This is a genomic window from Streptomyces sp. NPDC058674 (assembly GCF_042716505.1).
Lineage (GTDB): Bacteria > Actinomycetota > Actinomycetes > Streptomycetales > Streptomycetaceae > Streptomyces.
In genome coordinates, this window is record NZ_JBHXSC010000044.1 from 1 (window position 1) to 56,479 (window position 56,479).

At 73.1% G+C, this 56,479-nt stretch carries 51 protein-coding genes, 1 pseudogene and 1 riboswitch (1 of these 53 cut by a window edge); of the genes and pseudogenes, 18 read left to right on the forward strand and 34 right to left on the reverse strand.

The window, feature by feature from the left end; translation table 11 throughout:
• Window positions 1-309 precede the first annotated feature (309 nt).
• From ACFWU6_RS21975 to rsmH, 16 genes are all read right to left on the reverse strand, one after another.
• Window positions 310-1,506, reverse strand: a complete 1,197-nt coding sequence (locus ACFWU6_RS21975) for a DivIVA domain-containing protein (RefSeq protein WP_383982581.1) — start codon at window positions 1,504-1,506, stop codon at window positions 310-312.
• Window positions 1,507-1,588: 82 nt separating this feature from the next.
• Entirely contained in the window at window positions 1,589-1,885 is a 297-nt protein-coding gene (locus tag ACFWU6_RS21980) for a YggT family protein (protein WP_030155988.1), read from the reverse strand.
• A gap of 60 nt (window positions 1,886-1,945) precedes the next feature.
• Complete coding sequence (locus ACFWU6_RS21985) at window positions 1,946-2,563, reverse strand: cell division protein SepF (RefSeq protein ID WP_150520004.1); 618 nt, start codon at window positions 2,561-2,563, stop codon at window positions 1,946-1,948.
• 148 nt (window positions 2,564-2,711) lie between these two features.
• Window positions 2,712-3,431 (reverse strand): YggS family pyridoxal phosphate-dependent enzyme, encoded by a 720-nt coding sequence (locus tag ACFWU6_RS21990; protein WP_383811821.1) that lies wholly within the window; start codon window positions 3,429-3,431, stop codon window positions 2,712-2,714.
• Window positions 3,432-4,166 carry a peptidoglycan editing factor PgeF gene (pgeF, locus tag ACFWU6_RS21995; RefSeq protein WP_383811819.1) on the reverse strand — a complete coding sequence of 245 codons (735 nt, stop codon included), beginning with the start codon at window positions 4,164-4,166 and terminating at the stop codon, window positions 3,432-3,434. It lies immediately after the preceding gene.
• Window positions 4,163-5,356, reverse strand: a complete 1,194-nt coding sequence (gene ftsZ / locus ACFWU6_RS22000; protein WP_383982585.1) for a cell division protein FtsZ — start codon at window positions 5,354-5,356, stop codon at window positions 4,163-4,165. The genes pgeF and ftsZ overlap by 4 nt, the downstream gene beginning before the upstream one ends.
• A 280-nt stretch (window positions 5,357-5,636) precedes the next feature.
• On the reverse strand, window positions 5,637-6,482 hold the full coding sequence (locus ACFWU6_RS22005) for a cell division protein FtsQ/DivIB (RefSeq protein ID WP_383982588.1): 846 nt from the start codon (window positions 6,480-6,482) through the stop codon (window positions 5,637-5,639).
• 32 nt (window positions 6,483-6,514) lie between these two features.
• Window positions 6,515-7,609: an undecaprenyldiphospho-muramoylpentapeptide beta-N-acetylglucosaminyltransferase gene (murG, locus tag ACFWU6_RS22010; protein ID WP_383811810.1), complete on the reverse strand. Its 1,095-nt coding sequence runs from the start codon at window positions 7,607-7,609 to the stop codon at window positions 6,515-6,517.
• A 6-nt stretch (window positions 7,610-7,615) separates the two neighbouring features.
• A complete protein-coding gene (gene ftsW, locus ACFWU6_RS22015; RefSeq protein ID WP_383811807.1) occupies window positions 7,616-8,977 on the reverse strand; it encodes a putative lipid II flippase FtsW in 1,362 nt (453 codons plus the stop codon).
• A 70-nt stretch (window positions 8,978-9,047) separates the two neighbouring features.
• Window positions 9,048-10,475 carry a UDP-N-acetylmuramoyl-L-alanine--D-glutamate ligase gene (gene murD / locus ACFWU6_RS22020; protein WP_383811805.1) on the reverse strand — a complete coding sequence of 476 codons (1,428 nt, stop codon included), beginning with the start codon at window positions 10,473-10,475 and terminating at the stop codon, window positions 9,048-9,050.
• Window positions 10,457-11,527 carry a phospho-N-acetylmuramoyl-pentapeptide-transferase gene (gene mraY / locus ACFWU6_RS22025; protein ID WP_383811802.1) on the reverse strand — a complete coding sequence of 357 codons (1,071 nt, stop codon included), beginning with the start codon at window positions 11,525-11,527 and terminating at the stop codon, window positions 10,457-10,459. The genes murD and mraY overlap by 19 nt, the downstream gene beginning before the upstream one ends.
• Complete coding sequence (gene murF, locus ACFWU6_RS22030) at window positions 11,524-12,948, reverse strand: UDP-N-acetylmuramoyl-tripeptide--D-alanyl-D-alanine ligase (RefSeq protein WP_383982591.1); 1,425 nt, start codon at window positions 12,946-12,948, stop codon at window positions 11,524-11,526. The genes mraY and murF overlap by 4 nt, the downstream gene beginning before the upstream one ends.
• Entirely contained in the window at window positions 12,945-14,654 is a 1,710-nt protein-coding gene (locus ACFWU6_RS22035; protein ID WP_383982594.1) for a UDP-N-acetylmuramoyl-L-alanyl-D-glutamate--2,6-diaminopimelate ligase, read from the reverse strand. The genes murF and ACFWU6_RS22035 overlap by 4 nt, the downstream gene beginning before the upstream one ends.
• A 45-nt stretch (window positions 14,655-14,699) precedes the next feature.
• Window positions 14,700-16,712 (reverse strand): peptidoglycan D,D-transpeptidase FtsI family protein, encoded by a 2,013-nt coding sequence (locus tag ACFWU6_RS22040; RefSeq protein ID WP_383982596.1) that lies wholly within the window; start codon window positions 16,710-16,712, stop codon window positions 14,700-14,702.
• 96 nt (window positions 16,713-16,808) lie between these two features.
• A complete protein-coding gene (locus tag ACFWU6_RS22045) occupies window positions 16,809-17,486 on the reverse strand; it encodes a septum formation initiator (RefSeq protein WP_383982598.1) in 678 nt (225 codons plus the stop codon).
• Entirely contained in the window at window positions 17,483-18,442 is a 960-nt protein-coding gene (gene rsmH / locus ACFWU6_RS22050; RefSeq protein WP_383982601.1) for a 16S rRNA (cytosine(1402)-N(4))-methyltransferase RsmH, read from the reverse strand. The genes ACFWU6_RS22045 and rsmH overlap by 4 nt, the downstream gene beginning before the upstream one ends.
• Before the next feature lie 411 nt (window positions 18,443-18,853).
• Between rsmH and ACFWU6_RS22055 the strand changes: the two genes are divergently transcribed.
• From ACFWU6_RS22055 to ACFWU6_RS22070, 4 genes are all read left to right on the forward strand, one after another.
• Window positions 18,854-19,405 (forward strand): beta-class carbonic anhydrase, encoded by a 552-nt coding sequence (locus ACFWU6_RS22055; protein ID WP_383982604.1) that lies wholly within the window; start codon window positions 18,854-18,856, stop codon window positions 19,403-19,405.
• Between the two features lie 137 nt (window positions 19,406-19,542).
• Window positions 19,543-20,553, forward strand: a complete 1,011-nt coding sequence (locus ACFWU6_RS22060) for an AAA family ATPase (RefSeq protein ID WP_383807585.1) — start codon at window positions 19,543-19,545, stop codon at window positions 20,551-20,553.
• Window positions 20,553-21,938 (forward strand): DUF58 domain-containing protein, encoded by a 1,386-nt coding sequence (locus ACFWU6_RS22065; RefSeq protein ID WP_383807582.1) that lies wholly within the window; start codon window positions 20,553-20,555, stop codon window positions 21,936-21,938. The genes ACFWU6_RS22060 and ACFWU6_RS22065 overlap by 1 nt, the downstream gene beginning before the upstream one ends.
• Window positions 21,935-24,361 carry a transglutaminaseTgpA domain-containing protein gene (locus ACFWU6_RS22070; RefSeq protein WP_383982607.1) on the forward strand — a complete coding sequence of 809 codons (2,427 nt, stop codon included), beginning with the start codon at window positions 21,935-21,937 and terminating at the stop codon, window positions 24,359-24,361. Before ACFWU6_RS22065 ends, ACFWU6_RS22070 begins: the two co-directional genes overlap by 4 nt.
• Window positions 24,362-24,802: 441 nt before the next feature.
• Here the strand turns inward: ACFWU6_RS22070 and ACFWU6_RS22075 are convergent, their stop codons facing one another.
• The 3 genes and pseudogenes from ACFWU6_RS22075 to ACFWU6_RS22085 all read right to left on the reverse strand — a co-directional run.
• Complete coding sequence (locus tag ACFWU6_RS22075) at window positions 24,803-25,450, reverse strand: TetR/AcrR family transcriptional regulator (protein ID WP_383807576.1); 648 nt, start codon at window positions 25,448-25,450, stop codon at window positions 24,803-24,805.
• 44 nt (window positions 25,451-25,494) lie between these two features.
• Entirely contained in the window at window positions 25,495-27,582 is a 2,088-nt protein-coding gene (locus ACFWU6_RS22080) for a YhgE/Pip family protein (protein WP_383982610.1), read from the reverse strand.
• A gap of 463 nt (window positions 27,583-28,045) precedes the next feature.
• Window positions 28,046-28,732, reverse strand: a pseudogene (locus tag ACFWU6_RS22085) (ATP-binding cassette domain-containing protein); the annotation flags it as partial.
• A 172-nt stretch (window positions 28,733-28,904) separates the two neighbouring features.
• Here ACFWU6_RS22085 and ACFWU6_RS22090 point away from each other — a divergent pair.
• The 5 genes from ACFWU6_RS22090 to ACFWU6_RS22110 all read left to right on the forward strand — a co-directional run bounded on the left by ACFWU6_RS22090 (window position 28,905) and on the right by ACFWU6_RS22110 (window position 33,099).
• Window positions 28,905-29,387, forward strand: a complete 483-nt coding sequence (locus tag ACFWU6_RS22090) for an SAV_6107 family HEPN domain-containing protein (protein ID WP_383982613.1) — start codon at window positions 28,905-28,907, stop codon at window positions 29,385-29,387.
• A 74-nt stretch (window positions 29,388-29,461) separates the two neighbouring features.
• On the forward strand, window positions 29,462-30,220 hold the full coding sequence (locus tag ACFWU6_RS22095) for a methyltransferase domain-containing protein (RefSeq protein ID WP_383807565.1): 759 nt from the start codon (window positions 29,462-29,464) through the stop codon (window positions 30,218-30,220).
• 293 nt (window positions 30,221-30,513) lie between these two features.
• The gene (locus ACFWU6_RS22100) at window positions 30,514-30,915 is read left to right on the forward strand and encodes a DUF3040 domain-containing protein (protein ID WP_383807562.1); all 402 of its coding nucleotides are present in this window, start codon (window positions 30,514-30,516) and stop codon (window positions 30,913-30,915) included.
• A 110-nt stretch (window positions 30,916-31,025) separates the two neighbouring features.
• Window positions 31,026-31,652, forward strand: a complete 627-nt coding sequence (locus ACFWU6_RS22105; RefSeq protein ID WP_383807559.1) for a DUF4126 family protein — start codon at window positions 31,026-31,028, stop codon at window positions 31,650-31,652.
• 31 nt (window positions 31,653-31,683) lie between these two features.
• Window positions 31,684-33,099: a phytoene desaturase family protein gene (locus ACFWU6_RS22110; protein ID WP_383982616.1), complete on the forward strand. Its 1,416-nt coding sequence runs from the start codon at window positions 31,684-31,686 to the stop codon at window positions 33,097-33,099.
• A 37-nt stretch (window positions 33,100-33,136) separates the two neighbouring features.
• Here the strand turns inward: ACFWU6_RS22110 and ACFWU6_RS22115 are convergent, their stop codons facing one another.
• The 5 genes from ACFWU6_RS22115 to ACFWU6_RS22135 all read right to left on the reverse strand — a co-directional run bounded on the left by ACFWU6_RS22115 (window position 33,137) and on the right by ACFWU6_RS22135 (window position 37,603).
• A complete protein-coding gene (locus ACFWU6_RS22115; protein ID WP_383982619.1) occupies window positions 33,137-34,027 on the reverse strand; it encodes a hypothetical protein in 891 nt (296 codons plus the stop codon).
• Window positions 34,028-34,076: 49 nt separating this feature from the next.
• Window positions 34,077-34,991, reverse strand: coding sequence for a methylenetetrahydrofolate reductase [NAD(P)H] (gene metF / locus ACFWU6_RS22120; RefSeq protein ID WP_383807551.1), 915 nt, complete (start codon window positions 34,989-34,991; stop codon window positions 34,077-34,079).
• Between the two features lie 79 nt (window positions 34,992-35,070).
• Window positions 35,071-35,706, reverse strand: coding sequence for a thiamine phosphate synthase (thiE, locus tag ACFWU6_RS22125; protein ID WP_383982622.1), 636 nt, complete (start codon window positions 35,704-35,706; stop codon window positions 35,071-35,073).
• Window positions 35,707-35,784: 78 nt separating this feature from the next.
• The gene (locus tag ACFWU6_RS22130) at window positions 35,785-36,150 is read right to left on the reverse strand and encodes an Rv2175c family DNA-binding protein (RefSeq protein ID WP_383807545.1); all 366 of its coding nucleotides are present in this window, start codon (window positions 36,148-36,150) and stop codon (window positions 35,785-35,787) included.
• Between the two features lie 232 nt (window positions 36,151-36,382).
• The gene (locus ACFWU6_RS22135) at window positions 36,383-37,603 is read right to left on the reverse strand and encodes an NAD(P)/FAD-dependent oxidoreductase (RefSeq protein WP_383982624.1); all 1,221 of its coding nucleotides are present in this window, start codon (window positions 37,601-37,603) and stop codon (window positions 36,383-36,385) included.
• Between the two features lie 81 nt (window positions 37,604-37,684).
• Window positions 37,685-37,797, forward strand: a riboswitch (TPP riboswitch).
• On the opposite strand from ACFWU6_RS22135, the gene thiO reads away from it, so the two are divergent.
• The 5 genes from thiO (at window position 37,795) to ACFWU6_RS22160 (ending at window position 43,011) form a co-directional block, all read left to right on the forward strand.
• Window positions 37,795-38,973: a glycine oxidase ThiO gene (gene thiO, locus ACFWU6_RS22140; protein ID WP_383982627.1), complete on the forward strand. Its 1,179-nt coding sequence runs from the start codon at window positions 37,795-37,797 to the stop codon at window positions 38,971-38,973. Its footprint overlaps the riboswitch before it by 3 nt.
• Window positions 38,970-39,170, forward strand: coding sequence for a sulfur carrier protein ThiS (gene thiS / locus ACFWU6_RS22145; RefSeq protein ID WP_383807537.1), 201 nt, complete (start codon window positions 38,970-38,972; stop codon window positions 39,168-39,170). The genes thiO and thiS overlap by 4 nt, the downstream gene beginning before the upstream one ends.
• Window positions 39,171-39,175: 5 nt before the next feature.
• Window positions 39,176-39,973 (forward strand): thiazole synthase, encoded by a 798-nt coding sequence (locus tag ACFWU6_RS22150; RefSeq protein ID WP_383807534.1) that lies wholly within the window; start codon window positions 39,176-39,178, stop codon window positions 39,971-39,973.
• A 212-nt stretch (window positions 39,974-40,185) separates the two neighbouring features.
• Window positions 40,186-42,108 carry a Stk1 family PASTA domain-containing Ser/Thr kinase gene (gene pknB / locus ACFWU6_RS22155; protein ID WP_383807532.1) on the forward strand — a complete coding sequence of 641 codons (1,923 nt, stop codon included), beginning with the start codon at window positions 40,186-40,188 and terminating at the stop codon, window positions 42,106-42,108.
• 6 nt (window positions 42,109-42,114) lie between these two features.
• The gene (locus ACFWU6_RS22160) at window positions 42,115-43,011 is read left to right on the forward strand and encodes a deoxyribonuclease IV (RefSeq protein WP_383807529.1); all 897 of its coding nucleotides are present in this window, start codon (window positions 42,115-42,117) and stop codon (window positions 43,009-43,011) included.
• A 77-nt stretch (window positions 43,012-43,088) separates the two neighbouring features.
• Here ACFWU6_RS22160 and ACFWU6_RS22165 read toward each other — a convergent pair whose 3' ends face one another.
• Complete coding sequence (locus ACFWU6_RS22165) at window positions 43,089-43,721, reverse strand: sulfite oxidase-like oxidoreductase (RefSeq protein ID WP_383982630.1); 633 nt, start codon at window positions 43,719-43,721, stop codon at window positions 43,089-43,091.
• Window positions 43,722-43,894: 173 nt separating this feature from the next.
• On the opposite strand from ACFWU6_RS22165, the gene bfr reads away from it, so the two are divergent.
• Window positions 43,895-44,371 (forward strand): bacterioferritin, encoded by a 477-nt coding sequence (gene bfr / locus ACFWU6_RS22170; protein ID WP_030707395.1) that lies wholly within the window; start codon window positions 43,895-43,897, stop codon window positions 44,369-44,371.
• Between the two features lie 49 nt (window positions 44,372-44,420).
• Here bfr and ACFWU6_RS22175 read toward each other — a convergent pair whose 3' ends face one another.
• Together ACFWU6_RS22175 and ACFWU6_RS22180 are read right to left on the reverse strand one after the other, a co-directional pair.
• Window positions 44,421-44,678 carry a bacterioferritin-associated ferredoxin gene (locus ACFWU6_RS22175; RefSeq protein ID WP_383807523.1) on the reverse strand — a complete coding sequence of 86 codons (258 nt, stop codon included), beginning with the start codon at window positions 44,676-44,678 and terminating at the stop codon, window positions 44,421-44,423.
• A gap of 169 nt (window positions 44,679-44,847) precedes the next feature.
• Window positions 44,848-46,203 carry a class II 3-deoxy-7-phosphoheptulonate synthase gene (locus ACFWU6_RS22180; protein WP_383807520.1) on the reverse strand — a complete coding sequence of 452 codons (1,356 nt, stop codon included), beginning with the start codon at window positions 46,201-46,203 and terminating at the stop codon, window positions 44,848-44,850.
• A 300-nt stretch (window positions 46,204-46,503) separates the two neighbouring features.
• Between ACFWU6_RS22180 and ACFWU6_RS22185 the strand changes: the two genes are divergently transcribed.
• Entirely contained in the window at window positions 46,504-48,378 is a 1,875-nt protein-coding gene (locus ACFWU6_RS22185) for an anthranilate synthase family protein (RefSeq protein ID WP_383982650.1), read from the forward strand.
• A 162-nt stretch (window positions 48,379-48,540) separates the two neighbouring features.
• Here the strand turns inward: ACFWU6_RS22185 and ACFWU6_RS22190 are convergent, their stop codons facing one another.
• The 4 genes from ACFWU6_RS22190 to ACFWU6_RS22205 all read right to left on the reverse strand — a co-directional run bounded on the left by ACFWU6_RS22190 (window position 48,541) and on the right by ACFWU6_RS22205 (window position 52,449).
• The gene (locus tag ACFWU6_RS22190) at window positions 48,541-49,569 is read right to left on the reverse strand and encodes a 6-phosphofructokinase (protein ID WP_383807598.1); all 1,029 of its coding nucleotides are present in this window, start codon (window positions 49,567-49,569) and stop codon (window positions 48,541-48,543) included.
• Window positions 49,570-49,747: 178 nt separating this feature from the next.
• Window positions 49,748-50,446, reverse strand: coding sequence for a response regulator (locus ACFWU6_RS22195; protein ID WP_383807517.1), 699 nt, complete (start codon window positions 50,444-50,446; stop codon window positions 49,748-49,750).
• Window positions 50,443-51,657 carry a MacS family sensor histidine kinase gene (macS, locus tag ACFWU6_RS22200; RefSeq protein ID WP_383982633.1) on the reverse strand — a complete coding sequence of 405 codons (1,215 nt, stop codon included), beginning with the start codon at window positions 51,655-51,657 and terminating at the stop codon, window positions 50,443-50,445. The genes ACFWU6_RS22195 and macS overlap by 4 nt, the downstream gene beginning before the upstream one ends.
• A gap of 33 nt (window positions 51,658-51,690) precedes the next feature.
• Window positions 51,691-52,449, reverse strand: a complete 759-nt coding sequence (locus ACFWU6_RS22205; RefSeq protein ID WP_383807595.1) for a lysophospholipid acyltransferase family protein — start codon at window positions 52,447-52,449, stop codon at window positions 51,691-51,693.
• 169 nt (window positions 52,450-52,618) lie between these two features.
• On the opposite strand from ACFWU6_RS22205, the gene ACFWU6_RS22210 reads away from it, so the two are divergent.
• Window positions 52,619-53,398 carry an alpha/beta hydrolase gene (locus ACFWU6_RS22210; RefSeq protein WP_383807511.1) on the forward strand — a complete coding sequence of 260 codons (780 nt, stop codon included), beginning with the start codon at window positions 52,619-52,621 and terminating at the stop codon, window positions 53,396-53,398.
• Entirely contained in the window at window positions 53,391-54,050 is a 660-nt protein-coding gene (locus ACFWU6_RS22215; protein WP_383807508.1) for a hypothetical protein, read from the forward strand. Before ACFWU6_RS22210 ends, ACFWU6_RS22215 begins: the two co-directional genes overlap by 8 nt.
• A 185-nt stretch (window positions 54,051-54,235) precedes the next feature.
• On the opposite strand, the gene ACFWU6_RS22220 is transcribed toward ACFWU6_RS22215, so the two are convergent.
• The 3 genes from ACFWU6_RS22220 to ACFWU6_RS22230 form a co-directional block, all read right to left on the reverse strand.
• A complete protein-coding gene (locus ACFWU6_RS22220) occupies window positions 54,236-54,994 on the reverse strand; it encodes an endonuclease/exonuclease/phosphatase family protein (protein ID WP_383982636.1) in 759 nt (252 codons plus the stop codon).
• Between the two features lie 71 nt (window positions 54,995-55,065).
• A complete protein-coding gene (locus ACFWU6_RS22225; protein ID WP_383807503.1) occupies window positions 55,066-56,007 on the reverse strand; it encodes an ROK family glucokinase in 942 nt (313 codons plus the stop codon).
• Between the two features lie 61 nt (window positions 56,008-56,068).
• Window positions 56,069-56,479, reverse strand: partial view of a DUF5304 domain-containing protein gene (locus tag ACFWU6_RS22230; RefSeq protein WP_383807500.1) — the 3' portion only. 45 nt of this gene lie beyond the right edge of the window; only the last 411 of its 456 coding nucleotides appear in the window; its start codon lies off the right edge, out of view; it ends in the stop codon at window positions 56,069-56,071.

Consider the following 56,479-nt stretch of genomic DNA (forward strand, 5'->3'; position numbering starts at 1 on the left):
GGCCCCCCCCCCCCGGGGGGGGGGGGGGGCCGCTCGCGTTCCCCCGGTTTCCCCTGCCACCCGCCCCAGCCGCTGCGTACCGAGCCGCACCACTTCCAGCCCCGCCGGCGTGTGAGGCGCGGGGTCTGGGGCGGAGCCCCCAGGGCGGAGCCCCCAGGGCGGTGACCCGCACCCACCCGACGACCACGGCCCCCACACCGGCAGCGCCAGCGGCAGCGCACCGGCACATGCGAAACGGGCCGGGCCCGGTGCCCCCGAAGGGGAACCGGGCCCGGCCCGTGAAGCGACTGCCGACAGGCGGCGCGGCGCCTAGTTGTCGTCCTCGTCGATCAGGAAGCCCCGCATCGGCGACGGCGCCTGCATCGGCTGCGGAGCAGCCGGCCGGACCGGAGCCATCGGCTGGGTCATCGCCGGGGACATCTGCTGCTGGTTGCCACCGTAGGACGGGGCACCCATCGGGGAGGGACCGCCCATGGGGGACGGACCGCCCATCGACGGGCCTCCCATGGAGTGGCCCATCGCACCGGCCGGGGCCATCGACGGCGACGGCGGCAGCGACGGAGCGCCCGGGTTGCGCGGAGGGGCGAGGGAGTCGTCGGCCTGGGTCTCCAGCTGGCGCAGCTGCGACTCCAGGTAGGACTTCAGCCGCGTACGGTACTCGCGTTCGAAGCCCCGCAGGTCCTCGACCTTGCGCTCCAGCGTGGCGCGGGCGGACTCGAGGGAGCCCATCGCGACGCGGTGCTTCTCCTGCGCGTCCCGCTCCAGGGCGTCGGCCTTGGCACGGGCGTCCCGCTCCAAGCCCTCGGCGCGCGAACGGGCTTCGCCGACGATCTTGTTGGCCTCGGAACGGGCCTCCGCGATCGCCTGGTCCGCCGTCTGCTGCGCCAGCGACAGGACACGGGCAGCGCTGTCGCCGCCGGGGTTCTGCTGCGGGGGCTGCTGCTGGTGCATCTGCTGCCCCATGGGCTGCATCTGCTGCCCCATGGGCTGCATCTGCTGGCCCATCGGCTGCATCTGCTGCCCCATGGGCTGGCCGAGCGGGTTCTGGCCGCCCATCGACTGCTGCTGCTGCATCTGCTGCTGGCCCATGCCCTGCGGGCCGCCCATGGGGTGCTGCTGCATGGGGCCGCCCATCGGGCCCGGACCCTGCGGTCCGTTTCCGCCGGGGCCGGCCGGGAGCTGCGGCTGTCCGCCCTGCAGCTGCGGCGGGCCCATCTGCTGCTGCTGCTGCTGCGGCGGGCCGGATATGGCAGCGGGCACGGGGGCGCCGGGGCCTCGCTGGTCCTGGGGTTCGGGCTTGCGCATCCCTTGCTGCTGCTGGTTCTGCGCGGCGGCACGCGTGGCGGCGGCCAGCTTGGCGCGCAGGTCCTCGTTCTCGCGCAGCAGGCGCGTCAGCTCGGACTCGACCTCGTCGAGGAAGGCATCGACCTCGTCCTCGTCATAGCCTTCTCGGAGGCGGACGGTCGTGAACTGCTTGTTCCGCACGTCCTCGGGGGTCAGCGGCATGTCTTCTTCACCTCTACGTAGTCGTCGGCAGTCGGCAAGACCGTATCGGGACTGTCCCCGCGCCTGCGGGGGAGCACATCGTTCACACGCTTCTCGCAGCGGTGCTCACGAAACTGATGAGGATGTAAACGATGATCATCAGAACGAAGAAGGACAGGTCGAGTGCCACGCCCCCGAGACGCAACGGCGGGATGAAACGCCGAAGAAGCTTGAGCGGTGGATCGGTGACAGTGTAGGTGGCCTCCAAAACGACCACCATCGCCTTGCCGGGTGTCCATGAACGTGCGAACTGGAACACGTAGTCCATGACCAGTCGGAAGATCAGCACGATGAGGAAGCACATCAGCGCGATGTAGACGACCTGTAGTGCGACACCCATCCCGCGCTTCCCTCTCCCCTGCTCCCGCTCTGTTCCCGGTCCCGTATCTGACGGATCGGTCTAGCTTTGGTTGAAGAACCCGCCCTCCGCGATGCGGGCCTTGTCCTCCGCCGTGACATCGACGTTAGCAGGCGACAGCAGGAACACCTTCTGTGTCACGCGTTCAATGCTGCCGTGCAGGCCGAAGACGAGACCGGCGGCGAAGTCCACGAGACGCTTCGCGTCCGTGTCGTCCATCTCCGTGAGATTCATGATCACCGGAGTGCCCTCACGGAAGTGTTCCCCGATGGTACGGGCCTCGTTGTAGGTCCGGGGGTGCAGCGTCGTGATGCGGTACGGCTCCCGCTCGGAGACGACCTTGGGCATGATCACGGGGGCGTTCTTCTCCAGGTTCGATCGGTCAGGTGTGATGGATGCCACGGGGGCGATTCGCGCAGGACGTCCGTTTTCCACCGGAATTGGGATGGGCTCCCGCTGCGCCGGGGGCTGTACGACTCGTACTGGTTCGTCCGTTACGGGCGGTTGGTGAACCGGCTGCTGTCGGCGGTCCCGGTCTCGGGCTCGCTCCGGTTCCGGCTCGGGCTCGAACTCGTCGTCGGGGTCGTACCCCGGGTTGTCGTACCGGTCGTCCTCCACGAGGCCGAGGTAGACCGCCATCTTGCGCATCGCGCCGGCCATTCTCTGAGTCCTCCGCTCTGTGGTGGATCGCCCTGTCGCAGGTGCCGCCGTGTCACGAATGTCACCAACTGCCCGCGATCCACGTGGTCTGCCCGCCATCAGCGGGAATGACCATATTTTCTGCTGTGGTCCGACTTTCTTCGCGACGTTACCCGAGCCGGGGTCTCGCGCCGAGTACCGCAGTGCCGACGCGTACATGTGTCGCACCGGCCGCCACGGCCTGTTCCAGGTCTGCGCTCATCCCGGCCGAGACCATCGTGGCAGTCGGATGGTCGGCGCGCAGCCGGGATGACAATTCCACCAGCCGCTCGAAGGCCGCCTGTTCGCGTCCCGCGTAAGGACCGGTCAGCGGGGCGACGGTCATCAGTCCGTCGATCCGCAGTCCGGGCGAGCGGGCGACGAGGTCCGCCAACTCCGGGAGCTGCTCGGGCGCCGCGCCGCCGCGCGCCCCCCGCCCGCCCGACTCGGCGTCGAGGGCGATCTGCACGAGGCAGCCGAGTTCCCGTCCGGTGTTCGAGGCCGCCGCCGAGAGCGCGGTCACGAGCTTCGGCCGGTCGACCGACTGCACCAGATGCGCGTATCCCGCCACGGAACGGACTTTGTTGGTCTGCAACTGGCCGACGAAGTGCCAGCTGAGCGGCAGGTCCGCACAGGCCGCCGCCTTGGGGGCGGCGTCCTGGTCGCGATTCTCCGCCACGTGACGGACCCCGAGGTCCGCCAGCAGTCGTACGTCGCTCGCGGGGTACGTCTTGGTGACCACGATCAGGGTCACCTCCCCCCGCTCGCGCCCCGCCGCGGCACAGGCGGATCCGATGCGATCCTCCACCCGCGCCAGGCTCTCGGCGAGTTCCGACTTACGGTCCGTCATTTATCGATCCAACCAGACATATCCGGCAAGCCGCCCGGTCACCCGGTCGCGGCGGTACGAGAAGTGGTCCCGTGACTCCAGTGTGCAGACCGGGGATCGGCCGCTCTGCACCACCCCCGCCCCCGCGAGCTGGGCGTGCACTCCGGCGACCACGTCGACGGCCGGCGTCCCCCAGCTCGTCTCGGCCCGGGCGGCCGGCACCGCTTCGGCGACCGCGTCCCGCATCGCGGCGGGGACCTCGTAGCAGCGCCCGCAGACGGCGGGCCCGGTACGGGCGGTGATCCGGCCCGGGTCGGCCCCGAGGGAGACCATCGCCTCGACCGCGGCGGGCACCACCCCGGCGACCAGGCCGGGCCGCCCCGCATGGGCGGCGCCCACGACCCCGGCGACGGGGTCGGCCAGCAGGACCGGCGTGCAGTCGGCGGTGAGCACGGCGAGGGCCAGTCCCCGACGGGCGGTCACCACCGCGTCCACGGGCGGGACCTCGGCTCCGGCCCCCCAGGGTCCGTCGACCACCGCCACGTCCCGGCCGTGGACCTGGTTCATCCAGACCACCCGGTCCGGCTCCAGCCCCAGGGACCGGGCCGCCAGGGCCCGGTTCGCGAGAACGGCGGCCGGGTCGTCTCCGACCGCGCCGCCGAGGTTGAGCTCTTCGTACGGAACGGCGCTCACTCCGCCCCACCTGTCGGTGAAGGCGAAGTGGGCGCCGCCCACGTGGTGCTGCTCGGGTGTCACTTCAAGAAGTCCGGGACATCCAGTTCCTCGGCCGGGCTGTCCTGGTACGGCCGGGCCGTGGGGACCTGCGGCGGCGCGGAGACCTGGGCCTCGGCCGGGGCCGGGGGCTCCTCGCGCGGGGTGACCGAGCCGAGTCCGCCGAAGGCCGGACGCACCGGCTCGGGCGCGCGGACCGGCGCGGGGGCCGGCTCCTCGCGCTTCGCGGACGCGGCGCCGATGACGTTGTCCCGGCGGGCCGGGGGCTGTCCGCCGTCGAAGCCGGCCGCGATCACGGTGACCCGCACCTCGTCGCCGAGCGCGTCGTCGATGACGGCTCCGAAGATGATGTTCGCCTCGGGGTGCGCGGCCTCGCTCACCAGCTGCGCGGCCTCGTTGATCTCGAAGAGACCGAGGTCCGAGCCGCCGGAGATGGAGAGCAGGACGCCCCGGGCGCCGTCGATGGACGCCTCCAGCAGCGGCGAGGAGATCGCCATCTCGGCGGCGGCCACCGCGCGGTCGTCGCCGCGGGCCGAGCCGATGCCCATCAGGGCCGAGCCCGCCTCGGACATCACGGACTTGACGTCCGCGAAGTCGAGGTTGATCAGACCCGGGGTGGTGATGAGGTCGGTGATGCCCTGGACGCCCGAGAGCAGGACCTGGTCGGCCGACTTGAAGGCGTCGAGCACGCTGACCTGGCGGTCCGAGATGGACAGCAGGCGGTCGTTGGGGATGACGATGAGGGTGTCGACCTCTTCGCGGAGCTCGGCGATGCCGTCCTCCGCCTGGTTCGCGCGTCGCCGGCCCTCGAAGGTGAACGGCCGGGTGACCACACCGATCGTCAGGGCGCCCAGCGAGCGGGCGATGTTGGCGACGACGGGTGCGCCGCCGGTGCCGGTGCCGCCGCCCTCACCGGCGGTGACGAAGACCATGTCGGCCCCCTTGAGGACCTCCTCGATCTCCTCGCGGTGGTCCTCTGCCGCCTTGCGACCGACGGCCGGATTGGCGCCGGCGCCGAGGCCCCGGGTGAGTTCACGGCCGACGTCGAGCTTGACGTCGGCGTCGCTCATCAACAGCGCCTGGGCGTCCGTGTTGATCGCGATGAACTCGACGCCCTTGAGACCGACCTCGATCATTCGGTTGATGGCATTGACACCACCGCCGCCGACACCGATGACCTTGATGACTGCGAGGTAGTTCTGCGGTGCTGCCACGTCGAAGGCCTCTCGCCTCGAGTTACGTGTCGCCGCCTCGCGGGCCTGCGTTGCGACGACTGATGCCGAAATTGGGACGGTCCGTACCGCGCCGACCCGAACCCTCAACCTGAAGTTTAGGGTGAGGGGTGTGTCTGTTCCCTGGACTCTTCCGAACAGGACACTAAGTCGACAAGTAGCGCGTGTTCAACGAACACGCCGAACCTCCCGTTTTTCTTTTCACCCTATGTGATCACCCGTATCGCTGGCCAACCAGGGTGCGCCGCTGTTCGACCCGACGTCAACTCCCGGACACCGCAGGGGCGGTGGGGACGCTCACGTCGAAGTGATCGGCCTTGGGCGCCGCTTTCAGCAAAGCGGTCAGCGCACGCCCCTTCGCGTCACTCTGCTCGCCGCTCCCCCAGGTCACGGTCCGCCCGCGGGACAGCTCCAGCACGACCGAATCGTAGGAACCCACCTTGACCTGCAAGGTCTCCTTGGAGACCGGCCCCGGCAGCGCTCCGGCGACGAGTACGGCCTCGTGCAGCAGCCGTTCCTCGTCGAACCGGCGTGCGCTCGGGGAGCCTCCCGCGTTCAATTCGAGGACCGGAACGCCCGCGGGCGCTTTCGGAACCGTGTCGAATCGCACACCCGAAGCGTCCACTTCAACGAAGTCAGCGCCCTTTCTGATGAGCAGGACCGGTTTGCGTTCCGTCACTTTCAGCCCGATTCCGTGCGGCCAGGCCCGTACGACATCGACCGAATCGATACGGGGCAGCCGCCTCCTGACGCGGTTTTCGATCTCGTCGGTGTCCACGCCCACCAGGGGCGCACCGACCGGCACGGCCGCCGCCGCCAGCACCTGCTCGGGGGTGAGCACCTCCACCCCGGCCGCGGTGACCTTCTCGATCCGGAGCCAGGAGGAGCCGTAGAGCACCCAGGCGGCGCCCCCGGCGAGGAGCGCCGCGGCCACGAGGAGGGCCAGCGCGGGGCCCCGGCGGACACGTCCGCCGGAGCCCCGCGAACCGGGCTTCCCGGTCGACTCGGGAGGCTTCGGAGGCCTGGTGCGCCCGGGCGCGCCGAAACCCTTGCGGGGCGACCCGCCGGAACCGGGGGTGCCGCGCTGTGCGGTCGTCGCTCCGGCCACTCCTGTGCCTCCTGCGTCAGTGCGGTCCCGCCTCAGCGGTTCCTGTGGGCCGCGATCGCCTCGTACACCATGCCGACCAGCAGCTCGTCGGCGTCCCGGCGGCCGAACTCCCCGGCCGCGCGGGACATCTCGTACAGGCGGTGCGGATCGGACAGCACCGGGAGGACCTGGCCGAGCACCCACTCGGGCGTCAGCTCCGCGTCGTCGACGAGCAGGCCGCCGCCGGCCTTGACCACCGGCTGGGCGTTGAGCCGCTGTTCGCCGTTGCCGATCGGCAACGGGACGTAGGCGGCGGGGAGCCCGACGGCGGACAGTTCGGCGACGGTCATCGCGCCCGCCCGGCACAGCATCATGTCGGCGGCGGCGTACGCGAGATCCATCCGGTCCACGTACGGTACCGGCACATACGGCGGCATCCCGGGCATGTTGTCGACACGCGGCAGTTCGTTCTTCGGCCCCACGGCGTGCAGGATCTGGATCCCGGAGCGCTGGAGGGTCGGAGCGACCTGCTGGATCACCTCGTTGAGGCGGCGGGCGCCCTGCGAGCCGCCGGAGACCAGCAGCGTGGGCAGGTTGGGGTCCAGGCCGAAGGCGGCGCGCCCCTCGGGGCGTACGGCGGCCCGGTCGAGGGTGGAGATCGACCGGCGCAGCGGGATGCCCACGTAGCGGGCACCGCGCAGCTTGCTGTCGGGGGTGGAGACCGCCACGGCGTGCGCGTACCGGGAGCCGATCTTGTTGGCCAGTCCGGGCCGCGCGTTGGCCTCGTGCACGATGATCGGCACGCCCAGGCGCTTGGCCGCGAGGTAGCCGGGCAGGGCCACGTAGCCGCCGAAGCCGACGACGCAGTCGGCCTTGGTGCGCAGCAGGATCTCCTCCGCGGCCTTGATGGTGCCGCGCAGCCGCCCGGGGACCGTGATCAGTTCCGGGGTGGGCTTGCGGGGCAGCGGCACGGCGGGGATCAGGCCCAGCTCGTAGCCGCGTTCCGGCACCAGGCGGGTTTCCAGTCCGCGCTCCGTGCCGAGGGCGGTGATGCCCACTGAAGGGTCCTGCCTGCGCAGGGCGTCCGCGAGGGCGAGCGCCGGCTCGATGTGGCCGGCGGTCCCCCCACCGGCGAGTACGACATGCACCGAAATTCACCGCTCTCCGGACGGACGCCTCGTGACGCGCCGTCTCATCGATTTCCATCTCACCCCGGTCCGCCACCAGCCGGTCTTCGGCTGCCGCATCGCGAGGGCCGCGCGCGCCGCCGGCTCCTCCCGCGCGAACGCGATGAGCAGTCCGACCGCGAACATCGTCGGCAGCAGGGCCGACCCCCCGTAGGAGAACAGCGGGAGCGGGACCCCGGCGATCGGCAGCAGACCGAGCACCGCACCGATGTTGATCACGGCCTGCGCCGTGATCCAGGTGGTCACGCCTCCCGCGGCAAACCGTACGAAGGAGTCCTCCGTGCGTCCGGCCACGCGGATACCCGCATAGCCTAGGGCCGCGAACAGGGCGAGCACCGACAGCGTCCCCGCCAGACCCAGTTCCTCCCCGGTGATGGCGAAGATGAAGTCGGTGTGGGCTTCGGGTAGTTGCCCCCATTTTTCCATACTCGCACCCAGGCCGGAACCGAACCATCCGCCGGAGGCCAGGGCGTAGATCCCGTGCACGGCCTGCCAGCAAAGGTCGCCCTTGCCCGGTTCTGTCGCGCCGAGGCAGGCGAGGCGGTCCATCCGGTGGGGACTGGTCTTGATCATGAGCGCGACGATCGCACCCGCGAAGGCCAGTACCCCGACGAACATCCGGGTCGGGGCGCCCGCCAGCCACAACAGGCCGAAGAGCACGGCGCCGAGGATCATCGCGGTGCCCATGTCCCCGCCCAGCATGATCAGTCCGAGCAGCAGGAAGGCCACTGGGACCAGCGGCACCAGCAGGTGCTTCCACTGGTCCAGCAGCCCCTTGTCGCCCTTGCGGGCGAGCAGGTCGGCGCCCCACAGGATCAGTGCCAGCTTGCCGAACTCACTGGGCTGGAGCATGAACGGACCGCCAAGGGAGATCCAATTCTGGTTGCCGTTGATGGACACCCCTATCCCGGGCACCTGGACCAGGGCCATCAGGAAGAGGGTGACGGCGAGTACCGGATAGGACAGCGCCCGGTGCAGTTTGACCGGCATCCGGGAGGCGGCGAGCAGCAGGCAGGTGCCGATCAGGGCGGCCAGGAACTGCTTCTTGAAGAAGTAGGCGTCGCCGAGTCCCAGTTGCAGCGCCTTGATCATGGAGGCCGAGTAGACCATCACCAGGCCGAGCACGGTGATGAGCAGCGAGCTGCCGAAGATCAGGTAGTAGGCGGTGAGCGGGCGGTCCCAGGCCCTGCGCACCTGCTGCTGCGCATGCCGGAACCGGGCCACCGGCCCGCGCCCGGCGGGCCGCTTCACGCGCGCCGCCGGGCGGGTGCGGCCCTGCGCCTTCGCGGCGGACGGCCGCCGCCCCGGCAGCATCTGCTTGGCCGGCATCTGTGATCTTCCCCTCCACTCGTACGAGGCGAGCAGCCGGCCGGAGGGAACCTGTCCCGGAGCCTTCGACCTAGGCGCTCTCGGCGGCCAGTTCGCGCACCGCGTCGGCGAACGCGTCGCCGCGCTTGTTGTAGTTCGCGAACATGTCCATCGACGCGCAGGCGGGTGCCAGCAGGACCGTGTCGCCGGGCTCCGCGAGCCGGGCCGCCTCCCGCACCGCCGCGAGCATCGCCCCAGTGTCGGTCCGGTCGAGGTCGGTGACCGGGACCTCGGGGGCGTGTCGCGCCAGCGCCTCGGCGATCAGCGCCCGGTCGGCGCCGATCAGCACGACGGCGCGCAGCCGCTCGGCCGACTTCCGTACGAGCTCGTCGAAGGTCGCGCCCTTGGCGAGGCCGCCGGCGATCCAGACGACCGGCTCGAAGGCCGCGAGGGAGGCCTCCGCGGCGTGCGTGTTGGTGGCCTTGGAGTCGTCGATGTAGGTGACCGAGTCGACCTCGTCCACGTACGCCACCCGGTGCGCGTCCGGGCGGAAGGCGCGCAGTCCGTCGCGGACCGCGCGCGGCTCGACGCCGAAGGCGCGGGCGAGGGCGGCGGCGGCGAGCGCGTTGGCGATGTTGTGCGGCGCCGGCGGGTTGACGTCCTCGACCAGCGCCAGCTCCTGGGCGTTCTTCTGGCGGTTGGCCACGAAGGCCCGGTCGATGAGGATGCCGTCGACCACGCCGAGCATGGAGGGGCCGGGAGCGCCGAGGGTGAAGCCGATCGCGCGGCAGCCCTCCTCGACGTCGGCCTCGGCCACCAGGTCCTCGGTGGCGCGGTCGGCGACGTTGTAGACGCAGGCCACGGTGTTGCCCTCGTAGATGCGGCCCTTGTCGGCGGCGTACGCCTCCATCGAGCCGTGCCAGTCGAGGTGGTCGGGCGCCAGGTTGAGGACGACCGCCGAGTGGGCGCGCACCGAGGGCGCCCAGTGCAGCTGGTAGCTGGAGAGTTCGACGGCGAGCACGTCGTGGGCGCCGTCGTCGAGCACCACGTCGATGATGGGCGTGCCGATGTTGCCGACGGCCGCGGTCCGCAGGCCGGCCGCCTTGAGGATCGACGCCAGCATCTGGGTGGTGGTGGTCTTGCCGTTGGTCCCGGTGACGGCGAGCCAGGGGGCCGCCTTCTCGCCGCGCAGCTGCCAGGCGATCTCCACGTCCCCGACCACCTCGACGCCGGCCTTCGCGGCGGCGGCGAAGAGGGGGCTGTCAGGCTTCCAGCCGGGTGAGGTGACGACCAGGTCGGTCCCCTCGGGCAGGGTTTCCGCGTCCGCGAGGCGTACGGAGATCCCCGCCTCCCGGAGCTCCGCGGCGCGGGCGCGGTGGCCCTCGCCGTCGCCGCCGTCCACGACGGTCACCGACGCGCCGAAGCCGGCCAGGGCGCGGGCGGCGCTGACGCCGCTCACGCCGAGACCGGCGACGGTGATGTTCTTGCCCTGCCAGGACGTCACTTGTCCGCTGCCCATCCCGCGTAGAAGAGACCGAGACCCACGATCACGCACATGCCCTGGATGATCCAGAAGCGGACCACGACAAGGACTTCGGACCACCCCTTGAGTTCGAAGTGGTGCTGCAGCGGGGCCATCCGGAAGACGCGCTTGCCGGTCAGCTTGAAGGAGCCGACCTGGATGACGACCGACATGGTGATGAGGACGAAGAGGCCGCCGAGGAGCGCCATCAGGAACTCGGTGCGGGAGCAGATCGCGAGGCCGGCGAGCGCGCCGCCGAGGGCCAGCGAGCCGGTGTCGCCCATGAAGATCTTCGCCGGCGAGGTGTTCCACCACAGGAAGCCGAAGCAGGCGCCCATCAGGGCGGAGGCGACGACGGCCAGGTCGAGCGGGTCGCGGACCTCGAAGCAGGCGTTCGGGTACGGCAGGGTCTGCGCGTTGGCGCAGGACTCCTGGTACTGCCAGACGCCGATGAAGGTGTAGGCGCCGAAGACCATCACCGCGGCGCCGGTGGCGAGGCCGTCCAGACCGTCGGTCAGGTTCACGCCGTTGGACATGGCCAGGATCATGAACAGCGCCCAGACGACGAACAGCACCGGCCCGATCGACCAGCCGAAGTCCGTGACGAACGACAGCCTGTCGGAGGCCGGGGTGAGCCCGCGCGAGTCCTTGAACTGGAGCGCGAGCACCGCGAACGCGATGCCGACGATCAGCTGCCCGGACATCTTCGCCTTGGCCCGCAGGCCGAGCGACCGCCGCTTGACGATCTTGATGTAGTCGTCCAGGTAGCCGACGACTCCCATGCCCGCCATCAGGAACAGGACGAGCAGGCCCGAGAAGGTCGGCTCGCTGCCGGTGATGACCTTGGTCAGGGCGTACGCGATGAGCGTGGCCAGGATGAAGGAGATGCCGCCCATGGTGGGCGTGCCCTTCTTCCCGGCGTGGCCGCGCGGGCCGTCGTCGCGGATGAACTGGCCGTAGCCCTTGCGGGCCAGCAGCTTGATCAGCAGCGGAGTGCCGATGAGCGTCAGGAACAGGCCGATGACGCCGGCGAACAGGATCTGCCTCATCGGTCGGCGACCTCGCCCTCGCGCTCCAGCAACGCCAGCGCGACCCGTTCCAGACCGACCGACCTGGAAGCCTTCACCAGCACGACGTCACCCGGGCGCAGCTCACTGCGCAACAGGTCGACCGCCGCCTGCGCGTCGGACACGACCACCGACTCCTCACCCCACGAACCCTCGTTATATGCGCCCAGTTGCAGCCAGGACGCTTCCCTGCCCCCGACTGCCACGAGCTTGCTCACGTTGAGCCGGACGGCAAGCCGTCCCACCGCGTCGTGTTCGGCGAGCGATGCGTCACCGAGCTCGGCCATGGGGCCGAGCACCGCCCACGTACGCCCCCCGTTCGCCCGCGCGGAGCCCCCCATCGCGGCAAGTGCGCGCAGAGCGGCCCGCATGGACTCCGGGTTCGCGTTGTAGGCGTCGTTGACGATCGTCACGCCGTCCGCCCGCTCGGTGACCTCCATCCGCCACCGGGACAAGGTGCCCGCCCCGGAGAGCGCGGTGGCGATCTCCTCGACGGACATGCCCAGCACGTGGGCGACGGCGGCCGCGGCGAGCGCGTTCGACACGTGGTGCTCACCGTACAGCCGCAAGGTCACTTCGCCGCACCCGGTGGGGGTGTGGAGCGTGAAGGAGGGCTGCCCCCCGGCGGTCATCCGCACCCCGGTGGCCCGTACGTCGGCGTCCTCCGCCTCGCCGAAGAGGACCGTACGGGCCTTCGTGCGGGCGGACATGGCGCGTACCAGCGGGTCGTCGGCGTTGAGGAGGGCGACGCCGCCGTCGGCCTCGGAGGGCAGGGTCTCGACCAACTCGCCCTTGGCCTGCGCGATCTGCTCGCGTCCGCCGAACTCGCCGATGTGGGCGGTGCCGACGTTGAGGACGAGTCCGATGCGCGGCGGGGTCAGGCCGGTGAGGTACGCGATGTGGCCGATCCCCCGGGCCCCCATCTCCAGCACCAGGTGCCGGGTGTCCTCGGTGGCCCTCAGCGCGGTGAGCGGCAGGCCGATCTCGTTGTTGAGGGAGCCGGGCGTCCACACCGTGGGGGCGTGGGCCTGGAGCACCTGCGCGATGAGGTCCTTCGTCGACGTCTTCCCGGCGGAGCCCGTCAGGGCCACCACGTCGGTCCCGAGCCTTTCGACGACGGCCCGCGCGAGGGCGCCGAGCGCCTTCTCCACGTCGGGGACGACGAGGGCGGGCACGCCGACGGGCCGGGCCGCTAGGACGGCCGCGGCTCCGGCGGCGACCGCGCGCTCCGCGTAGTCGTGGCCGTCGACGTGCTCGCCGTCGAAGGCGGCGAAGAGGCTGCCGGCCTCCACCTGGCGGGAGTCGATGACGACGGGCCCGGTGATCCGCACCGAAGGGTCCGGTATGTCGTGGGGCCGCCCGCCGGTGATGTCGGCGATCTCGGCGAGGGAGAGGGCGATCACTGGTTCACCTCGGCCTGTCGGACGTTCGCTTCTCTGCTCTGCGCAGCCTGGCGTTCGATCGCGGCGCGGAGCACCGTGCGGTCGTCGAAGGGGCGGACGGTGCCCGCGGTGTCCTGGCCCTGCTCGTGGCCCTTGCCCGCCACCAGGACGGTGTCCCCGGGCTCGGCGCGCGCCACGGCGGCGGCGATGGCCCCGGCCCGGTCGGCGTCGACGAGGACGGTGCCGCGCTCGGCGGGCGGCACCGACACGGCGCCTTCGAACATCGCGGCCAGGATGGCCAGGGGGTCCTCGGAGCGCGGGTTGTCGGAGGTCAGGACGGCGAGATCCGCGTACCGCGCGGCCGCGGCGCCCATCGGGGCGCGCTTGGTGGTGTCGCGCTCGCCGCCGCAGCCGAGCACGATGTGCAGCTTGCCCTCGGTGACCTCGCGCAGCGCGCGCAGGACGGATTCGACGGCGTCGGTCTTGTGGGCGTAGTCGACGACGGCCAGGTACGGCTGTCCCGCGTCCACCCGCTCCAGCCGGCCGGGCACCCCGGGGACGGCGGCGACGCCGTCGGCGGCGGTCTGCGGGTCGAGGCCGGCGGCGGCGAGGGTGACGATCGCGGCGACGGTGTTGGCGACGTTGAACGGGCCGGGCAGGGGGGCGGCGGCCCGGACGTGCTGTCCGGCGGGGCCGGTCAGGGTCAGGGTCGAGCTCGCCGGCCCGAACACCACGTCCTGCGCGCGCCAGTCGGCGGCCGGGTCGCCGGCGGCGGAGAAGGTGACGACCGGGACCGTCGCCTCCTCGGCCAGGCGGCGGCCGTACTCGTCGTCGATGTTGACCACGCCGAGGCGGGCGCGGCGCGGGGTGAAGAGCGCCGCCTTCGCCTGGAAGTAGTCCTCCATGTCGGAGTGGAACTCCATGTGCTCCGGGCTCAGGTTGTTGAAGACGGCGACGTCGAAGACGCAGCCGTCCACCCGCCCGAGCACCAGGGCGTGGCTGGAGACCTCCATGGCGACGGCCTCGACCCCGCGTTCGCGCATGACGGCGAAGAGGGCCTGGAGGTCGGTGGCCTCGGGGGTGGTCCGCTCGGACTTGATGCGTTCGTCGCCGATGCGCATCTCGACCGTGCCGACCAGCCCGGTGCTGCGGCCCGCGGCGCGCAGTCCGCCCTCGACGAGGTAGGCCGTGGTGGTCTTGCCGGAAGTGCCGGTGATGCCGATCTGGAGCAGGCCCTCGCCGGGCCGCCCGTAGATCTCGGCGGCCAGCTCGCCCATCCGGCCGCGCGGGTCGGCGACGGTGAGGACGGGCAGTCCGGTCGCGGCGGCGCGCTCCGACCCCGCGGGGTCGGTCAGCACGGCGGCCGCGCCGAGTCCGGCCGCCTGGGCGGCGAAGTCGGCGCCGTGGGTCCGGGCACCCGGCAGGGCCGCGTACAGGTCTCCGGGGCGCACCGCACGGGAGTCGTGGGTGATGCCGGTGATCCGTGTGGTGGACGGCTCGGGGAGACCCAGCAGGGTGGCCAGCTCGTCCAGCGGCGTGGGGCGGGCGGACACGGGCCGGGGCGCTCCCGGCGGCACTGCCGGGGCGTCCTTCCGGGCGGTTCTGGGCTGATCAGCGTGGGACACGGCGGTGAGCGTACCGGGCTCGGCGGCCCGCTCGCGAAGCGAGGGCCCGGCCTCGGAGCCGGCGGCCGACTGGTTCCCGGGTTTCGGGGTGATCGTTGTCACTGGTGGTGCCTCACGCTCTTCTTGCGGGCCTGCCGGGCCGGGGGGTCACTGACCGGGCTGCGGGGTGGACGGCGGAGTGGACTGCGGACCGGGGTCGAAGGTCACCGGAAGTCCGGCGGGGGCGGTTCCGGTGGGGGCCACCTGGAGGGTCTTGAGGGCGAACTCCATGACCTTCTTGTAGATGGGTCCGCAGATCTGGCCGCCGAAGTAACTGCCCTTCGTGGGGTTCTGGATGGCGCAGTAGACGGTGATGCGGGGGTTGTCCGCGGGCGCGAAGCCGGCGAAGGAGGCCGTGTAGCCCTTGTAGCGGCCGGTGGCCGGATCCACTCGGTTGGAGGTGCCGGTCTTGCCGCCGACCCGGTAGCCGGGGATGCGGGCCTTGGTGCCGGTGCCGTCCTGGTCGTCGACCACGGATTCGAGCATCTCGGCGAGGGTCTTGGCGGTCTCCCTGCTGACCACCTGGCGCTGCTCCGGGGCCGGGGCCGGGGTGAAGCGGCCGTCGGGCCCCTTGGTCCCGCGGACGAGGGTCGGCTCGATCCGGACCCCGCCGTTGGCGATGGTCGAGTACACGGAGGCCGCCTGCATGGCGTTGAGGGACATGCCCTGGCCGAAGGGGATCGTGTACTGCTGGGAGGTGGACCAGTCCTCCGGCTTGGCGAGGATGCCGCGGGACTCGCCGGGGTAGTCCAGGCCGGTGGGCTGCCCCATGCCGAACTTGGTCAGGTAGGAGTGCAGCACCTTGTTGGCCTCGGGCTGGGTGGCGCCCAGCTGTCCGGTGGCCAGGATGGTGCCGATGTTGGAGGACTTGGCGAGGACGCCGTTGAGGGTCAGGTACCAGGTCGGGTGGTCGATGTCGTCCTTGAAGAGCCGGTCCCCGCGGTGGAGCCGGTTGGGGACCTCGACGTGCGTGGCGGGGGTGGCCTTCTTCTCCTCCAGTACGGCCGCCATCGACATCACCTTGGCGGTGGAGCCGGGCTCGTACACGTCCTGGAGCGCCGCGTTGCCCATGGCGGCGGAGCGGGCCCGGGTGAGGTCGTTGGGGTCGAATCCGGGGGCGTTGGCCATGGCGAGGATCTCGCCGGTGCCGGTGTCCTGGACGATGACGTACCCGCGGTCGGCCTCGGACTTCTGGACCTGCTCGGCGATGGCGCTCTGGGCCGCCCACTGGATGTCGCGGTCGATGGTCAGCTCGATGTCCTCGCCGGGCACGGCGGGCTTCTCGCTGGAGCCGGCGGTGGGGACCCGCCGGCCGCCGGACTGGGCGTAGGTGACCTCGCCGTCCTTGCCGGACAGCTTCTTGTCGAGGGAGGACTCCAGCCCGCCGCCGCCCTTGCCCTCGGCGTTGACGTAGCCCAGTATCCCGGCGGCGAGGTCGCCGTTCGGGTACACGCGCTTGCTGCTGTTCTCGTTGAACACGCCGGCCAGGACGTTGGCGCCGGGGCCGTTGTTGCGCTTGTCGGCGGCCGCCTTGTCCGCGAAGACCCGCTTGAGGTCCTTGATCTGGTTCCAGACCTGGGGGGTCTGGCGGTAGGCGATGACGACGTAGCGGGTGTTCTTGGTCTTCAGCCGCGCCGCCAGCTCCTCGGCGTCCTGGCCGAGGATGGGCGCGAGGAGGGCGGCGGCCTGCTCGGGGGCGTCCGGCGCCTTGCTGTCCTGCGGGGTGAACATCTTCGGGTCGGCCGTGATGTCGTACGCGTCGACGCTGGTGGCCAGGGCCACGCCCTTCCGGTCGGTGATCTCACCGCGCTCGGCGGCCAGCTTGACGCTGGTGTAGCGGTTCTTGGAGGCCGCGGCGGAGAAGGCCGGGGCGTCGACGGCCTGCACCTGGAGCAGGCGGACGACGAAGGCGACCATGACGAGGGTCAGGCCGACGCCGACCAGGCGCAGCCGGGGCCGGGGGCTGCCGAGGCGGATGGTGTGCGGCCCGCGCCGGGGGGCGGGGCGGCGGGACGCCGGCCGGGCGGCCGGACGGGACGCGGCCCGGGCCCGGTCGCGGTCCCCGGCCCGGGGGCGGCCGGGGCCGGGCACCCGCCTGCGCGGCGGCTCCTGCGGGCTCACCGGGGCACCGCCGCCGTCGCCGGGGCGGGGCCGGGGAAGGGCCCCGCGGGGCTGCGCCCCGGCGCCGCGGAACCGCCTGCGATCGAGGTCACGACGTCACCTGCCTGGGTTGGGGGAGGACTGCTGCGCGGGCGAGGACGGGGACTGGGGGGACGACCCCCCGGAGGCCTGGCCCGAGCTCTGGCCCGAGGTCTGGCCGGGATGCTGATCCGGGTTCTGGCCCGCGGGCCGGCCCTGGCTCTGCACTGGGGCCTGGTCCTGCGCCGGGGCCGCGGGGCCCGGCGCACCGGAGGCGGCCGCGGGCGGCGCGGCCGGAACGGCGGACTGTGCCGGGGACGGCGGCGGGGACGGCGGCGGCGGGAGCTCGGCCGGCGCCGCGGCGCCGCTGACCTTGCCGTCCGGACCGATGAAGACCGGGCTGCCGCCCGGGACCAGGCCCAGCTCCTGCGCCCGGCGCTGCAGCGCGTCAGGAGCCGAGTAGGCGTCGACGTCGCGCTGGAGCGCCTGCTCCTCGTCCGTGAGGACGGTGGTCTCCTTCTTCAGCCGGCTCAGCTGGAAGGAGCCCTCGTTCAGCGCCGAGTTCAGCAGCAGCAGGCTGATCAGGCCGCCTGCCAGCAGCGCGACGACCAGCAGCACGAACGGCATCCGCGCGGCCTGTCCGGGGGAGCCGGCGGGACGCGCGCCGGGGCGGCCGCCGAGGGCCCGGCCGACCCGGACCGCCCGGCCTCGGGTCAGCGTGGCGAACTTCCCCGCCTTGCCGCCCCCCGGCGTCACAGCTTCGCCTCCCGGATGCGCTCGACGCCGCGGCAGCGCGCCGGGGCGGCCCGCCGGTTCTCGGCGATCTCCTCCTCGGTCGGCAGTTCCGCCCCGCGTGTCAGCAGCTTCAGCTTCGGCTGGTACTTCTCCGGGACCACCGGCAGCCCGGGCGGCGCCGTGGAGGCCGCGCCCGCCGCGAAGACCTGCTTCACCAGGCGGTCCTCCAGCGAGTGGTACGACAGCACCGCGATCCGGCCGCCGACGGCGATCCGGTCGACCGCGGCGGGGATGGCGCGCTCCAGGCCCGACAGCTCGCCGTTGACCTCGATGCGCAGCGCCTGGAAGGTCCGCTTGGCGGGGTTCCCGCCGGTGCGCTTGGCCGCCTGCGGCAGGGAGTCGCGGATCAGCTCCACCAGCCGTGCGCTGTTGGTGAAGGGCTCCTTCTCCCGCTCCCGGACGACGGCGGACACGATCCGCTTGGCCTGCTTCTCCTCGCCGTACTGGCGCAGGATGCGCACGAGCTCGCCGGGCGCGTAGGTGTTGAGCACCTCGGCGGCGCTGATGCCCGTCGTCTGGTCCATCCGCATGTCCAGCGGCGCGTCCTGTGCGTAGGCGAACCCGCGGTCGGCCTCGTCCAGCTGCATGGAGGAGACGCCGAGGTCGAAGAGGATGCCCTGGACGGTCGGGATCCGCAGCCCGTCCAGGACCTCGGCGAGATCGGCGTAGATCGCGTGGACGAGGGTGGCGCGGTCGCCGAAGGGCGCGAGCCGCTCGCCGGAGAGCCGCAGGGCCTCCTTGTCGCGGTCGAGGCCGATCAGGTGCACCTCGGGGAACCGGGTCAGCAGGGCCTCGCTGTGGCCTCCGAGGCCGAGGGTGCAGTCGACGACGACGGCCCCCGGCCTCTCCAGCGCCGGGGCCAACAGGTCCAGGCACCGCTGGAGCATCACCGGGACGTGTCGGGACTCGCTAGTCAAAGCGCCCTCTCAGATAACGGCGCGGCGGGCGTACGCACCACCGGGTCCCCACCCGCTCAGGAAGGGGTCCGTCCGGCGGCACCGGGCAAGCCGGCGCCGGCCGGCCGGTGAGCGGGAGAGGGCCGGGCCGTACGTACGCGCCCGCGCACGCGGAGTTTCATCGGGGGCCGGGCAGCCGGTCAGGGCCGGGCTCCGGCCGGTTCGCGTCACTTTAGTGCAACGGTCGCCGCGGTCAACGAACCGCCCCGCGCGGCGGGCGCCCCTCTCCGAGGGAAGCCGCAAAAGCCGCGAATCACCCGATCGGAGGCCTCCTCCCCACCCCTGTGGGTTAGCTCACAACAAGGGCGGTTGACCTTCTTTGTCCGTCCTCACGCACTGCCCGCGCCCACGGTGACCATTAACGTCTTCTCCATGACGACATCCGCATCCCTGCCCGCCGCGTCCGCACCCGAGGCATCCGGCGGCGGCTCCGTCACGGACCGTCTGGTTCACGCCAACAGGCAGTACGCCGCGAAGTTCACGGACCCCGGTATGGACGCCCGCCCCGTCCTCCAGGTCGCCGTCGTGGCCTGCATGGACGCGCGACTGGACCTGCACGCCGCCCTCGGCCTGGAACTCGGCGACTGCCACACCATCCGCAACGCGGGCGGCGTGGTCACCGACGACACCATCCGCTCCCTCACCATCAGCCAGCGGGCGCTCGGCACCCGCACGGTGATACTCATCCACCACACCGGCTGCGGTCTCGAAAGCCTGACCGAGGACTTCCGGCACGAGCTGGAGGACGAGGTCGGCCAGCGCCCGGCCTGGGCCGTCGAGGCCTTCCGGGACGTCGACCAGGACGTCCGCCAGTCCATGCAGCGGGTGCGCACCAACCCCTTCCTGCTCTTCACGGACGATGTGCGAGGCTTCGTCTTCGACGTGCACACCGGGCTCCTGCGGGAGATCGATCCCAGCTCCTGAGTGACACCAGGCCGCAACGCCGTCAACAATGCGGGGAGACGCCGCCCGGGAACCCCCGGGACCGGTGTCCGTGTTTCGGGGTGGGCCGGTCGTGCGCCAAGGGCGATCGGCCCTGGGAAAGGGCCGAGGAGAACCAGGTGACGACGTATGACGACCGAGCGAGCCTCGCGGATCTGACCAGCACGGCGGAGCGGGTGCGCCAGTCGGTCGAGAGCGTGATCGAGGGCAAGCCGGAGGTCGTGCGCCTGGCGCTGACCGTCCTGCTCGCCGAGGGGCACCTGCTGATCGAGGACGTCCCCGGCGTCGGCAAGACCATGCTCGCCAAGACCCTCGCCAAGTCCATCGACTGCTCGGTGCAGCGCATCCAGTTCACCCCGGACCTGCTGCCCTCGGACATCACCGGCGTGAGCATCTACGACCAGCAGCGCCGGGAGTTCGAGTTCAAGCCCGGCGCGATCTTCGCCCAGATCGTCATCGGCGACGAGATCAACCGCGCCTCCCCCAAGACCCAGTCGGCGCTGCTGGAGTCGATGGAGGAGCGCCAGGTCACCATCGACGGCACCACCTACACGCTGCCGAGCCCCTTCATGGTGGTCGCCACCCAGAACCCGGTGGAGATGGAGGGCACCTACCCCCTCCCCGAGGCGCAGCGCGACCGCTTCATGGCCCGCGTCTCCGTCGGCTACCCCAGCCCCGAGGCGGAGCTGCAGATGCTCGACGTGCACGGCGGGCTCTCCCCGCTCGACGACCTGACGGCCGTCGCGCACGCCCACGACATCGTCAAGCTGATCGAGGCCGTCCGCGACGTCTACGTGGCCGAGCCGGTCCGGCGCTACGTGGTCGACCTGGTCTCCGCCACCCGCAGCCACCCCGACCTGCGCTTGGGCGCCTCTCCCCGTGCCACCCTGCACCTGCTGCGCGCCGTGAAGGCCTCCGCCGCACTCTCCGGCCGGGAGTACGTCCTGCCCGACGACGTCCAGGCGCTGGCCGGCCCCGTCCTCGCGCACCGGCTGCTGCCCACCGCGCAGGCCCAGCTGAACCGGCGCAGCGCCGAGCAGGTCGTCCACGACATCCTCCAGCGCACCCCCGTCCCGGCCGCACACGCCCGCGGCGAGATGCCGCCCGGCGCGGGCATCCGGAGCTTCTGATGGACGCCGGTGCCCCGCGCGGCGCCGGGGGCCGGGACGAGGACGGCCACGGCGCCGGCGCCGGCGGGCTGCGCGGCTCGCTGTCCGGGCTGACCACGCGCGGCCGCTCGTTCCTGGCCGCCGGGATCGCCGCCGCCGCCTGCGCGTACGTCCTGGGCCAGAGCGAGCTGCTGCGTGTCGGCCTGCTCCTCGCCGTGCTGCCGCTGATCTGCGTCCTCGCCCTGCACCGCACCCGCTACCGGGTCTCCGGCAGCCGCCGGCTGACCCCGGTGCGGGTCTCCGCGGGCTCCGAGGCCCGGGTGCAGCTGCGCATGGACAACGTCTCGCGGCTCCCCACCGGCCTGCTCATGCTCCAGGACCGGGTGCCCTACGTACTGGGCCCCCGCCCCCGGTTCGTACTGGACCGGGTCGAGCCCGGCGGACGCCGCGAGGTGTCCTACCGGGTCCGCTCCGACCTGCGCGGCCGCTATCCGCTGGGTCCGCTCCAACTGCGGCTGGCCGACCCCTTCGGGCTGGTCGAGCTGACCCGCTCGTTCTCCGCCTACGACACGCTCACGGTCGTCCCGCGCACCGAGCCGCTGCCGCCGGTGCGCCTCTCCGGAGCGGCATCGGGCTACGGCGACGGCAGCCGCCGCTCCCTGGCCCTGGCCGGCGAGGACGACGTGATCCCGCGCGGCTACCGGCGCGGCGACGACCTGCGCCGGGTCCACTGGCGCTCCACCGCCCGCTACGGCGAGCTGATGGTGCGCCGGGAGGAGCAGCCGCAGCGCAGCCGGGCGACCGTCCTGCTGGACACCCGGCGCGCGGCCTTCGAGGGCGCCGGCCCCGACTCGGCCTTCGAGTGGGCGGTGTCCGGGGCCGCCTCGACCCTGGTGCACCTCGTGGAGCAGGGCTTCTCGGTACGGCTGCTCACGGACACCGGGGACTCGGTGCCCGGCGAGGGCGGCGGCTTCTCCTCCGGGGGACACGACTCCGCGACGGCCGCCGGGCTGATGATGGACACCCTCGCCGTCGTCGGGCACTCCGACGGCGCCGGGCTCTCGCGGGCCCACGGGGCACTGCGCGGCGGCAGCGGCTTCGGCGGGGCCGAGACCGACGGGCTGCTCGTCGCCTTCCTCGGGGACCTGGACGACGTACAGACGGACCTGGCCGCCCGGATGCGCCAGCGCACCGGTGGTGCGGTGGCCTTCGTACTGGACTCCGCCACCTGGGCGGGCCGGCCGGCGCAGGGATCCGCCCTCCCCCCGGTGGAGGAGCGGTTGCGCACGCTGCGCGACGGGGGCTGGACGGCCCTGGCCGTCCCGCCCGGGGCGGCCTTCGGCGAGTTGTGGAGACAGGCCGGGACCACCGCGGCCGGCACGGGCGGCACCGGAGGTCGGGGATGAGCGGGCGCGCGAGACTGACGCTGTTCGCGGCACTGGCGACGCTGCTCACCTCGTGGGCGCTGGCCCCGCTGGTGGAGTCGCAGGTCTGGCTGCTCCAGGCCGCGCTCCTGCTGGGCGTGCAGAGCGCCGTGGGGGCCGGGGCCCGGCGGGTGCCGCTGGCCCGGTCGCTGACCGTGGCCGCGCAACTGCTCGTGTCGCTGCTGCTGCTCGTCTTCCTCTTCGGCGGCAAGTCCGGCGCCGTCGGGTCCGGAGCGGTGGACTACCTGCTGTCGGACTTCGGCGCGCTGTTCCGGCAGGGCGTACGGGACGTGGGCGAGTTCGCGACCCCGGCCCCGCTGACCGACGGCATCCGGCTGCTGCTGGTGTCGGGGGTGCTGCTGATCGGGCTGCTGGTGGACCTGCTGGCGGTGACCGTGCGCACGGCGGCCGCGGCCGGGCTGCCGCTGCTCGCGCTGTACTCGGTGGCCGCCGGGCTGTCGGGCGGCGGCGGGGCCTCCTGGGTCTCCTTCCTGCTGGCGGGCGGCGGGTACCTGATGATGCTGCTGGCCGAGGGCCGTGACCGGCTGGCCCAGTGGGGCCGGGTCTTCGGCGGCGCCCCGCGCGGCCGGGCCGACACCGCCGCGGCCGGGGGCCTCGCCGCCGGACCCGGCGGCGGCCGGGCGACGGCCCCGGTGCGGACCGGGCGGCGACTGGGTGCGATGGCCCTGGGCCTGGCGCTGGCGGTGCCCGCGCTGCTGCCCGCGCTCGGCGGCGGGCTGGTGGGCGCGAGCGGCGGGGGCGACGGCGGCGGCAGCGGTACGGGCGGGACGATCTCGGCGGTCAACCCGCTGGTCTCCCTCCAGAACAGCCTGAACGCGCCGGACAACCGAGTGGTCCTGAAGTACCGGACGGACAGCCCGCAGCAGGGCGACCAGTACCTGCGGATCCTGGCGCTGGACGAGTTCAACGGGATCAAGTGGGAGGCCTCGGGCCGGACGCTGACCGACGTGCCGGAGCGGCTGCCGAGCCCCCCGGGCCTCGGCGAGGAGGTCCGCCGCAGCGCCCAGGAGGTGCGGACGAGCCTGTCGGCGGCCGAGGGCTACAGCCAGCGCTACCTGCCCATGCCGTATCCGGCGAGCGCGGTCGAGATCGGCGGCAGGTGGCGGTTCGAGCCGGCCGGCCGGACGCTGGTCGGCGACCAGCTCGGCAAGGACCGCTTCCAGAACGTCCAGGGGGCGCAGTACACCGTGCGCAGCCTGCTGCTCCAGCCGACGGCCCAGCAGCTGCGGGACGCCCCGAGTCCCCACCCGGCCGTCCGCGCCGAGTACACGAAGCTCCCGGACAACCTGCCCGGGGTGGTCGGGGAGACCGCCCGCGAGGTCACGCAGGGTGCGCGGGACGACTACGCGCGGGCGGTGAAGCTGCAGGACTACTTCGCCGTGAGCGGCGGCTTCCGCTACAACACGAAGACGGCGTCGGGGACGGGCCCGCAGGCGGTGGCCCGCTTCCTGGCCGAGAAGGAGGGCTTCTGCGTCCACTTCGCCTTCTCCATGGCGGCGATGTCGCGCTCGCTCGGCATTCCGGCGCGGGTGGCGGTGGGCTTCACGCCCGGCGAGAAGCAGTCGGACGGCAGCGTGAACGTGTCCATGCGGGACGCCCACGCCTGGCCGGAGCTGTACTTCGAGGGTGTGGGCTGGACCCGTTTCGAGCCGACGCCCCGCTCGGGCATCTCGGTTCCGGACTACTCCCGCGAGCAGGCGCCGGTGGTCCAGCCGTCGGCGCCCGCGCCGCTGCCCTCGCAGGGCGCGACGCAGCCGTCGGCGGCGCCGTCCCTGACGGACGACTGCCCCCCGGACATGAAGAGGCTCGGCGAGTGCGGCGGACCCGCGGTCCCGCAGAGCTCCCCGGGCGGCTCCGGCCCCTCCCCTCTGGCGGTGCTCGGCTGGGGCGCGGCGGCGGTGGCGGTGGCGGGCCTGCCGCTGCTCCCCCTGTGGTGGCGGACCCGGCTGCGGGCCCGCCGGCTCGGAGCCGCAGAGGTGCGGGCGGCCTGGCGGGAGCTGGGCGACACGGCCTGGGACGTGGGCGTGGCCCCGGACGAGGCCCTGTCCCCGCGCCGGGCGGCGGGCCGGATCGTGCGGCTGGGCCGCCTGGGGGCGGAGGCCGCCGCCGCGGTCCACCGGGTGGCGGGTGCGGTGGAACGCGAGCTGTACGCGCCGCCGGGCGCGGGGTCCGCGTATCCCGCGCTGGCCGCCGACGTGCTGCTGGCCCGTACGGGCCTGCTGGCCGGGACCGGCCGCGGGAACCGGCTGCGGGCGCTGCTCCTGCCCCGTTCGGCGGCACGGGTCTTCTGGGCGGTGTCCGCCCGCTGGGCGGCGCTGGCCTCGGCGGTCTCGGCCCGGCTGGCCGCCGTACGCCTGCGGCTCCCCCTGCGGGGCCGCGGCTGAGACGCCGCACCCGGGGCGGCGCGCCGGGTGACGCGCGGGGCGGCGCGCCGGGTTCGTCAGGTGGGTCCCGTGCGCCGGCGGCCTGACCGCCCGTCGGGACGCGCGGACGCGGCGGCGCTCGATCCCCCCGAGCACCGCCGCGTCCGCGTACCACCGCACCGGGCCCCCGTCCCCCCTCCCGGTCACGGAGGAGGTACCCGGTCCGCTCCGCGGCCCCGTGTCCGCGGTGCGGACCGGGTCTCCTGTCCGCTGCCCCCATTCTGGCGTCCGCACAGGCGGGGGCCCATCCGCGCACGTACTCATCTCCGCGTCTGGGTACGGATACTCAGTCGGCGCGGCCGGCCCCACCAGTTCTACGGCCTGCCGGTCCCGCGCGGCACCGCCGACCGGGGGGCGGGACGCCCGCCGGGTGCCCGGAGGGGAGAGATCCGGAAGGGAGGCCTAGCGGTTGCCGCTCACCCGGCCCCGCAGCAGCAGGGACAGGGCCGAGTGGACGTCGTCCAGCGACCGCTCCCGCTGGAAGGACTGCCAGTCCAGAGCCGCCACCAGCACCATCCCGACCATGGCGGCCGCGGTCAGCGGGACGTCGATCTCGCCGCTCAGCTCGCCGCGTTCGACGCCCTCGCGCAGCACGGTCTCCACGACGGCGACCGCCTCCTGGCGGACCACCATCAGCGTGGACTGCCAGGTCCGGTTGGTGCGCCACAGCTCGGCGACGTACAGCTGGGTGAAGGCCGGGTACCGGTCGATGAAGACGAGCCCCGCCCTGATCATCGCGTCGAGCGCCTCGACGCGGGTCCCGCCGCGCGCCTCGGTCTCCTCCGCCGCGGTCCGCAGCGAGACCGTCAGCAGCCCGACCCCGTGTCGCAGCAACTCCTCGAACAGGTCGTTCTTGCTGGCGAAGTTGTAGTAGACCGTGCCCTTGGCGACGCCCGCCCGCTCGGCGATCTCCTCGACCGTGGTGGCCGAGAAGCCCTTCTCGGCGATGAGGGTGACGGCTGCTTCGTAGAGTTTCTGTCGGGTGGCCTGACGTCGGCCGCCGACCGTGGCCGTACCGCCGGAGCCGGTACCGGCGCTGCTGCTTTCCATAGCGCTGATTCTCACAGGTCACCACATCCCCATCGGGCTCGGTCCTAAAGGCTCAGTTCCGGGTGCAGCCGGTCCATGGTCCACACCTGCTTGCCGCGCGCGGCGAGCGCGGTCAGGGCCAGTGCCCCCACCGTGAAGGCCGTAAGGACCGCGCAGCCCTGCCATACGGGGGCCAGGTCCCCGCCGGTGATGAGCCGGCGCAGGCTCTCGACGACGTAGGACATCGGCAGGAAGGGGTGGATCGCGTTGAAGAACCCCGGGCTGGTCTGAACGGGGTACGTACCGCCCGCCGAGGTCAGCTGGAGCATCAGGACGGCGAGGACCAGGATGCGTCCGGCGGCGCCGAACTTGGCGTTGAGCCACTGGACGATGGCCGCGAAGCAGCCCGTGACCAGGAACAGGAAGCCGATGGTGAGCGCCGGGCGCTCCATCTCCAGGCCGAGGCCCCAGTGGAGCACGGACATCAGCAGGCCCACCTGCGCGGCGCCCAGGCCCGCCACGGGCAGCCAGCCCGCGAGGGCGATCCGCCAGGGCGAGGCTCCCGCGGACAGGGCCCGCCGGTTCATCGGGGCGATGAGCATGTAGGCGACCATCGCGCCGACCCAGAGGGAGAGCGGGATGAAGTAGGGGGCGAAGCCGGTGCCGTAGTTGGGCGCCTTGTGCAGGGACTGGTTGGCGAGCTGGACCGGGTCGGCCATGACCTGGGTGCGGGCGTCGCGCTGCTGCTGGTCGTAGTCGGGGATCTTGCCGACGCCGTCGTGCAGGCCGCCGGCGAGCTGGCCGCTGCCGTCGACGAGCTTGAACATGCCGCCGTCCAGGCTGTGGGCGCCGTCGCCGAGCTTGCCGACGCCGGCGTTGATGGCGCCCGAGCCGGTCTGGGCGGTGCCGATGCCGGTGTGCAGCTGGGCCATGCCGGTGGCGACCTGGTGGGCGCCCTTGTTGAGGGCGTTGACCTTGGTGACGGCGGCGTCGAGGTCGGCGGAGAGGGCGGGGGCCTTCGCGGCGACGTCGCGGGCCTCCCTCTCCAGGTCGGTCAGGTGCTTCTTGAGGGTGGCGATGTCGCCGTTGGCGCCCTTGACCAGGGTGTTGACGTCCCCGGACAGCTCGGCGGCCTCGGCCGTGGTCTCCTTGACCTTCTTCAGCTCGTCGCAGGAGGCCAGGAGCGGGTCGACGCCCGGCGTGAGGCAGCGCTTGGTGTAGTAGCCGTCCGCGAGGGTCGCGGCCTGCTTGGTGCGGGTGGCGGCGGCGGGCGCCTTCTCGACGATCTTGTCGAAGTGGTTGTTGACCGTGCTCGCGGTGTCGGCGACCAGCTCGGCGGTGGCCGCGAGCTGCTTGGGGTCCTTGAGGAAGGGCTTGGCCTTGTCCGCGGCGCCGTTGACCTTGTCGGCGGCGGCCTGGGTGCCGTCGGCGACTTCCTTGCTGCCGGCCTCCAGCTTGGCGGCGGCCGAGTTCAGCTTCTGCAGGCCCCCGGTCAGCTCGCCGGTCTTCTCCTTGGCCGTGTCGAGGCCGTCGGCGAGCTCCTTGGCGCCCTCCTTCGCCTTGCCGGCGCCGTCCTTGAGCTTGTCGGCTCCGTCGGCGGCCTCGGCGGTCTTGTCGTGCAGGTCGGAGAAGGAGACGAAGATCTTGTCGAGGAAGCCGCGGGAGGCGTTGGCGGACGCCGCGGAGCGGACCTCGGAGAAGACGGTGCGGGAGATCGAGCCGACGATGTAGTTGTTGGCGTCGTTGGTGCGGACCTGGAGGGCGCCGGTGGTGGGGTCCTCGCCGGAGCTGGAGGCGATCTTCGCGCTGAAGTCGGCGGGCATGGTGAGGGACAGGTAGTACGTCCCGTCCTCCAGCCCCTTCGCGGCCTCCTCGGGGCTGACCTCGCGCCAGTCGAAGGTCTTGCTGTCGTGGAGCTTCCTGGTGATCTCGTCACCGGCGTCGAGTCGCTTGCCGTCCACGGTGGTGCCCTGGTCGGAGTTGACGAGGGCGACGGGCACCTTGTCGAGGCGGCTGTACGGGTCCCAGAAGGACCAGAGGTACAGGGCTCCGTAGAGCAGCGGCAGCAGGAGCAGCGCGACGAGGGCGGCTCGGGGCAGCTTCCCCCGCCCGAACCGCTTCAGCTCAAGCGCGGCCAGCTTCGGCGAGCGCATCGTCCGCCCCCTTCGTGTCGTCGTTCTCGGTGTCGGTGTCGGTGTCGTTCGCGGTGTCGTTCCCAGTGCCGGGGCCGGTGCCGGTGTCGGCTCCGGATTCGGTGTCGGCCGCGGGCTCGGGTTTGGCCTTGGCCTCGGGCTTGACCTTGGGCTCGGCCTCCGGCTTGGCCTTGGCCTCGGGCTCGGGCTTGGCCTCGGGCTCGGGCTTGGCCTGGGGCTCGGGCTTGGCCTTGGGCTCGGCCTCGGGCTCGGGCTTGGCCTGGGGCTTCGTCCCGGTGTCGGCGCCGCTGTCTTCGTCGGGGGCCGGACCGCTCTCCGCGGGAACCCCCCACGTGACCTTGGCGGCGTCGGCGGCACCCCGGCCCCGGCGCGCGGGAGCGGGCGCGGCGGGCGCGGCGGGCGCGGCGGGCGCGGCGGGCGCGTCCGATGGCCTCGGCTGCGGTGCGTCCGGCTCCTGCGCGCCGGTCCGCAGGACCACGGCGTCGTCCGGGGCCTCGCTGCACACCGCCAGGACGGTGGTCCCGCCGGCCGCGACCGAGCGGAGCAGGGTCCAGGCCTCGGACCGTTCGGCGTCCGAGAGCTTCAGGTCCAGGTCGTCCAGCGCCAGCAGCCGCGGGGAGCCCAGCAGCGCGATCGCCACGGACAGCCGTACGTACTCCAGGCGTTCCAGGTCCCGTACGGAGGTCCGCGGGCCCTTGGGCAGCTCCGCCAGGTCCAGCCCGGCGGCGGCGAGGGCCGCGTCGATGCGCGCGCGGGCCTCGGCACGGCGCTCGGCACGGGGCCGCAGCAGCGCGCGGACCGGGCCGCCGTAGTGGCGCTGGAGCAGGGCGCCCTCGCGCAACTGCTCGGCGACCGTGAGGGCCTGGTCGAGGTCGTTGACCCCGGGGACGGGGCCGAGGGCGGCGATCCGGCGGACCGCGGCCATCTTCTTCGGCAGCCGGTGCCCGCCGATGTCGGCGTGGCCCTCGGTGGCCTTCATCCGTCCGGTGAGCGCGAGGAGCAGGCTGGTCCGTCCGGCTCCCGAGGGGCCCTCGACCGCGATGAGCGAGCCGGGCGCCGCGTCGACGCCGACGCCCCGGAAGGCCCAGCCGCGCGGTCCCTTGAGTCCGAAGTCCTCGGCCTTGACGGCTGCGCCGTGCGGGCTGTCCACGCCGTCCCCCCTTCTTTTAGACTGACCGGTCAGTTCAAAAACTACCAGCTTCGGCCGCACCAGGTGCGCAGCGGGGGGCAGTTACCGCCCTGACAACCGAAAAGTCCCAGGTCAGGCCGATTGTCAGTGGGGCCCGTCACGATGGTGGGAACGCATCGACAGGAGGTTCGTCATGGCCACACCGTCCCCGTCCCCTGTCCACCCCGTCCTGCGCAAGTCGACGGCCCCACCGGCCGCCCTCGATCTGCTCGCCAAGGCCCGCAGCGGTCTGGGCGAGGCCGTCCTGCTCCCCCTGCCCAACGATCGGTACGCCACCGCCCACCTCGCCGCCCTGCGCACCGCCGCGGCCGTTCTCGCGGCGCGCGGGCGGCCCGAGCCCGTGGGCCCGCGGCGGCGGCCCCGCATCCGCAGCGCCTGGGAGGTGCTCCCGGAGATAGCTCCGGAGCTGGCCGAGTGGAGCGCGCTGTTCGCCTCGGGAGCGGCGCGCCGGGCGCGCGCCGAGGCGGGGATAGCGGGCGCGGCCGGTCCCCGGGACGCGGACGACCTGGTGCGCGCGGCCTCGATGTTCCTGCGACTGGTGGAGCGGATCCTCGGCGTCCAGCCGCCGCAGCAGCCCCTGCCCCAGCCGCGCCCGGAGCGTCCGGACGCGGGATGACCTGCCCGGCTGTGGAAGGCCATAGGGTGGGGCACTGACCGCTCGTCCCTTACCGCGCCGAGGAGCCATCAGCCGTGTCGGACACTTCCCGCCCCCGTGCCTCCCTCCGCACCGCCGTGGTGTGGGAGGTCCTCAAGGAGGCCCTCGACCGCCGAGCCAAGGCGACCGGGCGGGATGTGCTGGACGTGCTCGACACCGGTGGCGGCACCGGCAAGTTCGCCGTGCCGGTGGCCCGCCTGGGCCACCGGGTCACCGTGGTCGACCCCAGTCCCAACGCACTGTTCGGGCTGGAGCGCCGGGTGGCCGAGGCCGGCGTCGCGGATCTGGTGCGCGGGGTCCAGGGGGACGCCCAGGGCCTGCTGGACGTGGTGGAGCGCGACGCCTACGACGCGGTGCTGTGCCACGGCGTGCTGGAGTACGTGGACGACCCGGCCGAGGGCGTGGCCAACGCGGTCGCCGCCCTGCGCACCGGAGGCGTCCTGAGCCTCCTCGGTGCCGGAATCGGCGGTGCCGTGCTCGCCCGCGCGCTGGCCGGGCACTTCACCGAGGCCCGCACCGCGCTCACCGACCCGGCGGGCCGCTGGGGCGCGGGCGATCCCGTGCCGCGCCGCTTCACCGCCGAGCAGCTGTCCGGGCTGGTCTCCGGGGCCGGCCTCGCGGTCGGCGCGGTGCACGGCGTGCGGATCTTCGCCGACCTCGTCCCGGGCGTCCTGGTGGACACCGAACCGGGCGCGGTGGAGGCGCTGCTGCGTCTGGAGGAGGCCGCCGCGGAGCTGCCCGCCTTCCACGCGGTCGCCACGCAATTGCACGTGCTGGGCGAGAAGCAGGTCTGATCTGCGCTCTTCCGGGGGTGGAGTGGGCCACTCGCCCTCCGATTCGGCGGTCGGCCCCGTATGATCGGGTGCAGTGACCGGCATGCCGGACGGGCCGCAGGGGAATAACCGCCTCGACGACCGCTCGCGCGACATACGGTTTCGTGCAGTGCTTGTGGTGGCAGTGCTTTTTTTCAGGCAGTGCTTTTTAAGAACGTGGCATAGAGGGCGGGTATCACGGGGGCGATTCCCCGCCTATCCTGAAGGGGACCCCTGGTCGCCACCCCCGCGACCGACGGATGAGGAGGACTCCCGTGCCGCTCTCGGAGCACGAGCAGCGCATGCTCGAGCAGATGGAGCGAGCGCTGTACGCCGAAGATCCCAAGTTCGCGACAGCGCTTGAGGGAAGCGGACTGCGTACGTATACCCGGCGACGGGTCTACCAGGCAGTCGCAGGCATTGTGGTGGGTATCGCGCTCCTCATGACCGGTGTGATCTGGCAGGACGTGCTCTGGATCAGCGTGGTGGGATTCCTCGTCATGCTGGCCTGCACGGTCCTCGTGGTCACCGGTTGGCGCAAGGCACCCAAGCCCGGCGAGCAGCCCGTCTCCGGCAGTACCGGCGGTTCGGCCCACGGCCAGAACCGGCAGCGTCGGTCGATGATGACCCGCATCGAGGAGCGGTGGCAGCGCCGCCGTGACGAGCAGGGGCAGTAGCCCCGTCAACGTGAGTGAGGGGACGGCCGCCGGGCGGCCGTCCCCTCACTGTTGCGCCGCTGTTCCGCCGCCGGCCCGCCCCGGTCCGCTCCGTGCGGCATGATGACCCGGTGAGTGTGCTCCCCCTGGTCTTCACCAGCGGCTGGGCCAGCGGGATCAACGCCTATGCCGTGGTCCTCCTGCTCGGCGTCTTCGGCGCGACCGGCCTGACCGACGAGGTCCCCGCGTCGCTGCAGCGCACGGACGTGCTGATCGTCGCGGCGGTGCTCTTCCTGTGCGAGGCCGTCGCCGACAAGATCCCGTACGTGGACACCGTCTGGGACGCCGCCCACACCGTGATCCGCCCCGTCGCGGGCGGGGTGGTGGGTGCGCTGCTGGCCGGGCAGAGCGGTTCGCTCTCCGACATCGCCGCCGGTGCGGTCGGCGGCACCACGGCCCTGGCCAGCCATTTCGTCAAGGCCGGCACCCGGATGGCGATCAACACCTCGCCCGAGCCGTTCTCCAACATCGTGGTCAGCACCGCCGAGGACCTCGGTGTGGCCGCCCTCGTCACCTTCGCGATGTTCAACCCGCAGGCCGCCGCGGTCATCGCCGCCGTCCTGCTGGCGGCCGGCCTCGCCATACTGGTCTTCCTGTGGAGCCGCATCCGCCGGTTCCTGCGCCGCCTCGCCCAGCGCCGCGAGGAGAGGCGGCTCGCCGCCGAGGCCCGCGCGCACACCGGCGCACCACCCCACTGAGCCGTCGGCCGCCCTCGGTAGGCTCGGCCGCATGGCACGAATTGCGGTGATCGGCGCCGGCATGGGCGCGATGGCGACAGCGGCCCGGCTGGCCGTGGCGGGGCACCGGGTGACGGTGTACGAACGCGGGACCACCTACGGCGGAGCCGTCGGGCGGTACGAGCGCGAGGGGTTCGCCTTCGACACCGGCCCCGGCCTGCTGCACCTGCCCGCCGTATACCGCGACCTGTTCGTGAAGACCGGCAGGCAGCCGCTGGAGAGCCGTGTCGACATGGTGCGGGCGGACCCGGCCGTCCGGCACGTGCTCCCGCACCTCGGCGTCGACGTGACCCTCCCGGCCGCCTCGCACGGCGGGGTCGCCGCCGCCCTCGACGAGGCCTTCGGCACGGGCGCGGGCAAGCGCTGGAACGGCGTGCTGGGCCGGGCCCGGGACGCCTGGGACGCCACCCGCCGACCCCTGCTGGAGGAGCCGCTGCGCGGTGGCCGGGAGGCGCTGGGCAGCGATCCGTACCCCGCCGTGCGCAGGAGCGGCCTGCTGCGCCGCCGTCCGCCGACCCTGGCCGAGGTGGCCGCACGGGAGCTCGGCGGCGGGCTCGGGGAGCTGCTGACCGGCCTGGTGGCCCCGTACGGCATCGACCCCGGGCGGGCGCCGGCCTCGGCGGCGGTGCTGCCGTACATGGAGCAGACCTTCGGCAGCTGGTACGTGCGGGGCGGGATGCGGGAGCTGGCGACCGCCGTCCATGAGCGCTGCCGCGAGCGGAAGGTGGATTTCCTCTTCGGGGCGGAGGTCCGCGAGGTCCTGGTGCGCGACGGCCGGGCGGCGGGGCTGCTGCTGGCGGACGGCTGCGAGGCGCCGGCGGACTTCGTGGTCTGCGGGATCGACCCGAGGCTGCTGCCCGAGATGGCCCGGGAGGCGGTTGCGGCCCGCGGGGCGGACGCGCCCAGCCGGGTGACCCTGCTGCTCGCACTCCGCGGCGCCCGCCCGGCGCGGGCGGTCCACCGCACGCTCGTGCACTCCCCCGGTCTGTCGGCCACCGTGCTGCGCCCGGACGACCCGGCGACCCGGCCCGACGCGGACCACGAGGCGGTCACCGTGAGCGCCGTGTGCGGCCCCGGGGGCGCCGGGGCGGCCCCGAGCGCCGAGGAGCTGCTCGACCTGGCCGGGAAGGCCGTGCCGGGGCTGCGGGAGCGGCTCCTGTGGCAGGAGGCGCTGACTCCCGCCGACGTCGAGGCGGCGACCGGCGCCGTGGGCGGCTCGGTGCCTGCGCCCTCCCTGGCCGGGGCCGGCGGGCGGCTGCTCCACCCGGCGAACACCACGTCCGTGCCCGGGCTGTACCTGGCGGGCGGCTGGGCGCATCCGGGCGGCGGGCTGGCGCACGCCGGGATGACCGGGGCCCTGGTGGCCGGGCTGATCGTGGAGGGCGCGGACTTCCGCGGCTCCCGGTGACCGTCCCGGCGCGCCCGGCCGCCGCCGGACGGCGGCGTCAGTAGCGGTACTGCCCGTACTCCCCGGCGCCCTGCTGGGGGTACGGGTACTGCTGCGGCCCGCCCTGCTCGTCCGCCGGGTACGGCTGGGCGGCGTCGCGCTGCTGCGGGACCCAGACCCCGCCCGGCGGGGTGTCCGTGGAGTACTGCTGCTGCCCCTGGTCGGCGTACTGGCCGTAGGCGGAGTAGTCGTAGGACTGACCCGGGGTGACACCGCCCCCGGTGCCGACGTACGGGTCCGAGTAGGCGGCGTAGACCGGCTGCCCGCCCGCCGGATAGCCGGCCGAGTAGTCGTAGCCGTCGGAACCGCCCTGACCGGTCGGCTCGTAGTACGCGGCGTACTGGTGCGCGTCCTGCTCCGCGGTGGTGAACGGCGAGGCGAACGCGGCCGTCCGGCCCGCGTCGGGGGCGGGCGCGAAGCTCTGTATGCCGTAGGAACCGGTGTCCTCGGGGACCGGCTCGGGGCTGTAGACCTCCTCGGCCCGCGCCTGGGAACGCCGCTCCGCGGCCCGTCCGGCGCCGTCCTCGTCGCCGGCTCCGCCCTCGGACCCGTACTCCAGCGCGGTCACCCGCAGCGCGGGCTCCGGACGCGGCCCGCCGGACCGGCGCCGGCCGGACTGCCGGACCGGCTCCGGGGCGCGGCGCAGTGCCCAGCCGGCCACGAAGCCCTTGCGGAAGGAGAGCGTGACCAGGATCTGGCCCACGGCGAACGCGGCGGCGCCGGCGCCGATGACCGGCACCGACGGCAGGACCACGCCGGCGACCACGCCCAGGAAGCCCGTGAAGGCGAGCAGGCGCCAGCGGAGCCGGGCCTTGTACTGCATCAGGACCTCGGCAAGCAGCCACAGCGCGACGATTCCGAACGCGATGTAGAGGACCGTCATTCCCACGCATGGCCCCTCTCGGTGCGGCGGACCGCCCGAAAACGGGGCCCGCCGATCAGGCCCGCTGGTGCAGGCCCAGGTTCTCGTAGATTTCGAGAGTCGCCGTGGAGTTGTTCAGCGTGATGAAGTGCAGCCCCGGGACACCCTCGGACAGCAGCCGCGCGCAGAACTCCGTGGCGAACTCGATGCCAATGGAGCGTACAGCCGCCGGGTCGTCCTTGACCGCGAGCATGCGCTCTTTCACGTCCGCGGGGAAGAGCGCGTTGCTGAGCTGCGGCAGCCGGTCGAGCTGCTTGATGCCCACAACGGGCATGACCTCGGGGATGATCGGGGTCTCGCAGCCGGCCTTCTCGACGCTGTCGCGCAGCCGCAGGTAGTTCTCCGGATCGAAGAACATCTGGGTGATCGCGTAGTCGGCGCCCGCGCGGCACTTGTCCACGAAGTGCCGGATGTCCGTGTCCCAGTCCGTCGAGCGCGGGTGCATCTCGGGGAAGGCCGCGACGCCGACGCAGAAGTCGCCGGACTCCTTGACCAGCCGGACCAGGTCGGCCGCGTAGTGGAGGCCCTCGGGGTGGGCCACCCACTCGCCCATGGGGTCGCCCGGCGGGTCTCCGCGGACGACCAGCATGTTGCGGATGCCCGCGTCGGCGAACTGTCCGATGACGTTGCGCAGCTGGGCGATCGAGTGGTCGACGGCGGTGAGGTGCGCGACGGGGGTCAGGGTGGTGTCCGCGGCGATCTGCTGCGTGGCGCGCACGGTGCCGCCGCGGGTGGAGCCGCCGGCGCCGTACGTGACGGACACGAAACTCGGGGCCACCGCCTCGACCCGGCGCAGCGCGTTCCAGAGGTTGCGCTCGCCCTTCTCCGTCTTCGGAGCCCAGAACTCGAAGGAGTACGAGCGCCCGGACGCGATGAGGTCGCGGACCGTGTGCGCGCGGTCCGACCAGGTGGAAGCGGTACCAGAGGCCATGACGGCAGGTTAGACGCGCCCGGGCGGACGTCGAAGCGGTGTCCGCCTTTTGGACACGTTTTTGGACACTTCGGCGGCGTCAGCCGAGGCGGGAGCGGACCCGCCGGGCGAGGTCGGCCGCGGCCGCCCCGGGGTCCGGGGCCTCGGTGAGGGCGCGGACGACCACGATGCGGGTGGCGCCGGCGTCCAGCACCTCGTCCAGATTCGTCGCGTCGATGCCGCCGATGGCGAACCAGGGGCGGTCCTGCTCCAGGGAGGCCGCGTACCGGACGAGGCCCAGGCCGGGGGCGGAGCGGCCGGGCTTGGTGGGGGTGGGCCAGCAGGGGCCGGTGCAGAAGTAGTCGACGCCGGGCTCGGCGACGGCGGCGTCCACCTCGTGCTCGGCGTGGCAGGAGCGGCCCATCAGCACCCGCTCGCCGAGGATCGCGCGGGCGGCGGGGACGGGGATGTCGCCCTGGCCGAGGTGCAGGACGTCGGAGCCGATGGCGTGGGCGACGTCGGCGCGGTCGTTGACGGCGAGGAGCTTGCCGTGGCGCCGTGCGGCCTCGGCGAAGACCCGCAGGTGGTCGAGCTCCTCGCCGGCCTCCATGCCCTTGTCGCGGAGCTGGACGACGTCCACGCCGCCTGCGAGCACGGCGTCGAGGAACTCGGGGAGGTCACCCTGGCGCTTGCGGGCGTCCGTGCACAGGTAGAGCCGGGCGTCGGAAAGCTGCATGGGTGTACCCCCCGGGGTGGAGGCGGCGTACGCGCCGGGAGCGGCCCGTACGCCGCGGTGGAGCGGATGCGGATCAGGTCACAGGGCGAGCGCCTGAGCGCGGCGCTTCACCTCCGTGCCGCGATTCTCGCTCAGCGCCTGCACGGGGGTGCCGGGCAGGGTCGGGTCCTCGGTGAACAGCCACTCGAGGATCTCCTCCTCGGAGAAGCGGTCGTCGCGCAGCACGGTCAGCAGGCCCACGAGGCCCTTGACGACCTTGTCGCCGTCGATGAAGGGGGCGGGCACCTGGAGGGCGCGGTTCTCGCCCCGGCGCACGGCGATCAGCTGCCCTTCCTTCACCATCTGGCGGACCCGGGTCACCTCGATGTCGAGCATCTCCGCGATGTCGGGGAGGAACAGCCAGGCGGGGACAAGGGAATCGATCTTTGCGTCAATCTCGGTCACAGGCACAAGCCTGCCATCTCGGGCCGACACCCGGTACCCGAGCGACCCCGTCCGGGTACCGGCGCCGCTGCCTGGTGCTGTGGCCGGAAGGGTTTGCCGGGGCGCGGTGTCCGGTGCGGTGCATCGCAAGGCGGAGGGCCGCGGCTCGTACTGGACGTACCTGCGCGGTCCGACAACGCGGCGAGGTGCCGTGCCGGGCGCCGCGACCCGGTGAACCTTTCCGGTCACAGCACTAGCGGGCCGTGGACCTCAGCGGGACGGCCGGGTCGGCGACCCGGTCGGGGTCGAGGGCGGCTCCCGACTCGATGAGCTTGCGGCCCTGCGCCAGGTCACGGGGGCGGCCCACGGCGAGGATCGCCACCAGGGCGCCGTCGCGCAGCCAGCACACCGACCAGGCCGGGGCGGCCGGGTCGCCCCGCCACAGGAGGGTGTCGGCGCCGCCGTGGTGGCCGGCGTACTGCACGAAGCGCCCGAACTGCTCGGACCAGAAGTACGGGACCGGGTCGTAGGCCCGGGCGGGCCCGCCGGCCAGGACGTTCACCGCGACCGCGCGCGGGCCCTGGAGGGCGTTGTCCCAGTGGTGGACGAGCAGCCGCGTGCCGTAGCGGGCCGAGGGGAAGGATGCGCAGTCGCCGACCGCGTAGACCCCGGGCAGCGAGGTCCGCAGGTAGGCGTCGGCGGTGACCGAGCCGTCGGGGCCCAGCTCCACTCCGCTGCCGGCCAGCCAGCCGGTGGCCGGGCGGGCGCCGATGCCGACCACCACCGCGCCGGCCGGCAGGGTGCGGCCGTCCGCCAGGAGGACGCGGCCCTCCTCGATCCCCGCGACCTTGGCTCCGGTGAGCAGCCGGGCGCCGGCCTCCTCGTACCAGCGCGCCATCGGCTCGGTGACCTCGGCGGGCAGGGCTCCGGCCAGGACCCGGTCCGCGGCCTCGACGACGACCACCTCGCAGCCCGCCTCGCGGGCGGCGGTGGCGAACTCCGCACCGATCCAGCCGGCCCCGACGACCACCGCCCGGTCGGCCGCCGCCAGGACCGGCCGCAGCCGCGCCGCGTCGTCGACGGTGCGCAGCAGGTGCACGCCCGGGACCCCGGCGGTGGCGGGCAGCGTCAACGGCAGCGCGCCGGTCGCCAGGACGAGGGTCCCGTACGGCACCGGGCCCGCCCCGGTGTCCAGCTCCCGGTCGGCGGCCCGCAGCCCGGTGACCTCCGTCCCGAGCCGGAGCCCGATGCCGAGCCCTTCGAAGTCCACGTCGAAGGCGGAGTCCTCGGCCTTGCCGAGCAGGACCGCCTTGGACAGCGGGGGGCGGTCGTAGGGCTGGTGCGGCTCGGCCCCCAGCAGGGTCACGGGGCCGGTGAAGCCCTGCTCGCGCAGGGCGACCGCGGTCTGCACGCCGGCCATTCCGGCGCCCACGATCACGACGCCGCGCTGTGTCTGTTCCGTCTGCTCGCTCACGCGGCCAGCCTAATGACCTGATGGACCATCAGGAACAGGCGCCGCCTTACCGGTCGTCCGGACCGGGGTTAGTCTGGCCACCGTACCTATCGCGGGAGTCCGGGCGCACCGGGCTGAGAGGGAGGCTGGACGGCCTCCGACCGTACGAACCTGATCCGGGTCATGCCGGCGAAGGGAGGGGCTGGACGCCCATGCACTCATCTCGAACGTCTCCCCGGGGAGCCGACGTCCTCGTCATCGGGGGCGGGATCATCGGACTCGTCACCGCCTGGCGGGCGGCCCTTCGGGGCCTGTGCACCGTGCTCGCCGACCCGGCGCCCGGCGGCGGCGCCGCGCAGGTCGCGGCCGGCATGCTCGCCCCCGTCACCGAGCTGCACTACGGCGAGGAGCCCCTGCTGGGGCTCGGACTCGCCTCCGCGGCCCGCTACCCGCAGTTCGCGGCCGAGCTCGCCGGGGCCGCCGGCGGCCTGGACATCGGCTACCGGGCCTGCGGCACGCTCGCCGTGGCCCTCGACTCCGACGACCGGCTCCACCTGCGGGAACTGCACGCCCTCCAGCGGCGCTGCGGGCTGGAGTCCGAGTGGCTCACCGGTCGCGAGTGCCGCCGCCTGGAGCCGATGCTGGCCCCCGGCGTACGCGGCGGCCTGCGGGTGGACGGCGACCACCAGGTCGATCCGCGCCGGCTCGCGGCCGCCCTGCTGGCCGCCTGCGAGGGGGCCGGAGTCGAGATCCGCCGGACGGCCGCACGGCAGCTGCTGGTCGCCGCCGACCGCGCGACGGGCGCCCTGCTCGACGACGGCACGGAACTGCGCGCCGACCAGACAGTGCTGGCGGCGGGCTCGCTGAGCGGCCGGCTGGCGGGCGTACCGCCGGAGGCCGTGGCGCCCGTGCGGCCGGTGAAGGGGCAGGTGCTGCGGCTCGCGGTGCCGGCGGCGTACGGGGCGTTCCTGTCCCGGACCGTACGGGCGGTGGTCCGCGGCAGCCACGTCTACCTGGTGCCGCGCGAGAACGGCGAGCTCGTCATCGGCGCGACCAGCGAGGAACTGGGCTGGGACACCACGGTCACCGCGGGCGGGGTCTACGAACTGCTGCGCGACGCCCACGAGCTGGTGCCCGGGATCACCGAACTGCCGCTCACCGAGACCCGGGCGGGACTGCGGCCCGGCTCGCCGGACAACGCGCCGCTGCTCGGGCCGACCGAACTGCCCGGCCTGCACCTGGCCACCGGGCACTACCGCAACGGGGTCCTGCTGACCCCCCTCACGGGCGAGGTCATGGCGGAGCTGCTGGCGACCGGCGAACTGCCGCCGATCGCGCTCCCCTTCACCCCCCGCCGGTTCTCCGCCGCACGTCAGGAGTCGTACGCATGACCATCTCCGTCAACGGCGAGCCGCGCGAGGTCGCGGACGGCACCACCCTCGACGCGGTGGTGGCCACCCTGACCGCCGCCTCCTCCGGGGTGGCCGCGGCGCTCAACGAGACCGTGGTCCCGCGCGGGCAGTGGACCGCCACGTCCGTGGGCGACGGCGACCGCGTCGAGGTCCTCACCGCGGTCCAGGGGGGCTGAGCGCGATGGCGGACGACGACCTGTTCACCCTGGGCGGCCGGACCTTCTCCTCCCGCCTGGTGATGGGCACGGGCGGCGCCCCGAGCCCGGACGTGCTGGAGCGCGCGCTGCTCGCCTCCGGAACCGAGCTGACGACGGTGGCCATGCGCCGCCTGGACCCGACGGTGCAGGGGTCCGTCCTGTCGGTGCTGGCGAAGCTGGGCATCGCGGTCCTGCCGAACACGGCGGGCTGCTTCACGGCGGGCGAGGCCGTGCTGACGGCCAGGCTGGCCCGGGAGGCGCTCGGCACGGACTGGATCAAGCTGGAGGTCGTGGCGGACGAGCGGACCCTGCTGCCCGACGGGGTCGAGCTGCTGGACGCGGCCGAGATCCTCGTGGACGAGGGCTTCACGGTCCTGCCGTACACCAACGACGATCCGGTGCTGGCCCGGAAGCTGGAGGACGCGGGCTGCGCGGCGATCATGCCGCTGGGCTCCCCGATCGGCTCCGGGATGGGCATCCGCAATCCGCACAACTTCGAGTTGATCACCCAGCGGGCCGGGGTCCCCGTGATCCTGGACGCGGGGGCCGGCACGGCGTCCGACGTGGCGTTGGCGATGGAGCTGGGCTGCGCGGCGGTGATGCTGGCGTCGGCCGTGACGCGGGCACAGGAGCCGGTGCTGATGGCCGCCGCGATGCGGGACGCCGTGTCGGCGGGGCGCCTGGCCTTCCGCGCGGGGCGCATCCCGCAGCGGCGCTTCGCCCTGGCCTCCTCCCCCGCGGAGGGCCGCGCCGCCCTGGACCCGGAACGCCCGGCCTTCTGACGCCGGGGCGCGGGGTCCGGGGCGGGACGATCCGGGGCCGGCGCCGGGTCCTTCGCGGCCGGGCGCCGGGCCTTCGGGGCGGGGCACCCCGGCCCTCGGGGGGCGGCGCGGGTCCCCGCCGCGGCGGCGGGGCACAGTCGGCTCCGTCACAGCTGGGCTGCAAGGCGACCCGCCCGACGCGGTGCAAACGCCGCCGCTCGTAGAATCGGCGCGTGGATACGACCCTGGATGACCCCGTCGTCGGGCGCGTGCTCGACGGCCGCTACCGCATCGACGCCCGCATCGCGGCCGGCGGCATGGCCACGGTCTACCGGGCCGTCGACACCCGCCTGGACCGCGTCCTCGCGCTGAAGGTGATGCATCCGGCGCTCGCCGCCGACACGGCCTTCGTCGACCGGTTCATCCGGGAGGCGAAGTCCGTCGCCCGCCTCGCCCACCCGAACGTGGTGGCCGTCTTCGACCAGGGCGCGGACGGACCGTACGTCTTCCTTGCCATGGAGTACGTCTCCGGCTGCACCCTGCGCGACGTGCTCCGCGAGCGCGGCGCGCTCCAGCCGCGGGCCGCCCTCGACATCCTGGAACCGGTGCTGGCCGCGCTCGGGGCCGCCCACCGGGCCGGTTTCGTGCACCGCGACATGAAGCCGGAGAACGTCCTGATCGGCGACGACGGCCGGGTCAAGGTCGCCGACTTCGGGCTGGTCCGCAGCGTCGACTCCGTCACCCACACCACCGGCACCCTCCTCGGCACCGTCTCCTACCTGGCTCCCGAGCAGATCGAGAACGGCGTCGCCGACACCCGCGTGGACGTCTACGCCTGCGGTGTCGTCCTCTACGAGATGCTCACCGGTTCCAAGCCCCACACCGGCGGCAGCGCCGCCCAGGTGCTCTACCAGCACCTTCACGAGGACGTCCCGCCGCCCTCCGCGGCCGTCCCCGGGCTCCCGGTGGGCCTCGACGAGCTCGTGGCGCAGGCCACCGCCCGCAGCCCCGGACTGCGCCCCGACGACGCGGCCTCGCTGCTCGGCCTGGCCCTGGAGGTCCGCGCCCGGCTCAGCGGCCCCGAGCTGGACGCGATGCCCCCGCAGGCGCACGCCGCGGAGCGCTCGGCCGCCGAGGACCGCACGGGCGTGATCGCCCGCCCGCCGCTCGCGCAGCCGCCCGTGGACCGGACCTCGCGCCTGGAGTCCCCGGCGCTGCCGCCCCCGCCCCCGCCCGCGCACCGGTCCGGCCGGCCGCAGCGCAGGGGGCCGCGGCGCGGCACGCTGCTCGTCGTCGCCGGGGTGCTGCTCGCCCTCGGCCTCGGCACCGGCGTCTGGTACATCAACGCGGGCCAGTTCACCAAGGTGCCCAACGTCCTCGGCAAGTCCGAGGAGCAGGCCAGGGCCCAGCTGTCCGCCTCAGGGCTCGGCATCAAGCGGATCGAGCGGAAGTTCAGCGACGCCTTCGACCGCGGAACGGTCATGAACAGCGACCCGGCAGGCGGCAGGCGCATCCGCGGCAACGGCTCGGTGACGCTCACCGTCTCCCGCGGCCCCCAGGTCGTGGCGGTGCCGAACCTCAGGGGGCGGCCGCTGGAGCAGGCCCGGTCCGAGCTGGCGAACGCAGGGCTGGCCCCCGGTGTCGTCTCCCTCGCCTTCAGCCAGGACGTGGCCCAGGGCTCGGTGATCGCCTCCGATCCGGCGGGCGGTGAGAAGCGGGCCCCCGACACCGCGGTCGCGCTGGTGGTCAGCAAGGGCCGCCCGGTGCCGGTGCCGAGCGTGGCCGGGCTCCCCTTCGAGCAGGCGCGGGCGTCGTTGCAGGAGCTCGGACTGAAGGTCGCGACCGCCGCCGAGCAGGTCAACTCCCCCTCCGCGGCCGGTACGGTCGCCAACCAGTCCGTCGGCGCCGGCACCCAGGCCGCGGCCGGGGACACCGTCACGCTGACCCTCTCCAAGGGCCCCCGCCAGCTCCCGGTCCCGAACGTGACCGGGCAGGACGTGGACGCGGCCCGCAGGGCGCTGGAGGGCGCGGGCTTCAAGGTGAGGGTGGAGCGGCCGTTCTTCTCCTTCAGCAACACCGTGGACGCCCAGTCGGTGGCTCCCGGGCAGAACGCCCCCGAGGGCAGCACCGTCGTGATCAGGACCAAGGGACTGTAGGGGTACGTGGAGCACGAGGAGCAGGTGGACGGTGCGCGGCAGGCCCCGCGCAACCCGGTGGGCGGGCACGTCCCGGTCGCCGGCGGCCTGGCCAGGGTGGGGATGGCGTACGCCCGGGAGATGGGCGCCGAGGCCGTCCAGGTCTTCGTCGCCAACCCGCGCGGCTGGGCCACGCCGGCCGGCAGCCCGGCGCAGGACGAGCTGTTCCGCGCCGAGTGCGCGGCCGGCTCGGTCCCCGCGTACGTGCACGCGCCGTACCTGATCAACTTCGGCTCGCACACCGAGGCGACGGTGGAGAGGTCCGTGGAGTCCCTGCGGCACTCGCTGCGGCGCGGCCGGGAGATCGGCGCGCTCGGGGTGGTCGTGCACACCGGCTCGGCCACCGGGGGCCGCCCGCGCGAGGCCGCGTACGCGCAGATCAGGGAGCACCTGCTGCCGCTGCTGGACGAGCTCACGCACGAGGACGACCCCTTCCTGCTGCTGGAGTCCACGGCGGGGCAGGGGTCCTCGCTGTGCTCGACGGCCGAGGAGTTCGGCCCGTACTTCGAGGCGCTCGACCACCACCCGATGCTGGGGATATGCCTGGACACCTGCCACGTCTTCGCGGCCGGGCACGACCTGGCGGAGCCGGGCGGGACGAAGCTGCTGCTGGACCTGCTGGTGGACACGGTCGGCGAGGGCCGGCTGAAGCTGGTCCACGCGAACGACTCGAAGGAGGGGGTCGGCGCCCACCGGGACCGGCACGCCAACATCGGCCGGGGCCACATCGGCCGGGACGCCTTCGCCGAGCTGTTCACGCACCCGGCGACGGCCGGCGTGCCCCTGATCACCGAGACGCCCGGCGGCAGGGAGGGGCACGCGGCCGACGTGGCCCTGCTGAAGGAGCTGCGCGGCGGGCGCTGAGCCCACCCGGGAACACCCCCGGGGGGTACGACTGCCGGTTCCGGTGTACCGGCAGAACCACGGAGTGGCGGTGCCGGCTACAGCTCGGGGCCGTCCCCCGGCTCCTCCTGGTACGAATAGCGCTGCTCGCGCCAGGGGTCGCCGATGTTGTGGTAGCCGCGCTCCTCCCAGAAGCCCCGGCGGTCGGCGGTCATGTACTCGATGCCGCGGACCCACTTGGGGCCCTTCCACGCGTAGAGGTGCGGGACCACCAGCCGCAGCGGGAAACCGTGCTCGGCGGTGAGGAGTTCACCGCCCTGGTGGGTGGCGAAGACGGTCCGCTCGGAGGCGAAGTCGGCGAGCCGCAGGTTGGAGCTGAAGCCGTACTCGGCCCACACCATCACGTGCGTGGCCTGCGGCGCCGGGGGCGCCAGACCGAGGACGGTCCGCGCGAGCACACCGCCCCATTCGGCTCCCGGCATGCTGAACTTGGTGACGCAGTGCAGGTCCGCCACGACCGATTCGAACGGCAGGGCCGCGAACTCCTCGTGGTTCCAGCAGTGCTTGTCGCCGTCGGCCGTCGCGCCGAATACGCGGAACTCCCAGCGGTCCGGCTTGAACTTGGGTACGGGCCCGTAGTGGGTGACCGGCCAGCCCCGCTGCAACCGCTGCCCCGGTGGAAGCTCCGACTGCTCTGCTCCCGGAGATTCCCGGCTTTCCGGCTGACCCATGAGTCCATGGTGACAGACTGGGCAGGGTGGTCATGACCAGGTCTGGGCCGATTCGGGCAAGTCACGGCAACTCCCACTAAGGAGGCACTTACTGGACTGCCTCCGACGGCGGTGCAAGGATGCGCCCACCTGCCCCGTCACATAGCTGACATTGCCTGGAAGGAGCCTCTGCGATGCAGGGCGACCCCGAGGTCCTTGAGTTTCTGAACGAGCAGCTGACCGGTGAGCTGACGGCCATCAACCAGTACTGGCTGCACTACCGCATCCAGGACAACAAGGGCTGGACCAAGCTCGCCAAGTACACGCGTGAAGAATCCATCGACGAGATGAAGCACGCGGACAAGATCACCGAGCGCATCCTGATGCTCGACGGCCTGCCGAACTACCAGCGGCTCTTCCACGTGCGCGTGGGACAGACGATCACGGAGATGTTCCAGGCGGACCGCCAGGTGGAGGTCGAGGCGATCGACCGGCTCAAGCGCGGCATCGAGGTCATGCGCGGCAAGGGCGACATCACCTCCGCCCGGCTCTTCGAGGAGATCCTGGAGGACGAGGAGCACCACATCGACTACCTCGACACCCAGCTGGAGCTCATCGAGTCCCTGGGCGAGCCGCTCTACATCGCGCAGCTGATCGAGCAGCCCAGCTGATCCGAGCCCGTCCGGGCGGCGGGGCCGCCGCCCCGGGCGGTCCGACCGCTCAGGCGGCTTCCGCGAGCGCGGGCGAGAGCACCGGCTCCACGTCGGCGGCGAGCACGCCGGCGCCGTTGCCCGTCTCCAGCAGCTCGCGCCGCGGGCACGCCCCGCGGCCGAGGATGCCCTGGATGGTCCGTACGCAGGAGCCGCAGTCGGTGCCGGCCTTGGTGGCCGAGGCGATCTGGCGCGGGGTGCAGGCCCCGGCGGCCGCGTGGTCCTTGACCTGCTTGTCGGTGATCCCGAAGCAAGAGCAGACGTACACGCGGTTCACCTCCCTGAGCGGAATGGTTCGGCCAGCCATCCCCTGTTCGGTGAGGCTTACCTAACCGTACCCAAAGTTAGGCAACCCTAAAAGACCCGGATACGACGATGGGGCGCGGATCACATCGATCCGCGCCCCGCCGTCGTAGGAAGCCACCTACTGATCGCGCCTACTGGTCCCGGTACATCTCGGCGACCAGGAACGCCAGGTCCAGGGACTGGCTGCGGTTGAGCCGCGGGTCGCAGGCGGTCTCGTAGCGCTGGTGCAGGTCGTCGACGAAGATCTCGTCGCCGCCGCCCACGCACTCGGTGACGTCGTCGCCGGTGAGCTCGACGTGGATGCCGCCCGGGTGGGTGCCCAGGCTCTTGTGGACCTCGAAGAAGCCCTTGACCTCGTCGAGCACGTCGTCGAAGCGGCGCGTCTTGTGGCCGGAGGCCGCCTCGTAGGTGTTGCCGTGCATCGGGTCGGTGACCCAGGCGACGGTCGCACCGGAGGCGGTGACCTTCTCCACCAGGGCGGGCAGCTTGTCGCGGACCTTGTCGGCGCCCATGCGGACGACGAAGGTCAGCCGGCCCGGCTCGCGGTCGGGGTCGAGGCGGTCGATGTACGTGAGCGCCTCCTCCACCGTGGTGGTGGGGCCGAGCTTGATGCCGATCGGGTTGGCGATCTGCGAGCAGAACTCGATGTGCGCGTGGTCCAGCTGGCGGGTGCGCTCACCGACCCAGACCATGTGCCCGGAGGTGTCGTAGAGCCGGCCGGTGCGCGAGTCGGTGCGGGTCAGCGCACCCTCGTAGTCGAGCAGCAGCGCCTCGTGGGAGGCGTAGAACTCGACGGCCTTGAACTCGGCCGGGTCGGTGCCGCACGCCTTCATGAAGTTCAGCGCGTTGTCGATCTCCCGCGCGAGCTGCTCGTAGCGTTGCCCGGACGGGGAGGACCGCACGAAGTCCTGGTTCCAGGCGTGGACCTGGCGCAGGTCCGCGTAACCGCCGGTGGTGAAGGCACGCACCAGGTTCAGCGTCGAGGCGGACGCGTGGTACATGCGCTTGAGCCGCTCGGGGTCCGGGATTCGGGCCTCTTCGGTGAAGGCGAAGCCGTTGACGGAGTCACCGCGGTAGGTCGGCAGGGTGAGGCCGTCGCGGGTCTCGGTGTCCTTGGAACGCGGCTTCGAGTACTGGCCGGCGATGCGGCCGACCTTGACGACGGGCACGGAGGCCGCGTAGGTCAGGACGGCACTCATCTGGAGCAGCGTCTTCAGCTTGGCGCGGATCTGTTCGGCGGACACGGCGTCGAAGGCCTCTGCGCAGTCACCGCCCTGCAGCAGGAACGCCTCGCCCTTGGCGACGGCTCCCAGGCGGGCGCGCAGCTGGTCGCACTCACCCGCGAAGACGAGGGGAGGATACGACTCGAGGTCCGCGACGACAGCGCGCAGAGCCTCGGCATCGGGGTACGAAGGCTGCTGCGCCGCGGGAAGGTCTCGCCAGGTCGCCTTGGCGGCGGGGGCTTGGGTCTCAGCGTTCACGGTCACGCCGTACACATTACGGCGTGAACCGGTGCGTCCGACCCGCCGACCACAACGTGAGACGGACGGTCCGCCTGCCGTCCGCCGCCCCTCCCCCTGCGTTAAGGTGCACGGCATGTACGCGCCCTCGAACCAGAACTGGTGGTGGCCCGCTCCCGGCGGCCCACTCCTCGCGCGTACCTGACACGACACGACCGACGCGAAGGCCGCCCTCCAGGGGCGGCCTTCCGCGTTTCCCGGACACGGGCCGTCCCTCCCCCCGGAAGAACACCGGAAGACCACCGGAAGGACACCCCCGTGGACGCCATGGACCTCAGCCGACTGCTCGACGACTCCTGCCCGCCCTTCGCCCTGCTGCGCCGGCGGACCCCCGGCCGCGACCACGACGCCGTCGAGGTGCTGATCGGCCCCGTCCACGAGGCGGAGCGCCTGGCCGACCTGCCCGTGCGCGGGCTGCCCTCCCTCGCGCTCGTCCCGTTCCGGCAGATCCGGGAGCGCGGCTTCGACGTACGGGACGACGGCACGCCGCTGAGCGTGCTGGTCGCCGAGGAGGCGTACGAGGTCCCGCTCGCGCAGGCCCTGGCGGCGCTGCCCGCGCACGGGGTGCGGGTCGAGGGCGGCGGCTTCGACGTCCCCGACGAGGAGTACGCCGCCACCGTGGAGAGGGTCGTCAGGGACGAGATCGGGCGCGGGGAGGGGGCGAACTTCGTCATCCGGCGCACCTACGGGGGCCGGATCGAGGGCTTCGGCCGGGCCGACGCCCTCGCGCTCTTCCGGCGGCTGCTGGAGGGCGAGCGGGGCGCGTACTGGACGTTCGTGGTGCACACCGGCGAGCGCACGCTGGTCGGGGCGAGCCCCGAGGTGCACGTGCGGATGTCCGGGGGCACCGTCGTGATGAACCCGATCAGCGGGACCTACCGGTATCCGTCCGGGGGCCCGACCACCGAGTCCCTCCTCGCCTTCCTCGGCGACCGCAAGGAGACCGAGGAACTGTCGATGGTGGTCGACGAGGAGCTCAAGATGATGTGTGCGGTCGGCGACATGGGCGGGGTCGTCGTCGGACCGCGGCTGAAGGAGATGTCCCACCTCGCGCACACCGAGTACGAGCTGCGCGGGCGCTCCTCGCTGGACGTGCGGGAGGTGCTCCGCGAGACGATGTTCGCGGCGACGGTGACCGGCTCCCCGGTGCAGAACGCCTGCCGGGTGATCGAGCGGTACGAGGCCGGGGGCCGCGGCTACTACGCGGGCGCGCTGGCCCTGCTGGGCCTGGACGGGAGCGGGGCCCAGACGCTGGACTCCCCCATCCTGATCCGCACCGCCGACATCGCGGCGGACGGCGCGCTGCGGGTGCCGGTCGGGGCCACCCTGGTCCGCCACTCCGACGCCGCGGGCGAGGTGGCCGAGACGCACGCCAAGGCCGCCGGGGTGCTGGCCGCGCTCGGCGTGCGGCCGGGGGCGCCGCGGCCGGGCTTCGCCGGGACCCGGCTGTCCGGGGATCGACGGGTGCAGGCGGCCCTGTCCGCGCGGCGGGCGGACCTCGCGCCGTTCTGGCTGCGGATGCAGGAGCGGCCCGCGGCTCCGCGGGGCCGGGCACTGGTGGTGGACGGCGAGGACACCTTCACGGCGATGCTGGCGCACGTGCTGCGGGTGGCCGGGCTGGAGGTGACCGTACGCCGCTACGACGCCCCGGGGCTGCGGGCGGCGGCCCTGGCCTGGGAGGGTCCGGTCGTCCTGGGCCCGGGGCCGGGGAACCCGGCCGATCCGGGTGACCCGAGGATGCGGATGCTGCGCGGCCTGGCGGCGGAGCTGCTGGGCGGGCACCGGCACGGTCTGGTCGGGGTCTGCCTGGGGCACGAGCTGCTGGCGGCGGAGCTGGGCATGCCGCTGGTCCGCAAGGCGGAGCCGGCGCAGGGCGCGCAGGTGCGGATCGAGCTGTTCGGGGCGCCGGAGGTGGTCGGCTTCTACAACACCTACACCGCGACCTGCGACGGGGCGCTGGCCGGCCGGCTCGCGGCGCGGGGGGTGGAGGTCTCGCGGGACGCGTCCACGGGGGAGGTCCACGCGCTGAGGTCGGCGGCCGGGGGGTTCGCGGGGGTGCAGTTCCATCCGGAGTCCGTGCTGACCCTGCGCGGCGCGGACCTGCTGCGCGACCTCCTGACGGGAGTGACCGCGGCGGCCTGAGCGCCCGCCCGCGGCGCGGGCGGTCCGCCCGGTGCGCGACCGGGCGGAAGAAGACCCCGGCCTCCGCCTCGTACACGTCCAGCCCGACGCCCGCGAAGCGGCGCGCGCCGTCCGCAGCCGTTCGTCACCCTACGGCCCATGGTCCGGCGGCGCCGCCCGGCGTCAGCCGAAGAAGACCCCGGCCTCCGCGTAGAGCGCCGGGTCCACGGTCTTCAGCTTCGCCGTGGCCTCGGAGATCGGCACCCGGACGATGTCCGTCCCCTGGAGCGCGACCATCTTGCCGAAGTCGCCGTCGCGCACCGCGTCGATCGCGTGCAGCCCGAAGCGGGTCGCCAGCCAGCGGTCGAAGGCGCTGGGCGTGCCGCCGCGCTGGATGTGCCCGAGCACCGTCGTGCGGGCCTCCTTGCCGGTCCGGGCCTCGATCTCCTTGGCCAGCCACTCCCCCACGCCCGACAGCCTGACGTGGCCGAAGGAGTCCTTGGTGGCGTCCTTGAGGACCGCGTCCCCGTCCTTGGGCACCGCGCCTTCCGCGACCACCACGATCGGCGCGTAGCTCGCCTTGAACCGGGAGGTGACCCAGGCGCAGACCTGGTCGACGTCGAAGCGCTGCTCGGGGATGAGGATGACGTTGGCGCCGCCCGCGAGCCCCGAGTGCAGGGCGATCCAGCCGGCGTGCCGGCCCATGACCTCGCAGACCAGCACCCGCATGTGGGACTCGGCGGTGGTGTGCAGCCGGTCGATGGCCTCCGTGGCGATGCCGACGGCCGTGTCGAAGCCGAAGGTGTAGTCGGTCGCGGAGAGGTCGTTGTCGATGGTCTTCGGAACGCCGACGCAGGGGATGCCGTACTCCTCGTACAGCTTGGCCGCGACGCCGAGCGTGTCCTCGCCGCCGATCGTGATCAGGGCGTCCACCTCGTACTTGGCGAGGTTCTCCCTGATGGCCCGCACGCCGTTCTCCACCGAGAACGGGTTGGTGCGCGAGGAGCCCAGGACGGTGCCGCCCCGGGGCAGGATGCCGCGGACGGCCGGGATGTCCAGCGCCACCGTGGTCCCGTCGACCGCGCCGCGCCAGCCGTCCTTGAAGCCGATGAACCCGTATCCGTACTCTTGCTCGCCCTTGCGGACGACCGCCCTGATCACCGCGTTGAGCCCGGGGCAGTCGCCGCCGCCGGTCAGCACTCCGACCTTCATGAGGTCTCCCTTCGCCATGACGGCCACGCTAGTGGTGACCCAGGTCACATCAAGGGTGTCGGAGCACCGATTCCGGTGGGATCAGGGGGCGTCGGCTCCGCGCGTTCACTCGTACGGGTAGGGAAGGAGGACGTAAGTACGACGTACGGCACCCCGTACGGCCCCCTGTGCGGGCGGGTCACGCGTCGTCCAGGCCCCGCTCTATGGCGTACCGGACCAGTTCCACCCGGTTGTGCAGCTGGAGCTTGCCGAGGGTGTTCTGGACGTGGTTCTGCACCGTGCGGTGCGAGATGACCAGCCGCTCCGCGATCTGCTTGTACGAGAGTCCCTTCGCCACCAGCCGCAGCACCTCGGTCTCCCGGTCGGTCAGCCGCGGCGCCTTCGGGTCGTCCGAGGCGGTCGGCGCGGGGTCGGTGGCCAGGCGCCGGTACTCGCCGAGCACCAGCCCGGCCAGCCCCGGGGTGAACACCGGGTCGCCCGCGGCCGTGCGGCGGACCGCGTCGATCAGCTCCTGGGCGCCGGCGGACTTCAGCAGGTAGCCGGTCGCGCCGGACTTCACCGCCTCCAGCACGTCCGCGTGCTCGCCACTGGCGGACAGGACGAGGACCCGCAGCGCCGGGTCGGCGCCCGCCAGCTCCTTGCAGACCTGTACCCCGGGCATGCCGGGCAGGTTCAGGTCGAGGACCAGCACGTCGGGACGGGTGGCACGGGCCCGGCGCACCGCCTCCGGGCCGTCCCCGGCGGTGGCGACCAGGTCGAAGCCGGCGGCGGCCAGGTCGCGGGCGACCGCGTCCCGCCACATCGGGTGGTCGTCGACCACCATGACCTTGATGCCGTGCAGCTCGTTCGGTTCGTTCACGTCGGTGTGCTCGCTCATCTCTCGTCCGTCCTGCCCCTGGGCACTTTCAGTTCCACTTCGGTGCCCTGCCCGGGGACGGACACCAGATCGGCGCTTCCGCCGAGGTCGCGGAGGCGGCCCCGGATGGACAGGGCGACACCCATGCGGCCCTCGCCCTCCGCCTGGTCGAGCCGGCCGGCCGGGATGCCGGGGCCGTCGTCCCGTACGGTCACGATCACCTCGTCGCCCCAGTCCTCGACCAGGATCCAGGCCCGCGCCCCCTCACCGGCGTGCCTGCGCACGTTGTCGAGGGCGGCTCCGACCGCCGCGGCCAGCTCCTTCGCGGCGGGCGCCGGCAGCGGCACCGGGGTGCCCGGCTCGGCGAAGCTCACCCGGGACCCGGCGTGCGGGGCCAGCAGGGTGCGCAGGTCCAGCTCGCCCCCGTCGCCGCCCTCCTCCACCTCGTACGTGTCCACCAGCGCGCCCAGCGAGCCGTCGCGGGAGACGCGCGAGGGGTGCACCAGCCCGCTGGAGACCAGCGTGCGCAGCGCGACCTCCTGCTCCCCCGCCATCCGGCCGAGGTCGGCCGCCTCGCCGCCCAGCTCGGTGCCGCGGCGCTGGACCATGGCGAGGACCTGGAGGACCCCGTCGTGGATGTCGCGGGCGAGGCGCTCCCGTTCGCGGGTTGCGGCCTCGATCTCCAGCGCGCGGGCGAGGGTGGCCTCACTGGCCCGGGCGACCTCGACGACGTACCCGATGGCGATCGAGGCGACCCAGACCAGGAGCACGTTGTGCAGGGTGTCGCGAGTCGGGTCACCGCGGTGGATCACGATGTTGGCCACGGCCACGAAGGTGGAGGCGAAGCAGGCCCAGCGCCAGCCGCCCTTGATCGCGAAGGCGAGGACCGCGCCCGCCGTCCAGATGGTCGGCAGCGTCGGGCCGCCCCCGGTGATCCGCTCCTGGGTGTCGGCGACCGGGGTCAGCAGGATCCCGGCGACGGCGACCGCGAGGTCGGCGACGAGGAAACGCCTGCCGCAGCTGGCGGCGTTGGCCACCCGGGGGAAGGTGGCCAGGGTCCAGACCGCGAGGAAGGCCAGGTAGCCGACCGCGACCCAGGGCCGGTCGAACTGCCGGTAGGCGGAGGCGAACAGCAGCACCGCGTAGACCATGGTGAGCAGCCGGTACCCGGTCAGGGCGCGCCACAGCGGCTGCTCGACCGACATCCGCACGACGCGTTCGCGTTCGGCCATCTCCCCCACCCCCCGCGGGCGGTGCGCCCGCAGCTACTCGGCCGTGTCCCCGGCCTTCTCGCTCTTGTCGCTCTTGTCGGCCTTCTCGGCCTTCTCGGCCTTGTCGGCCTTGGCCGCCTTCTCCGCATCGGCGATCTGGCGCTTGGCGGCCGTCGCGTAGATGTCGACGTACTCCTGGCCGGAGAGCTTCATGATCTCGTACATGACCTCGTCGGTCACCGAGCGCAGGATGAAGCGGTCGCCGTCCATGCCGTGGTAGCGGCTGAAGTCCAGCGGCTTGCCGATCCGGATGCCCGGACGCATCAGCTTGGGGACCACCTTGCCGGGCGGCTGGATCTTCTCGGTGTCGATCATCGCCACGGGGATGACCGGCGCTCCGGTGGCCAGGGCCACGCGGGCCAGGCCGCCGGGCTTGCCGCGGTACAGGCGGCCGTCGGGTGACCGCGTCCCCTCGGGGTAGATACCGAACAGCTCCCCCCGCTCGATGACGTCGATGCCGCTCTTGACCGCGGCCTCGCCGGCCCCGCGCGCGCCGGAGCGGTCCACGGGGAGCTGGCCGACGCCCTTGAAGAAGGCGGCCGTCAGCCTGCCCTTGACCCCCGGGGAGGTGAAGTACTCCGCCTTCGCGATGAAGGTGACCTTCCGGTCCAGCACGGCCGGCAGGAAGAAGGAGTCGGAGAAGGACAGGTGGTTGCTCGCGAGGATCGCCGGCCCCTCGGCGGGAATGTTCTCGAGGCCCTCCACCCACGGCCTGAAAGCGAGCTTCAGGGAGCCGCCGATGGAGAACTTCATTGCGCCGTAGATCAACTCGAAAGCCTTCCTGTGTCTGTCGAACAGACCTTACCCGTGGCTCCGCCCGGAGCGTCCCGACGACCCTGGTCGGTGCCTCGCCGGTCGCGTACGGTGAAGTCACACAGAGCAACGCACCCACCCGACGTCCTTCATCATCAAGGAGATCCCGGTGTCCGTCCTCCCTGGAGCCGAGCCGTTCCGCCACGAGGGCGGAGAGGTCGGTGTCCTCCTGTGCCACGGCTTCACCGGCTCCCCGCAGTCCCTGCGGCCCTGGGCCGAGTACCTCGCCGAGCGCGGCTTCACCGTGTCGCTGCCGCTGCTGCCCGGACACGGGACGCGCTGGCAGGACATGCAGCTCACCGGCTGGCAGGACTGGTACGCGGAGGTGGACCGGGCACTGCGGGAGCTGCTGGACCGGTGCGAGCGGGTGTTCGTCTTCGGGTTGTCGATGGGCGGCGCGCTGGCCCTGCGGCTGGCGGCCAGGCACGGGGAGGCCGTCAGCGGCCTCGTGCTGGTCAATCCGGCCAACAGGGTGCACGACCCGCTGGCCTTCACCCTGCCGGTCTCCCGGCACTTCGTCCGGTCCACGCCGGGCATCGCCAGCGACATCGCGAAGCCGGGATCGGAGGAGGTCGGGTACGACCGCGTCCCGACCCGCGCCGCGCACTCGCTGCGGACGTTCCTGAAGCTGGTGGACGCGGAACTGCCGCAGGTGACGCAGCCGTTGCTGCTGCTGCACAGCCCGCAGGACCACGTCGTGCCCCCGGCCGACTCGGCGCGCATCCTCGCGCGGGTCTCCTCGGCCGATGTCACCGAGACCCTGCTGGAACAGAGCTACCACGTCGCGACGTTGGACCATGACGCGGAGCGGATCTTCGCGGACAGCTGTGCGTTCGTCGGCCGACTGGCGGAGAGCGTGGGCAGGGAGGGGGCGGAGGCGGGTGGCTGAGCACGAGGAGCAGTCGGGCGGGGTCCCACCGCTCGACGAGGAGGCGGCGTGGGCGGCCATCGTCGCCGGTTACGGGCAGGAGCCGCCGGACCCGCCGGGGGCCAGACCCTTCAGACCGATCGAGAACCTGCTGCTGCCGGAAGAGGACGTGAAGCCGTTGCCGCTCGCGCCCGAGCCGGACGCCAGATCGGAAGCCAAGCCTGAAGCCAAGCCGGAAGCCAAGCCGGAAGCCGGGCGGAAAGCCGGGCAGGGAGCCGAGCCGGAGCAGGGCGCGGCGCCGGCCGCCGAGCCGCCGCCGGCCGCGGCTCTGGGCAGCTCGGTGGTCTTCGCCCCGGGCGTGGGCATGACGGGGCCCCGGGACCACTCGCTCGCCGAGCCCGGGGACGACGACCTGACCCCGGCGGAGGAGGGCCACTTCGTGCCTCCGGAGCCGGAGCTGCCGCCGGCGGACACGACCGCGAAGTTCGCGTGGCTGGCCGTGGTGGGCGGGCCGGTGCTGCTGCTGTTGGCGGTGCTGTTCCGCTGGGACATGACCTGGTGGCTCACGACGCTGGGCATCGGCGGCTTCCTGGGCGGATTCGCGACGCTGGTGGGACGCATGTCCCACGAGGACGACGAAGACGACGACCCGGGCCGCGGCGCGGTGGTCTGACCCCCGCCCCGGGGGGCCGGGCCGCCCGCAGGACGATCCCGGCCCCGTGCCGTGGCGGCCCCCTCCCCGCGGCGGCCGGGCAGTCCGGTGCGCCGCCTCCGGTACGCCGGTCCCGGTGCGCGGAGTCCGGTACGCCCGTCCCGGCGCGCGGTGTGCGGAGTCCGGCCCCCGGCCGTGCGGCCGGGCTACGGTGCGGCCGGCAGGCGCAGGGCCGCCAGGACCGGGAGGTGGTCCGTCGCGGCCGCCAGGTCCGCGGCCTCCACCCCCGCCAGTCCGACGGGGACACCGCAGCCCAGCACGTCCACCCCCGCCGTCGCGAAGACCGCGTCGATGCGCCGGTCGGCGGCCCGTGCCGGGAACGTGTGCTCGCCGCCCCACGGCGCGACCGTCCGGCAGTCCCGCAGGGCGGTGGCCAGCCGCCCGTAGGCCGGGCCGCCCGGCGCCTCGTTCAGATCGCCCGCGGCGATCGCGTACGGGACGTCCATGGCCGTGACGCGGTCCAGCAGCAGTTGCGCCTGTTCCAGCCGCTCGGCGCGGTCCAGCGACAGGTGCGCCGAGACCAGCCCGACCCGCGCCGCCCCGAACCGGACCACCGCCGTGGCGAAGCCCCTCCGGTGCAGGCCGGGGGTGAGCGGCAGCAGGACGTCCTCCGTGTGCTCGACGGAGGCCCGTAGCGAGCACAGCAGCAGCGGCCCGGCGGCCGTCGCCCCGCCGCTCAGCACGACCAGGTCGCACTTGGCGGCGAGCCGGGCCGCGTGTTTGCGCCACCGGAAGAACCGCGGCGCCTCCTGCACGAAGACCACGTCCGGCGCGCACGCCCGGATGACCCGGGCGAGCGCCTCCTCGTCGTCGCGCAGCGAGCGGATGTTGTAGCCGAGTACCCGGATCACGGCAGAACCGTCGGGCTCCGTAAGAGACTTGGGCAGCGCGGGCAGCAGGTCCATGCCCTGCAACATACGCAGCTGCCCGCCGCTCCCCCAGGGGGCGCGGCGGGCAGGGACGGTGAAAGGGGGGCTCAGCCCTGGCGCGCCAGGTCGGCCGCGCCGACGAGTCCGGCCTTGCCGCCGAGCTGGGCGGCGAGCACCTGCGCGTGCGGACGCCAGGCGCCACCGATGAGCCAGCGCTTGAAGGACTTGCGGATCGGGTCGAGGACCAGGTCGCCCTCGTCCGAGACGCCGCCGCCGACGATGAAGGCGGACGGGTCGAAGAGCGAGGCCAGGTCGGCCAGGCCCGCGCCGGCCCAGCGGGCCAGCTCGCGGAAGGAGTCGACGGCGACGAGGTCGCCCTGCCGGGCGGCCGCGCTGACGTGCTTGCCCTCGATGCCCTCGGGGGTGCCGTCGCCGAGGGCGAGCAGGATCTCCGCGTTCTCGGGGGTGGCGTTGGCCCGCTGCCTGGCGTACCGGACCAGTGCGCGGCCGGAGGCGTACTGCTCCCAGCAGCCCTGGCTGCCGCAGCCGCACAGCAGGCCGTCCGGGACGACCCGGATGTGGCCGAACTCGGCGGCGACGCCGAAGCGGCCGCGGCGCAGCTTGTTCCCGATGATGATGCCGCCGCCGAGGCCCGTGCCGAGGGTGATGCAGATGACGTCCTCGTGGCCCTGTCCGGCGCCGAAGCGGTACTCGCCCCAGGCCGCGCAGTTCGCGTCGTTCTCGACGACGACCGGCAGCCCGATGCGCTGCTCGACCTTGTCCTTGAGCGGCTCGTGCCGCCAGTCGATGTTCGGTGCGAAGAGCACCGTCGCGCGCTTGTCGTCCACGTATCCGGCGGCGCCGATGCCCACGGCGTCGATGGGGTGGTTGCTGCTGACCTCGGACACGGCGGAGCAGATCGCGTCCGTCACTCCGTCCGCGGTCGGCGGGGTGGGCACCTTGTACGTCTCAAGGATCGTGCCCTCTTCGTCGACCACGCCGGCCGCGATCTTCGTGCCGCCGATGTCGACGCCGATGGTGAGTCCCATTAGTCCCTCGGTTTCCGGTCAAACCCCGCCACGGCCAAAGGTACCCGAGGGCGGCGGAGGTTCAGTCGAGATCGATGTGCTCGTCCGGACCCGCGTCGGGGCCGTCGCCCCGGGGGTCGGACGCGCGACGGGGGGTGGGGGGCTCGTTCCTCGTCCAGCGGCGCTCGTGGCCCTCGACGGCGGAGCGGTAGGCGGCGAGCAGCTCGGACCCGGCGGCCGCGAGGTGGTCGAAGACCTCGGGGTTGCGCTCGACGACGGGCTGGGCGGCGGTCCTGGCCTGGTTGACGAACTGGCGTACGGCGCCCTGGGCGGCTGCTCCGAGCAGCGGGTTGTTCAGCCCGGAGACCTTGTCGGCGACGGCCTCGAAGAGCTTGAACAGCTCCTCGGCGGCGGTCCCGGTGCCTCCTGCGCCCGTCCCGCCCTGGCCGCGCAGGCGTTCCTTCTCGGCAGCGAGGTCCTCGGCGCAGGCCTT

Bases quoted from the DNA above. Each gene is read 5' to 3' on its own strand.
- ACFWU6_RS21985 (WP_150520004.1), bottom strand. From the start codon at position 2,563: ATGGCCGGCGCGATGCGCAAGATGGCGGTCTACCTCGGCCTCGTGGAG.
- ACFWU6_RS22070 (WP_383982607.1), top strand. From the start codon at position 21,935: ATGAGCGGGCGCGCGAGACTGACGCTGTTCGCGGCACTGGCGACGCTG.
- metF (WP_383807551.1), bottom strand. From the start codon at position 34,991: ATGGCCTCTGGTACCGCTTCCACCTGGTCGGACCGCGCGCACACGGTC.
- ACFWU6_RS22080 (WP_383982610.1), bottom strand. From the start codon at position 27,582: ATGCGCTCGCCGAAGCTGGCCGCGCTTGAGCTGAAGCGGTTCGGGCGG.
- murD (WP_383811805.1), bottom strand. From the start codon at position 10,475: ATGGGCAGCGGACAAGTGACGTCCTGGCAGGGCAAGAACATCACCGTC.
- ACFWU6_RS22055 (WP_383982604.1), top strand. From the start codon at position 18,854: ATGACGACATCCGCATCCCTGCCCGCCGCGTCCGCACCCGAGGCATCC.
- ACFWU6_RS22065 (WP_383807582.1), top strand. From the start codon at position 20,553: ATGGACGCCGGTGCCCCGCGCGGCGCCGGGGGCCGGGACGAGGACGGC.
- ACFWU6_RS22090 (WP_383982613.1), top strand. From the start codon at position 28,905: ATGGCCACACCGTCCCCGTCCCCTGTCCACCCCGTCCTGCGCAAGTCG.
- ftsW (WP_383811807.1), bottom strand. From the start codon at position 8,977: ATGCCGGCCAAGCAGATGCTGCCGGGGCGGCGGCCGTCCGCCGCGAAG.
- ACFWU6_RS21980 (WP_030155988.1), bottom strand. From the start codon at position 1,885: ATGGGTGTCGCACTACAGGTCGTCTACATCGCGCTGATGTGCTTCCTC.
- macS (WP_383982633.1), bottom strand. From the start codon at position 51,657: ATGGCCGAACGCGAACGCGTCGTGCGGATGTCGGTCGAGCAGCCGCTG.
- ACFWU6_RS22195 (WP_383807517.1), bottom strand. From the start codon at position 50,446: ATGAGCGAGCACACCGACGTGAACGAACCGAACGAGCTGCACGGCATC.
- ACFWU6_RS22205 (WP_383807595.1), bottom strand. From the start codon at position 52,449: ATGAAGTTCTCCATCGGCGGCTCCCTGAAGCTCGCTTTCAGGCCGTGG.
- thiE (WP_383982622.1), bottom strand. From the start codon at position 35,706: ATGCAGCTTTCCGACGCCCGGCTCTACCTGTGCACGGACGCCCGCAAG.
- ACFWU6_RS22075 (WP_383807576.1), bottom strand. From the start codon at position 25,450: ATGGAAAGCAGCAGCGCCGGTACCGGCTCCGGCGGTACGGCCACGGTC.
- ACFWU6_RS22150 (WP_383807534.1), top strand. From the start codon at position 39,176: ATGGCGGACGACGACCTGTTCACCCTGGGCGGCCGGACCTTCTCCTCC.
- bfr (WP_030707395.1), top strand. From the start codon at position 43,895: ATGCAGGGCGACCCCGAGGTCCTTGAGTTTCTGAACGAGCAGCTGACC.
- ACFWU6_RS22225 (WP_383807503.1), bottom strand. From the start codon at position 56,007: ATGGGACTCACCATCGGCGTCGACATCGGCGGCACGAAGATCGCGGCC.
- thiO (WP_383982627.1), top strand. From the start codon at position 37,795: ATGCACTCATCTCGAACGTCTCCCCGGGGAGCCGACGTCCTCGTCATC.
- ACFWU6_RS22185 (WP_383982650.1), top strand. From the start codon at position 46,504: ATGGACCTCAGCCGACTGCTCGACGACTCCTGCCCGCCCTTCGCCCTG.
- ACFWU6_RS22165 (WP_383982630.1), bottom strand. From the start codon at position 43,721: ATGGGTCAGCCGGAAAGCCGGGAATCTCCGGGAGCAGAGCAGTCGGAG.
- ACFWU6_RS21975 (WP_383982581.1), bottom strand. From the start codon at position 1,506: ATGCCGCTGACCCCCGAGGACGTGCGGAACAAGCAGTTCACGACCGTC.
- mraY (WP_383811802.1), bottom strand. From the start codon at position 11,527: ATGAGGCAGATCCTGTTCGCCGGCGTCATCGGCCTGTTCCTGACGCTC.
- ACFWU6_RS22190 (WP_383807598.1), bottom strand. From the start codon at position 49,569: ATGAAGGTCGGAGTGCTGACCGGCGGCGGCGACTGCCCCGGGCTCAAC.
- thiS (WP_383807537.1), top strand. From the start codon at position 38,970: ATGACCATCTCCGTCAACGGCGAGCCGCGCGAGGTCGCGGACGGCACC.
- ACFWU6_RS22220 (WP_383982636.1), bottom strand. From the start codon at position 54,994: ATGGACCTGCTGCCCGCGCTGCCCAAGTCTCTTACGGAGCCCGACGGT.
- ACFWU6_RS22110 (WP_383982616.1), top strand. From the start codon at position 31,684: ATGGCACGAATTGCGGTGATCGGCGCCGGCATGGGCGCGATGGCGACA.
- ACFWU6_RS21990 (WP_383811821.1), bottom strand. From the start codon at position 3,431: ATGACGGACCGTAAGTCGGAACTCGCCGAGAGCCTGGCGCGGGTGGAG.